Source organism: Pseudomonas sp. SF2 (genome assembly GCF_036858055.1).
In the GTDB taxonomy this organism is placed as follows: Bacteria; Pseudomonadota; Gammaproteobacteria; order Pseudomonadales; family Pseudomonadaceae; genus Aquipseudomonas.
Map to the genome: position 1 here is coordinate 1 of NZ_JAMBDI010000039.1, position 45,326 is coordinate 45,326.

General features: G+C 64.1%; 42 protein-coding genes and 1 pseudogene. 20 read left to right on the plus strand and 23 right to left on the minus strand.

Features of this window, described 5'->3' with window-relative positions; all coding sequences use genetic code 11:
* Positions 1-175: 175 nt before the first annotated feature.
* The gene (locus tag M2S36_RS20280; protein WP_333957743.1) at positions 176-1,267 is read right to left on the minus strand and encodes an MBL fold metallo-hydrolase; all 1,092 of its coding nucleotides are present in this window, start codon (positions 1,265-1,267) and stop codon (positions 176-178) included.
* 130 nt (positions 1,268-1,397) lie between these two features.
* Here M2S36_RS20280 and M2S36_RS20285 point away from each other — a divergent pair.
* Together M2S36_RS20285 and M2S36_RS20290 are read left to right on the plus strand one after the other, a co-directional pair.
* Positions 1,398-2,472, plus strand: a pseudogene (locus tag M2S36_RS20285) (diguanylate cyclase).
* Positions 2,473-2,523: 51 nt separating this feature from the next.
* Positions 2,524-5,109: a bifunctional diguanylate cyclase/phosphodiesterase gene (locus tag M2S36_RS20290; protein WP_333957744.1), complete on the plus strand. Its 2,586-nt coding sequence runs from the start codon at positions 2,524-2,526 to the stop codon at positions 5,107-5,109.
* A 122-nt stretch (positions 5,110-5,231) separates the two neighbouring features.
* Here the strand turns inward: M2S36_RS20290 and M2S36_RS20295 are convergent, their stop codons facing one another.
* Positions 5,232-5,561: a DUF2025 family protein gene (locus tag M2S36_RS20295; protein WP_015271519.1), complete on the minus strand. Its 330-nt coding sequence runs from the start codon at positions 5,559-5,561 to the stop codon at positions 5,232-5,234.
* 122 nt (positions 5,562-5,683) lie between these two features.
* A complete protein-coding gene (locus tag M2S36_RS20300) occupies positions 5,684-6,592 on the minus strand; it encodes a LysR family transcriptional regulator (protein ID WP_207832860.1) in 909 nt (302 codons plus the stop codon).
* Positions 6,593-6,703: 111 nt separating this feature from the next.
* Here M2S36_RS20300 and M2S36_RS20305 point away from each other — a divergent pair, with 111 nt between their 5' ends.
* Entirely contained in the window at positions 6,704-7,462 is a 759-nt protein-coding gene (locus M2S36_RS20305; RefSeq protein WP_241105937.1) for an SDR family NAD(P)-dependent oxidoreductase, read from the plus strand.
* A gap of 81 nt (positions 7,463-7,543) precedes the next feature.
* On the opposite strand, the gene M2S36_RS20310 is transcribed toward M2S36_RS20305, so the two are convergent.
* The 7 genes from M2S36_RS20310 to M2S36_RS20340 form a co-directional block, all read right to left on the minus strand.
* The gene (locus M2S36_RS20310; protein ID WP_333957745.1) at positions 7,544-8,401 is read right to left on the minus strand and encodes an HlyD family secretion protein; all 858 of its coding nucleotides are present in this window, start codon (positions 8,399-8,401) and stop codon (positions 7,544-7,546) included.
* A 12-nt stretch (positions 8,402-8,413) separates the two neighbouring features.
* Positions 8,414-8,620 carry a DUF1656 domain-containing protein gene (locus tag M2S36_RS20315; protein WP_207832866.1) on the minus strand — a complete coding sequence of 69 codons (207 nt, stop codon included), beginning with the start codon at positions 8,618-8,620 and terminating at the stop codon, positions 8,414-8,416.
* Positions 8,607-10,595 (minus strand): FUSC family protein, encoded by a 1,989-nt coding sequence (locus tag M2S36_RS20320; protein ID WP_207832868.1) that lies wholly within the window; start codon positions 10,593-10,595, stop codon positions 8,607-8,609. Before M2S36_RS20320 ends, M2S36_RS20315 begins: the two co-directional genes overlap by 14 nt.
* A gap of 267 nt (positions 10,596-10,862) precedes the next feature.
* On the minus strand, positions 10,863-10,979 hold the full coding sequence (ccoM, locus tag M2S36_RS20325; RefSeq protein ID WP_003254862.1) for a cytochrome c oxidase subunit CcoM: 117 nt from the start codon (positions 10,977-10,979) through the stop codon (positions 10,863-10,865).
* A gap of 135 nt (positions 10,980-11,114) precedes the next feature.
* Entirely contained in the window at positions 11,115-11,276 is a 162-nt protein-coding gene (locus M2S36_RS20330; protein WP_075046112.1) for a hypothetical protein, read from the minus strand.
* Positions 11,277-11,343: 67 nt separating this feature from the next.
* Entirely contained in the window at positions 11,344-11,673 is a 330-nt protein-coding gene (locus tag M2S36_RS20335; protein WP_207832870.1) for an aspartate-semialdehyde dehydrogenase, read from the minus strand.
* A gap of 63 nt (positions 11,674-11,736) precedes the next feature.
* A complete protein-coding gene (locus tag M2S36_RS20340) occupies positions 11,737-12,432 on the minus strand; it encodes a M949_RS01915 family surface polysaccharide biosynthesis protein (protein ID WP_207832872.1) in 696 nt (231 codons plus the stop codon).
* A gap of 163 nt (positions 12,433-12,595) precedes the next feature.
* On the opposite strand from M2S36_RS20340, the gene rapA reads away from it, so the two are divergent.
* Complete coding sequence (rapA, locus tag M2S36_RS20345; RefSeq protein WP_233687001.1) at positions 12,596-15,442, plus strand: RNA polymerase-associated protein RapA; 2,847 nt, start codon at positions 12,596-12,598, stop codon at positions 15,440-15,442.
* 311 nt (positions 15,443-15,753) lie between these two features.
* Positions 15,754-18,018 carry a putative bifunctional diguanylate cyclase/phosphodiesterase gene (locus M2S36_RS20350; protein ID WP_233694772.1) on the plus strand — a complete coding sequence of 755 codons (2,265 nt, stop codon included), beginning with the start codon at positions 15,754-15,756 and terminating at the stop codon, positions 18,016-18,018.
* Here the strand turns inward: M2S36_RS20350 and M2S36_RS20355 are convergent.
* Both M2S36_RS20355 and M2S36_RS20360 read right to left on the minus strand, forming a co-directional pair.
* Complete coding sequence (locus tag M2S36_RS20355; protein ID WP_207832876.1) at positions 17,918-18,805, minus strand: NAD(P)-dependent oxidoreductase; 888 nt, start codon at positions 18,803-18,805, stop codon at positions 17,918-17,920. The two genes, M2S36_RS20350 and M2S36_RS20355, sit on opposite strands and share 101 nt — an antisense overlap.
* A gap of 204 nt (positions 18,806-19,009) precedes the next feature.
* On the minus strand, positions 19,010-19,321 hold the full coding sequence (locus tag M2S36_RS20360; protein ID WP_233687002.1) for a DUF2288 domain-containing protein: 312 nt from the start codon (positions 19,319-19,321) through the stop codon (positions 19,010-19,012).
* Positions 19,322-19,679: 358 nt separating this feature from the next.
* Between M2S36_RS20360 and M2S36_RS20365 the strand changes: the two genes are divergently transcribed.
* From M2S36_RS20365 to nhaA, 8 genes are all read left to right on the plus strand, one after another.
* Positions 19,680-20,795 (plus strand): branched-chain amino acid ABC transporter substrate-binding protein, encoded by a 1,116-nt coding sequence (locus tag M2S36_RS20365; RefSeq protein ID WP_075046119.1) that lies wholly within the window; start codon positions 19,680-19,682, stop codon positions 20,793-20,795.
* 184 nt (positions 20,796-20,979) lie between these two features.
* Positions 20,980-21,903: a high-affinity branched-chain amino acid ABC transporter permease LivH gene (gene livH, locus M2S36_RS20370; RefSeq protein WP_207832879.1), complete on the plus strand. Its 924-nt coding sequence runs from the start codon at positions 20,980-20,982 to the stop codon at positions 21,901-21,903.
* Positions 21,900-23,156, plus strand: coding sequence for a high-affinity branched-chain amino acid ABC transporter permease LivM (locus tag M2S36_RS20375; protein ID WP_063913105.1), 1,257 nt, complete (start codon positions 21,900-21,902; stop codon positions 23,154-23,156). Before livH ends, M2S36_RS20375 begins: the two co-directional genes overlap by 4 nt.
* Positions 23,153-23,920, plus strand: a complete 768-nt coding sequence (gene livG / locus M2S36_RS20380; protein ID WP_063913106.1) for a high-affinity branched-chain amino acid ABC transporter ATP-binding protein LivG — start codon at positions 23,153-23,155, stop codon at positions 23,918-23,920. Before M2S36_RS20375 ends, livG begins: the two co-directional genes overlap by 4 nt.
* Positions 23,921-24,622: an ABC transporter ATP-binding protein gene (locus tag M2S36_RS20385; RefSeq protein WP_013973921.1), complete on the plus strand. Its 702-nt coding sequence runs from the start codon at positions 23,921-23,923 to the stop codon at positions 24,620-24,622. It abuts the gene before it with no gap.
* A gap of 240 nt (positions 24,623-24,862) precedes the next feature.
* Positions 24,863-25,537 carry a COG3650 family protein gene (locus tag M2S36_RS20390; protein WP_233694768.1) on the plus strand — a complete coding sequence of 225 codons (675 nt, stop codon included), beginning with the start codon at positions 24,863-24,865 and terminating at the stop codon, positions 25,535-25,537.
* 103 nt (positions 25,538-25,640) lie between these two features.
* Positions 25,641-27,248 carry an NAD(P)/FAD-dependent oxidoreductase gene (locus M2S36_RS20395; RefSeq protein WP_015271531.1) on the plus strand — a complete coding sequence of 536 codons (1,608 nt, stop codon included), beginning with the start codon at positions 25,641-25,643 and terminating at the stop codon, positions 27,246-27,248.
* A gap of 304 nt (positions 27,249-27,552) precedes the next feature.
* On the plus strand, positions 27,553-28,728 hold the full coding sequence (gene nhaA / locus M2S36_RS20400; RefSeq protein WP_233694767.1) for a Na+/H+ antiporter NhaA: 1,176 nt from the start codon (positions 27,553-27,555) through the stop codon (positions 28,726-28,728).
* A gap of 69 nt (positions 28,729-28,797) precedes the next feature.
* Here the strand turns inward: nhaA and M2S36_RS20405 are convergent, their stop codons facing one another.
* Complete coding sequence (locus M2S36_RS20405; protein ID WP_207832885.1) at positions 28,798-29,262, minus strand: glycine zipper 2TM domain-containing protein; 465 nt, start codon at positions 29,260-29,262, stop codon at positions 28,798-28,800.
* A 147-nt stretch (positions 29,263-29,409) separates the two neighbouring features.
* Between M2S36_RS20405 and M2S36_RS20410 the strand changes: the two genes are divergently transcribed.
* A complete protein-coding gene (locus M2S36_RS20410; protein WP_233687006.1) occupies positions 29,410-29,643 on the plus strand; it encodes a hypothetical protein in 234 nt (77 codons plus the stop codon).
* Between the two features lie 127 nt (positions 29,644-29,770).
* Here M2S36_RS20410 and pdxH read toward each other — a convergent pair whose 3' ends face one another.
* The 5 genes from pdxH to dinG all read right to left on the minus strand — a co-directional run bounded on the left by pdxH (position 29,771) and on the right by dinG (position 37,336).
* Positions 29,771-30,418 carry a pyridoxamine 5'-phosphate oxidase gene (gene pdxH, locus M2S36_RS20415; RefSeq protein WP_063913111.1) on the minus strand — a complete coding sequence of 216 codons (648 nt, stop codon included), beginning with the start codon at positions 30,416-30,418 and terminating at the stop codon, positions 29,771-29,773.
* 18 nt (positions 30,419-30,436) lie between these two features.
* The gene (locus M2S36_RS20420) at positions 30,437-31,414 is read right to left on the minus strand and encodes an OmpA family protein (RefSeq protein WP_207832889.1); all 978 of its coding nucleotides are present in this window, start codon (positions 31,412-31,414) and stop codon (positions 30,437-30,439) included.
* 99 nt (positions 31,415-31,513) lie between these two features.
* Complete coding sequence (locus M2S36_RS20425; RefSeq protein WP_333957751.1) at positions 31,514-32,659, minus strand: serine hydrolase domain-containing protein; 1,146 nt, start codon at positions 32,657-32,659, stop codon at positions 31,514-31,516.
* Between the two features lie 218 nt (positions 32,660-32,877).
* Complete coding sequence (locus tag M2S36_RS20430) at positions 32,878-35,112, minus strand: beta-galactosidase (RefSeq protein ID WP_333957752.1); 2,235 nt, start codon at positions 35,110-35,112, stop codon at positions 32,878-32,880.
* Between the two features lie 79 nt (positions 35,113-35,191).
* Positions 35,192-37,336, minus strand: a complete 2,145-nt coding sequence (gene dinG, locus M2S36_RS20435; RefSeq protein WP_207832895.1) for an ATP-dependent DNA helicase DinG — start codon at positions 37,334-37,336, stop codon at positions 35,192-35,194.
* Positions 37,337-37,434: 98 nt separating this feature from the next.
* Here dinG and M2S36_RS20440 point away from each other — a divergent pair, with 98 nt between their 5' ends.
* Positions 37,435-37,899, plus strand: a complete 465-nt coding sequence (locus M2S36_RS20440) for a CopD family protein (RefSeq protein ID WP_207832898.1) — start codon at positions 37,435-37,437, stop codon at positions 37,897-37,899.
* Between the two features lie 84 nt (positions 37,900-37,983).
* On the opposite strand, the gene M2S36_RS20445 is transcribed toward M2S36_RS20440, so the two are convergent.
* The 4 genes from M2S36_RS20445 to M2S36_RS20460 form a co-directional block, all read right to left on the minus strand.
* Positions 37,984-38,742, minus strand: coding sequence for a collagen-like protein (locus M2S36_RS20445; RefSeq protein ID WP_207832900.1), 759 nt, complete (start codon positions 38,740-38,742; stop codon positions 37,984-37,986).
* Entirely contained in the window at positions 38,735-39,010 is a 276-nt protein-coding gene (locus M2S36_RS20450) for a DUF1145 domain-containing protein (protein WP_051100302.1), read from the minus strand. The genes M2S36_RS20445 and M2S36_RS20450 overlap by 8 nt, the downstream gene beginning before the upstream one ends.
* 98 nt (positions 39,011-39,108) lie before the next feature.
* Positions 39,109-39,828 carry an OmpA family protein gene (locus M2S36_RS20455; protein WP_207832902.1) on the minus strand — a complete coding sequence of 240 codons (720 nt, stop codon included), beginning with the start codon at positions 39,826-39,828 and terminating at the stop codon, positions 39,109-39,111.
* Between the two features lie 89 nt (positions 39,829-39,917).
* Positions 39,918-40,610 (minus strand): OmpA family protein, encoded by a 693-nt coding sequence (locus tag M2S36_RS20460; RefSeq protein WP_063913119.1) that lies wholly within the window; start codon positions 40,608-40,610, stop codon positions 39,918-39,920.
* 159 nt (positions 40,611-40,769) lie between these two features.
* Between M2S36_RS20460 and M2S36_RS20465 the strand changes: the two genes are divergently transcribed.
* Genes M2S36_RS20465 through M2S36_RS20480 form a run of 4 tightly spaced genes read left to right on the plus strand, consistent with a single transcriptional unit; the run spans position 40,770 to position 42,436 of the window.
* Positions 40,770-41,264: a DUF6231 family protein gene (locus M2S36_RS20465; RefSeq protein WP_207832904.1), complete on the plus strand. Its 495-nt coding sequence runs from the start codon at positions 40,770-40,772 to the stop codon at positions 41,262-41,264.
* A gap of 2 nt (positions 41,265-41,266) precedes the next feature.
* Positions 41,267-41,743, plus strand: coding sequence for a YchJ family protein (locus M2S36_RS20470; RefSeq protein ID WP_063913121.1), 477 nt, complete (start codon positions 41,267-41,269; stop codon positions 41,741-41,743).
* A gap of 2 nt (positions 41,744-41,745) precedes the next feature.
* Positions 41,746-42,231 carry an LEA type 2 family protein gene (locus M2S36_RS20475; RefSeq protein ID WP_207832906.1) on the plus strand — a complete coding sequence of 162 codons (486 nt, stop codon included), beginning with the start codon at positions 41,746-41,748 and terminating at the stop codon, positions 42,229-42,231.
* Between the two features lie 7 nt (positions 42,232-42,238).
* Positions 42,239-42,436 (plus strand): SEC-C metal-binding domain-containing protein, encoded by a 198-nt coding sequence (locus M2S36_RS20480; RefSeq protein WP_003258907.1) that lies wholly within the window; start codon positions 42,239-42,241, stop codon positions 42,434-42,436.
* Between the two features lie 62 nt (positions 42,437-42,498).
* Here M2S36_RS20480 and M2S36_RS20485 read toward each other — a convergent pair whose 3' ends face one another.
* On the minus strand, positions 42,499-43,695 hold the full coding sequence (locus M2S36_RS20485) for an MFS transporter (protein WP_241105943.1): 1,197 nt from the start codon (positions 43,693-43,695) through the stop codon (positions 42,499-42,501).
* 155 nt (positions 43,696-43,850) lie between these two features.
* Here M2S36_RS20485 and M2S36_RS20490 point away from each other — a divergent pair, with 155 nt between their 5' ends.
* Positions 43,851-45,191 (plus strand): aminotransferase-like domain-containing protein, encoded by a 1,341-nt coding sequence (locus tag M2S36_RS20490; RefSeq protein ID WP_233687014.1) that lies wholly within the window; start codon positions 43,851-43,853, stop codon positions 45,189-45,191.
* Positions 45,192-45,326 lie beyond the last annotated feature (135 nt).

Consider the following 45,326-nt stretch of genomic DNA (forward strand, 5'->3'; position numbering starts at 1 on the left):
CACGTTGCAACAAATGTGGGAGCGGGCTTGTCCCGCGAAGCGCCGCGCGGGCGGCGCTCGATTTCATAGGCGCAGAAAGCGTCAAGGCGAACACTCGCGAAGCACCGCGCAGGCGGCGCTCGATCTCACAGGCACCAGAAGAACAAAGGCAGGCACCTTTCACAACCGCTGACCCTCAGCGCGTCGCTACCACGCGCTCATTCGCCTGCCCCCGCTGACGCACGGGCCGCGGCTGCCACCAGTTCTGCCCGGCGTGCGGAGAGACAAGGCTGACCCGTTCCCCCATCTGCGGCGTGCTCAAGCGCACCTGCGCCTGATTGGCCAGTGCCAGGATGCGTTCGAACGGCTCCTGCCAGCCATGGATGGACAAGTCGAAGGTACCGTTGTGAATCGGCAACAGCCAGCGCCCGCGCAAATCCAGATGGGCCTGCAGGCTCTGCTCCGGTTGCATGTGCACATCGGGCCAGGCGACGTTGTAGGCTCCGGTCTCGATCAGGGTCAGGTCGAATGGCCCGAAGCGCTCGCCAATCTGCTTGAACCCATCGAAGTAGCCGGTATCACCACTGAAGAATACCCGCACATCCTCGTCGACGATCACCCATGACGCCCACAAGGTCCGGTTGCTGTCCAGCAGCCCGCGCCCGGAAAAGTGCTGCGCCGGGGTGGCAACGAAGCGTACGCCCTCGACCTCGCTTTCCTGCCACCAGTCCAGCTGCCGCACCTTCGCCGATGCTACGCCCCAGGCCATCAGCCGGTTGCCTACGCCCAACGGCGCCAGGAACACGCCCGTGCGTGGTGCCAGTTGGCGAATGGCCTGTTCGTCCAGATGGTCGAAGTGATCGTGGGACAATACCACCGCAGCCAACGGCGGCAACTGGTCCAGCGCCAGAGGCGGCGCATGGAAACGCAGCGGACCGGCCCACTGCACCGGCGAGGCGCGCTCGGCGAACACCGGGTCGGTAATGAAGAAACGCCCGCGCAACTTGAGCAATACCGTGGAGTGCCCCAGGCGCCACAGGCTACGATCAGGTGCGTCGAGCACCTGTTGGCGGGTCATGGGCTGGAGGCTCACCGGTGTGGCCGGCCGGGTTTCCGGCGGCTTGCGCAGGAACAGGTACTTGAGCCCGATGCGCAGCTTCTTCAATACGCCATCCTGTGGCAACAACGCCTGGTTGTGAAAACGTCCTTCCCGCTGGGGCGCCGGCTCGCCTGCGGGGTTGGCCAAAGGGACCATCAGCAACACTCCGAGCAACAGGAAAGCCTTCATGTTACCCCACAGTGATCGGATCAACCGTGAATTGGCTTGTAAGGTCATTTGTCGTCGATGAAACACTGTTCAACAATATTCATGCGAGTTATGCGATAAACGGCGCTCCGGCAGAAGAACGATGACCAAGATGGATAAACGCAGCGGCAAAGGCCTTTCATTCGTCAAACGCATCTACCTGCCGCGTGTCATCGGCCTGGGGATCGGCCTGTTCAGCGTCATGGCCGCCATGGCCCCGCTGTCACCGCCTACCTGGGCGTGGCTGCTGGTGCTGTTCAACGGCCTGCTGTGGCCGCATGTGGCCTACCTGTGGGCCTCTCGTTCGGCCGCACCCTACCATGCAGAACAGCGCAACCTGGTGCTCGACTCACTGATGGGTGGGTTCTGGACCGCCGCCATGCACTTCAACCCATTGCCCAGCGTGACCGTGCTGTCGATGATGACCATGAACAACGTTGCCGCCGGCGGCAAACGCATGGTCTTTCGCGGGGTGCTGGCCCAGCTGGCCGGCATGCTCGTCGCCATCCTGCTGCTCGGCCCCGGCCTGCAACTGAACGCCACACCTCTGCAGGTCTATGCCTGCCTGCCGATGCTGACGCTCTACCCGCTGGCGCTGGGCTGGGTCTGCTACCAGCTGGCGATCAAGCTCGCCGACCACAAGCGCCGCCTGAGCGCCCTGAGCCTCACCGACAGCCTGACCGGCTTGCTCAACCATGGCGCCTGGAAAGACCTGCTGCTGCTGAAGTTCCAGGCCTGCCAGCAGCAACAAGGGCACGCGGTGATTGCCCTGATCGACATCGACCACTTCAAGACCATCAACGACACCTTCGGCCACGTGGTCGGCGACTGCGTGTTGCGCCAGCTCAGCGCCGAGCTACGGCGCAACCTGCGCGAAGGCGACCAGGCCGGGCGCTACGGCGGTGACGAATTTTGCGTGATCCTGCCGGACACCAGCGAGGCCCAGGCCTGCCAGGCCATGGAGCGCCTGCGCGAGCGGGTCGCCAGCTACCGCAACCCGCAGTTGCCACACCTGCGCATCAGCCTGAGCATCGGCCTGTCGGCATTCGAGGCCGACCTGGCGTCACCCGAGCACTGGCTCGAACAGGCGGACAAGGCGCTATACACCGCCAAGCATGCTGGCCGCGACCAGGTCAATTTTTGCCCACAGCGACGCCGCGGCGCTCAGGCTGGCCTATCCTGATTGAACCTCCTTCCTGACTACCTGGCGGGAGGCTGCCTGAAGGAGCCGCTCGCGCATGGCCAGGACCGCCAACCCTCCACCCGCTAGCCCTACACCGCGTTTCCAGGTGCGTCGCCTCATTGCCGGCTTCAGCGCAGTTTTCGGCCTGGTCTGTCTGGTCATCCTCGGCGCCCTGTTCAATATCGCGGGCACTCTTGACCACCAGGAGCGCCAGCGCAGTGCCTTGCAGGCGACCAAGGCGCTGGAACAAAGGCTGCTCGCCTCGCGCCAGTTCCTGTCCAGCTACGCCGTTTGGGATGCGGCCTTCGAGCACCTGGCAAGCCAGGCCGACTGGAAATGGGCCTACGAAGAAAAGAACGTGGGCGAGTCGCTGTACAGCGCCAGCGGCTATGAAGGGGTGTTCGTAGTGGAGGACTCGCGCACCACCTATGCCTTGTTCAAAGGCCGGCCTACCCAGGCAGCGGCCAATACCTATATCAATGCGGCGCTTCAGCCAATCATCGACCAGGCCCGGGCGGCGGCCGTCCCACGTGAACAGATTACCCGTTTCGTCCTGTTCAACGGTTGGCCGGCCGTGCTCAGTGCCGCGGCGGTGCGCCCTGACCGGGATGTCACCGATAGCGAGGTGAGCCAGGCGCCGGTGATGCTGTTCGTCGACCAGCTCACCGAGGAAAAGCTGGCACAGCTGAGCAGCGCTGCCGGCCTGACCGGCATGCACGTGGAAAACAATGATGTGGGTGAGCACGACCACTTGCGCATCGACCTCGGCGATACCGGCTACCACCTGTCCTGGAGCAGCCCGCTGCCTGGGCACCAGTTGTTGCGGGCAGTGTTGCCGCCACTGGCTGGTGCCTTGCTGATACTCGGCCTGATCATGCTGTACCTGTTCCGTCATGCCTTGCGCAGTTCGCGGGCGATCGACCTCACGCTCGCCCATCTGCAGCAGAGCAACCAGGCCCTGGAGGCCAGCGAGCAGCGTTTTCGCGCAGTGGCCGAGTCGGCCTCCGACTGGATCTGGGAAACCGACCGGCACCAACGCCTGACCTACCTGTCGCAACGCTTTGTCAACGTCACCGGCTACCCGGTGGACGACTGGCTCGGTCAACCGCTCAATCAGTTACTGGCCTGCGATACCACGCCGCTCTCGCCGTGGCTGGATGCCCTGGCCGCGGCCGACCCGCAACAACTGGCCAACCTGCGCTGCACTTACCGCGACCAAAATGGCCAGAACCGCTACTGCCGGATTTCGGCCCGCGCCATCTGGTACGACGGCAAGCCCGTCGGTTATCGCGGCACCGCCAGCGACATCACCGACGAGGTCGACGCCCATGCCCGCATCCAGCACCTTTCGCTGCACGACCCGCTGACCGGGCTGGCCAACCGCAACAAACTCGCCCGGCATCTCGAGCAGGCACTATTGCGCGGCAGCGATTCGCCGCCACTGACCTTGCTGCTGCTGGACCTGGACAACTTCAAGCCGATCAACGACTCCCTCGGCCATGCCGCCGGTGACGCCGTGCTGCAGGAGGTAGCAACGCGCCTGCGCGACAGTACCCGCGATGGCGACATGGTCGCGCGCCTGGGCGGCGACGAGTTCCTCCTGGTGCTCAGCGGCATGGACAACCGCAGTGAGATCGACCGCTTCTGTGCGCGCCTGATCAGCCTGCTGCAGCAACCGATCGTCTTCGATAGCCAGCCCCTGCACGTTGGCGCCAGCATCGGGGTCGCCCAGACCCGCACCCAGGGCTTCGATGCCGGCGAGCTGATCCGCTGCGCCGACATCGCCCTGTACCAGGCCAAGGCCGACGGCAAGAACACCTGGCGCTATTTCGCTGCCGAAATGAACCAGCAGATCCAGTACCGCCGCCAGCTGGAGAACGACATGCGGCGGGCCCTGCGCAACCAGGAGTTCGAGCTGTATTACCAGCCGCGCTACCGCCTCAGCGACCTGCGCATCGTCGCGGTCGAGGCCTTGCTGCGCTGGCAGCATCCGCAGGAGGGGTTGCTTGGGCCGGACACCTTCATCCCGTTGGCCGAGCAGAGCGACATCATTGTCGCACTGGGCCGCTGGGTGTTGCGTGAAGCCTGCCGCACCGCCCACGACTGGCCTGCCGACATGCTGGTTTCGGTGAACCTGTCACCTGCGCAATTCCTGCGCAGCGATGTAGTGGCTGATGTACGCGAGATCCTGCTGGAAACCGCCTTCCCAGCCCAGCGTCTGGAGCTGGAAATTACCGAAAACGTGATGCTCAACGATATTGAAGGTGCGCTGGGTACCATGCTGTCGCTCAAGGAGCTGGGCGTACGCCTGAACATGGACGACTTCGGCACCGGCTACTCGTCGCTGGGCTACCTGCGCACCTACCCGTTCGACAGCATCAAGATCGACAAACGCTTCATCGGCGGACTGAACAACACCGGTGGCAGCGACCGCGCCGTGGTCCAGGCCATCATCAACCTGGGCGAAGCAATGGGGCTTACGGTGACGGCCGAAGGGGTGGAGAGCGAGCAGCAGCTCAGGGCGCTGGCGAAGGACCGTTGCCACGAAGTGCAGGGCTATTACATGAGCCGACCGCTGGACAGTGCCGGGCTGGAGGCGTTGTTGCAGCAGGCAGCCCAGCGCTCGGCACCCTACCCGTAGCGTAGTTTGAAGGCTTGCGCAGGCCCTGTGGGAGCGGGCGCGTCGAGGCGTCGAACCGCCGCNNGCCGGTGCCATCCACCGAGTTGCATTCTTCGCGGGCACGCCCGCTCCCACAGGGATTTTCAGCACAGCTGCCGCAAGCTGCGCTCAGCCACGATTTCCGGCAGGTCGCGCCGGCGCAGGTAGGTGCGTAGCGGTTCACCGATGTTCAAACGGTCATCCACATGCTGCTCCAGCAACAGCGCCAGCCGTTCACGGCACAGGGCCATGCGCTGCCCTTGCTCGGGCCGCCAGACAAACTCGCTGCAGGGCGTAATGCTGGCGTCGGCCACGTCCATGCCGAACGAATCTTCGGAAAAACGCACGATATGCACACCGCGCTTGCCATGAAAACCGACAAAGCCCTTGAGCTGGTCGGCAGCGTTGCAGATGTCCTGGGAAGTGATGGCCATGACGTAACCTCGCAATGAAATCGGAAGATACGCACGCCAGGCGGGGGTGGTTGCCTCTACCGGGCAACTCGTGACTGGCAGCCTAACGCAAGCCGTCGCACAGGTGCCACGCTTTTCATCGATCAGCGGCCACCGTCAACCTGCGAATGCAGCACCTCGCCCAGCCACTGCATGAAGGCCTGCACCCGGCGTGGCACGTGCCGTTGCCGGGCATACAGCAGTGACACGGGCATGGCCGGGGCCTGCCAGCCTTCCAGTACCGAAACCAGCTCGCCGCGCTGCAGGTGCTCGGCCACGCCCACCGCCGGCACCTGGATCAGCCCCAGCCCGGCCAGGCAGGCCGCCGAGTAGGCCTCGGCATTGTTGACCGTGACCACACCGGCCATGGCCTGGAAGCGCAGTTCACCGCCCTGCAGGTATTCGAAACCGGCACTGCGCCCCCCCAGGGTGCGCACGTAATGCACCAGGTGGTGCTCGGCCAGGTCCTGCAGCGTGCGCGGCACGCCATGGCGGGCCAGGTAGCCAGGGCTGGCACAGTTGCGCATGCTCAGTTGCCCGACCGGGCGCGCCACCACGTCCAGGTCATGCAGGGCACCAATGCGCATCACACAATCGAAGCCTTCACGCAGCAGGTCGACCTGGCGGTCGGTGCAACTGAGCTCCACCTCCAGGCGCGGGAAGCGCTGCAGAAACTGCGGCAGCGCCGGGATGATGACCCGGCGGGCCATCATGGTCGGCAAGTCGACCCGCAGGCGCCCGGCCAGCTCGGCATCGTCGGCGCAGAACAGGCTCTCGATCTCGTCCATGCCCGACAGCAGGTCCTTGCTGCGCTCGTACAGCAAGGCGCCATCCTGGGTTGCCTGCACCCGGCGGGTGGTGCGGTTGAACAGCTGTGTACCCAGCAAACGCTCCAGCGCCCTGACCTGCTCCGACACGGTCGAACGGGGCAGCCCCAGGCTCTCGGCAGCCAGGGTGAAACTGCTGACCTCGCTCACCCGCACAAAGGTGCGCAACAACTCCAGCTTGTTCACTTGAACCTCGTCTATCCGGTTTTACCGAACAGTATTTCCATATTTTCTGGATTTATCAGCACAACACCGACCAATAACCTGTGCTCATCAGCCCACCATGAGGTTTTCACCATGACCCGCAAGATTGCCCTGATCACTGGCGCCAGCCGCGGCCTGGGCCGCAACACTGCCGAACACCTGGCCGCACGCGGCATCGATGTCATCGGCACTTACCACAGCAAGGCCGAGGAAGCCCAGGCCGTGGCCGCGCGGCTGGAGCAGGCGGGGGTCAAGGCCGCCATGCTGCAACTGGACGTCAGCGACAGCACCAGCTTTGCCGGCTTCGCCGAACGCCTGGGGGCAACCTTGCAGCAACACTTCGGTCGCGAGCGTTTCGACTTTCTGGTGAACAATGCCGGGATCGGCTTGAACGTGCCATACACCGAAACCAGCGAAGCGCAGTTCGACCAGTTGCTGAACATCCAGCTGAAAGGACCGTTCTTCCTCACCCAGCGCCTGCTGCCGCTGCTGGTCGACAATGGCCGCATCGTCAACATTTCCACTGGCCTGGCGCGCTTTGCGCTGCCGGGGTATGCCGCCTATGCCGCGATGAAGGGGGCGATGGAGGTGCTGACCCGCTACCAGGCCAAGGAACTGGGGGCGCGTGGTATTCGCGTGAACATTCTGGCGCCGGGGGCGATCGAGACGGACTTTGGCGGCGGTGTGGTGCGGGACAACCGCCAGGTGAATGAATACATTGCCGGCAACACGGCGCTGGGGCGCGTGGGCTTGCCGGATGATATCGGGGCAGCGATTGCGCTGTTGCTGGAAGATGGCAATGGCTGGATCAACGGGCAACGGCTGGAGGTTTCGGGCGGGATGTTCCTCTGAAATCGAGAATCTGGGGCCGCTTTGCGGCCCATCGCATGAGCCTGGCTTGCCGGCGATCGGGCCACGGAGTGGCCCCCTGCCTCATTGCTCAAGCACCTGCACACTGGCGGTCATCCCCGCACTCAGGGTCACTCCCTCCGGCACCTGGTCCAGGCGAATCCTCACCGGTATGCGCTGCGCCAGACGCACCCAGTTGAAGGTTGGCTCAACCTCCGGCAGCAACTGGCTGTCCGGGTTGCTGTTGCGGTCGGTGATACCGCGGCTGATGCTCTCAACATGCCCTTGCATCGGCTCGCCCGCGCCCATCAGCCAGACTTTCACCGCATCCCCCACGCGAATGCGCGGCAGCTTGGTTTCCTCGAAATAGGCCTGGATATAGAAGGTTGAATCGTCCACCAAGGCCATCACCGACTCCCCGGTGTTCACATAGTTGCCCTCGGCCAGGCGCAGGTTGGTGATATGCCCGCTGCGCGGTGCCCGCACTTCACTGCGCGCCAGGTTGATCCTGGCAACCTGCAACTGCGCCTGGGCCTCGTGCAGCTCACCGCGGGCTATGGCCGCATTGATCTGTGCATTTTCCCGCAATTCGGCACTGATCGCCTCCGGCCCCAGGGCGGTACGCCGGGCCGCTTCACGCTCGCGCAGGTGCAGTTGCTGGGTGCGGGTCTCGGTCACGGCGCTGGCCTGTTCGAAGGCCGCCTGGAAGCGCTCGCGATCGATGCTCATCAGCAGGTCGCCGGCCTTGACCTGCTGGTTGTCACGGGCCTTCAGCTCGCGCACCCAGCCAGACACATCGGGGGCGATCACCACCACATCGGCGCGCACACGGGCATCGCGGGTCCAGGGGGTGAGCATGTAGTACTGCCACAGCTGATAGCCGGCGAACACGGCAAGGGCCACCACACACAAGGTGACCAGGGTACGTACGGCCGCACGCATCGAAACACTCCTTTATAAGGTTCCCAACAGTCGCACCACCAGGAACAACACACAAACGAACAGCGCCGCGTCGAACAGCGCCTCATGCCAGATCCAGCGCCCCAACGGCGTGGCCTGCACCAGCAGACGCAGCAACCCGGTGAGCACCAGCGCCAGCAACACATAAACCAGAAAGGGACTGAACAGCACGCCGCCCACTTCCCACTCACGCAACCCCATGGGCTTCCTCCTGCCAGCGGCACCACTTGCCCCAGCTTTTCTGCAATTGCAGCACCGCCCCTTCGGCCAACCGCAGCGGATCGCTTGAGGGTAGCCGGCGCAAGGCGCCAATGAACTGTTCGCTGGCAGCATCCAGGCGCTGACCACGCCCGGGCGCCGGCCCCTTGGCCAGCACTGCCTCTACCTGCTGCAGGTACTCGCGCTCGGCCCGCCCCAACGGGGCCTGGGCAACCGCCAGGCACATGCGCAGGTGCACCAGTTCATCGCCGATATCCAGGCCGTGCAGGCCATCGTCCCAGCGCTGGCGCTCGCTCTCGGGTAGCTCGCCGGCATGCCGCGCCAGTTGCATCAGGCGGTCGGCCATGCGCCCGCCAAACCAGCTGTCGGCCCCGCGCAGGTCGCGCCGGGTCAGGCGCACCAGGTCGCTCTGGGTCGCCGCGCGCAGGCGCCGGCCCAGCCAGGCCGGGTGGCGAAACACCAACAAACGGAAGGCCATCACCGCCGCCGACACTCCCACCAGCATGGCCAAGGCACTGTTGAGCATGCTGGCCACGCCGAACTGCATGGCGTTGAGCGGCGACACCAGCACGATGAAGTGCAGGCAATAGGAGGTGGCCGTGGCCCCGGTCCGTGGGTGAGCCATGCCCAGTGCCCCAAAAAACAGCGGCACGCCCATGCCCAGGCAGAGCATGGCAAAGCTGCTCCATTGCGGCAGCAGTATCTGCCCGACCAGAAACGCCGCGGGTATCGCCAGGCAGATCCCGCGCAAAAAGCTCAGGCCGATCTGCGCACCGTTCTCGCGGCTGGCGAACAGGCTGCAGACCACGCAGGTCAGCACCAGGCCCCCCGGTGCCGAAGGCCAGGCGGTGGCCAGCCAGAAGCCGCTCATTACCAGAAAGGCCAGCGCACTGCGTGAGCCGAACAGCAAGGCCAGCGACCAGTCGCGGTGCGCGGCCAGGCCCTGGGACACATCCTTGGGCGCCCTGCCCGCTTCCACATCCTCCAGCGCCTGGCTGGCGGCCATGGCGTAATCCAGCAGCAGTGCCATGCGCGCCAGGCAGAAGTGCTCCGCCGGGCTGATCTGTTCATCGTGGGCGGCATCCCAGATGCGCTGGCGCAACAGCAACAGGCTGGGCTGGTCGGGCTTGCCCAGCAGGGCCCGCACCTCCTCCAGCCAGGGCGCCAGGCGTTCGGCTTCGCGCTCATCAAGTTGCCGCCATTGCCGGCGCACCGAGCGGGAGATGCGCAGCAGCACCATCAGTTTCTGGCTCAGGCCACGAATGGCGCGGGCACGCTGGCGCCCGCGGGTGCCTTCGAACCAGGCGTGTTCGCGCTGGCTGTCGATGGCAACGATACGCCCCAGGCTCTCCAGCAAGCCTTTGCGCGCCTCGTCTTCGCCGCCCAACATGGCACTGGCGGCCTGCAGGCCGTTCTGCCAGGCCTGGCGGGCCTGCCCACCCAGTTGCTGCTCTACCCGCATGGGCCAGAGCAAGGCACTGCTGGCGGTGGCACAGAAGATACCCAGGCAGATCTCGGTACAGCGCGCCACAGCCTGGTCGAACACCTGCAAAGGGTGGTTGATAGCCGGCAGGGCGATGATCGCCGCGGTGTAGCCAGCCAGCACGAAGGCATAGGCCCAGGCGCTGCGCAGCTGGGTGGAGGCGGCGGTACACAGGGCCAGCCACAGGGCCAAGGTAAGCAGGAACAGCCATGGGGTCTGGGCGAACAGGCCGATGAACAGCACCGACGCAAACGTACCGACCAGGGTGCCGGCCAGCCGCGCCAAGCCCTTCTGCACCACCATGCCCGACAGTGGCTGGGCGACGATGAAAGCGGTCATCAGTGCCCAGGACGGTTGCTCCAGGCCCCAGCGCATCGCCAGCCACAGCGCCAGGCCACCACCGAGCAGGGTCTTGATGGCGAACTTGAGGGCGAGGCTGCTGGGGGCGAACAGGGCCTGGAGGGTGATGGGCACGAGGCGGACCTTGCGGGGATGTTCTTGTAGAAAAGATAGACAATGATGGGAAGGATAAAGCAGAGACGATTAATTAGCTAGCTAATCATCTTTATGATCGACAGGTCCTCCTGTGCGGACCTCTTCGCGGGCCCCCCCTGCTCCCGCAAGCGATCGCGCGAAATCCGAACCCTGTGGGGTCGCTACAGGCAACACAAGAATTTCAGGCAAAAAAAATGGGCGACCGAAGTCGCCCTAAATGCCTTGCGTGCTCGTGTACCCGGAAGGTCAGCGCGGCTTGCGCTTGTTCGAGTCCTTCCAGATGAAAATGCCCAGACCGGCAAAGAAGGCGACCATCAACCCGACCGTTACCACTCCGGCGATAACCACGTTGTCGAAGAACATGCTGGCCTCCCCATTCGTTTGCCGTTGTCCGATGGGTGCAAGTTAACCAATGTGGGGGCGGGAAAAATTGATCGGTGTCAATGGTGCCCGGGGCCGGGCACGCGAGGCGGGTGCAGGGTTGACCTGCGTCAAATTTCAGCGCTTCTTCGGCTTGCCCTTGGGCTTCTTTTTCTTGGCGGTGTTCAACGGCAGGGCCTGCTCGAACGCATTACGCATTTCGTTCAGGCGCTTTTCCTTGAGGTCATGGACGCGCTTGGCGCGTTCAGCATCGAAATCGATGAGGTTGTCTTGGCTCATGGGTGGGCTCGACGATCAACTGAGACTTGCATGATGAAGCCAGGCGCAGGCGCTGACCAGCCCCGCGTCAGACTTCGATGTCTACCAGCAGCCCCTGGCGGACATGCTCGCCCATCAACGGTGCCACCGGCACGGTGTTGTCGGCGTTGACCTCGTCACCCGGCATCGCCGTGTAGCGTTCGTCGTCGCCCTTCTGCCGGCGTTGCTGCTGGCGGCGCTGCTCATCGCGCAGCAGCAACGTCTGCTCCTGCGGGTCACGCTGGTGCTTGAGGTCGATGGCACTTTCACCGGATGCAGGCTGCGTCGGCACCACCGGCTTGATGTCGGGGGTCGGTTTGACCGGGTCCTGTTGCGAAGTCACCGGGGCGGCACTGAGCGGAATGATCGGCGGCAGCATGGACGTTCTCCTATGCCCCCTGTATCGGCAGGCGCGGGTTTACCTTGATGGTACGCACGACACTTATTCGGCTTCTTCGTCAGGGTCGTCGTCGCTTGGCGGGCTGGCTTCGCTCCAGGGCCGCTTGTACACCTGCTGCCAGACCGCGTCCATGTGCTCGCGCAGCACCTGCGGCGCGCCTTTGAGCGAGGCACTGTCCTCGCGCTCACCACCGATCGGCTCTTCACCTGCCGGGGTAATCAGCGACTGGCCGGTGATGCTGTAGCTGGCCTGCCCTTCGCGCATCTCGATGACGATGTCGTGCGGGTCGATACCGCCGCCGCAGAAGGCGTGGCTGGCAACCGTCACCTCGGCGACGCCATCCTTGTTCAGGTCGCCGACATCGCTGACGTCGTTATAGAAGTCCACATCCAGGTCCAGGCCCGGGCAGGTGGTTTCCTGCTCGATCTGCCAGCGCGCCTTGAACGCGTCGCTTTCGGCGGTGCGCCCGTACAGCGTGGCCTTGAGTACCACCTTGTCCACTTCCTGCTCGCTTTCCGGGTCGCTGGCCTGGCCATCGCTGCGGCTCAATACCAGCAAGCCTTCACCATCGCGGTCACGAAAGTGCACGCTCTTGATCGGCGTCTGCACGCCCAGTACCTCAAGCTGCTCCATCGGGATGGCGGGCAAGGTCTCGAAGTTTTTCTGCTCGCAGGCGGCCAGCAGCAACAGGCTGCCCACGGCCATCGAAGTGCTGATCCAGCGGTGCTTGGCAGACATGTTGATCCGGGGCCCTCGTCGGCAGCACGGTGGGGGGCGATGAAGCGGCTAGACTGTTGCACTAGCTTTCGCACTTCGGCACCTTTCGATGCGCTCGGCACTTTGGTCTGACCGGCCGATCCGTTAACATAATCGGCTTTTTCATCGCGGGAGTTCAGGCAGTATGGCGCAGCAGTATCAACCGGGGCAACGCTGGATCAGCGACAGCGAAGCCGAGCTCGGCCTGGGTACCATCCTGGCGCAGGATGGCCGCCTGTTGACCGTGCTCTACCCGGCCACTGGCGACACCCGCCAGTATTCCCTGCGCAATGCGCCGCTGACCCGCGTGCGCTTCTCGCCAGGTGACCAGATCACCCACTTCGAAGGCTGGAAGCTGACCGTGCGCGAGGTCGAGGACATCGACGGGCTGATGGTCTACCACGGCCTGGACGGGCAAAACCAGCCGCGCACCCTGCCAGAAACCCAGCTGTCGAACTTCATCCAGTTCCGCCTGGCCAGCGACCGCCTGTTCGCCGGGCAGATCGACCCGCTGTCGTGGTTCAGCCTGCGCTACAACACCCTGCAGCACAACAGCAAGCAGATGCAGTCGGCGCTGTGGGGCCTGGGCGGCTGCCGTGCCCAACCCATCGCCCACCAACTGCACATCGCCCGCGAAGTCGCCGACCGCAGCGCGCCGCGCGTTTTGCTGGCCGACGAAGTGGGCCTGGGTAAAACCATCGAGGCCGGCCTGGTGATCCACCGCCAACTGCTGTCTGGCCGCGCCAGCCGCGTACTGATCCTGGTGCCGGAAAACCTCCAGCACCAGTGGCTGGTGGAAATGCGCCGCCGCTTCAACCTGCAGGTGGCCCTGTTCGACGCCGAACGCTTCATCGAAAGCGACGCCAGCAACCCGTTCGAGGATGCCCAGCTGGCGTTGGTGGCCCTGGAGTGGCTGGTCGACGACGAAAAGGCCCAGGACGCGCTGTTCGCCGCCGGCTGGGACCTGATGGTGGTGGACGAAGCCCACCACCTGGTCTGGCACGAAGACCAGGTCAGCGCCGAATACGGCCTGGTCGAACAGCTGGCCCAGGTGATCCCGGGCGTGCTGCTGCTCACGGCCACCCCCGAACAGCTCGGCCAGGACAGCCACTTCGCCCGCCTGCGCCTGCTCGACCCCAACCGTTTCCACGACCTTGCCGCCTTCCGCGCCGAAAGCGAACACTATCGCCCGGTGGCCGAAGCCGTACAGGAACTGCTCGACGAAGGCCGCCTGTCGCCCAAGGCCCACGCCACCATCCAGGGCTTCCTGGGTGCCGAAGGCGAAGCCCTGCTGGCCGCGGTCAACGACGGCGATACCCAGGCCAGCGCGCGCCTGATCCGTGAACTGCTCGACCGCCACGGCACCGGCCGCGTGCTGTTCCGTAACACCCGCGCGGCGATCCAGGGCTTCCCTGAGCGCCAGCTGCACCCTTACCCACTGGCCATGCCCGAGCAGTACCGCGACCTGCCAGCAGGCGAACATGCCGAGTTGTACCCGGAAGTTGCCTTCCAGGCCCAGGGCGAGGTGGCCGAGGACGAGCGCTGGTGGCGTTTCGACCCGCGCGTCGACTGGCTGATCGACACCCTGAAGATGCTCAAGCGCACCAAGGTGCTGGTGATCTGCGCCCATGCCGAAACCGCGATGGACCTGGAAGATGCCCTGCGCGTGCGCTCCGGCATCCCGGCCTCGGTATTCCATGAAGGCATGAGCATCCTTGAGCGCGACCGCGCCGCCGCCTACTTCGCCGACGAAGAGTTCGGTGCGCAGGTGCTGATCTGTTCCGAGATCGGCAGCGAAGGCCGCAACTTCCAGTTTGCCCACCATCTGGTGATGTTCGACCTGCCGGCGCACCCGGACCTGCTCGAACAGCGCATCGGCCGCCTCGACCGTATCGGCCAGAAGCACACCATCCAGCTGCATATCCCGTACCTGCAGGACAGCCCGCAAGAACGCCTGTTCCAGTGGTACCACGAAGGCCTCAACGCCTTCCTCAATACCTGCCCTACCGGCAACGCCCTGCAGCACCAGTTCGGCCCGCGCCTGCTGCCGCTGCTCGAAGGTGGCGAAAGCAAGGCCTGGGAAGCCCTGGTGGCCGACGCCCGCAGCGAGCGCGAACGCCTGGAAGCCGAACTGCATACTGGCCGTGACCGCCTGCTGGAGCTCAACTCCGGCGGTGCCGGCGAAGGCCAGGCGTTGGTCGAGGACATTCTCGAACAGGACGACCAGTTCGCCCTGCCGATCTACATGGAAACCCTGTTCGACGCCTTCGGCATCGACAGCGAAGACCATTCCGAGAACGCCCTGATCCTCAAACCAAGCGAGAAGATGCTCGACGCCAGCTTCCCGCTGGGCGACGACGAAGGCGTGACCATCACCTACGACCGTGGCCAGGCGCTGTCGCGCGAGGACATGCAGTTCCTCACCTGGGAACACCCGATGGTGCAAGGCGGCATGGACCTGGTGCTGTCCGGCTCGATGGGCAACACCGCCGTGGCGCTGATCAAGAACAAGGCGCTCAAACCCGGCACCGTGCTGCTTGAACTGCTGTTCGTCAGCGAGGTGGTGGCACCGCGTAGCCTGCAGCTGGGCCGTTACCTGCCACCGGCGGCACTGCGCTGCCTGCTCGATGCCAACGGCAACGACCTGGCGTCCCGCGTGGCCTTCGAAACCCTCAACGACCAGCTGGAAAGCGTGCCGCGCGCCAGCGCCAACAAGTTCGTCCAGGCCCAGCGTGACGTGCTGGCCCAGCGCATTGGCAGTGGCGAGGCCAAGGTCATGCCGGCCCACGTCGAGCGCGTGGCCGAAGCCCAGCGCCGCCTGACAGCGGAAGCCGACGAAGAACTGGCCCGTCTGGTCGCGCTGCAAGCGGTCAACCCGAGCGTGCGCGACAGCGAGATCGAAGCGTTGCGCAAGCAGCGCGAAGAGGGCCTGGCGATGCTGGACAAGGCCGCACTGCGCCTGGAAGCCATTCGCGTGCTGGTGGCTGGCTAATACAGTTCAGAAACCGCCGCCTTTGTGGAAGCGGCCTTGTGTCGCGAAAGGGCCGCAACGCGGCCCCAGAATTGAAGCGCAATAGTTGAAATTGCCGGGGCTGCTTTGCAGCCCNNCAAGGCCGCTCCCACAGGGGGCCAATTTTCAGAACCCACGTACATATTCCAGGCTGCGATCAGGTTCATAACCAAATCGTAGAAATCAATGTGCTATTAGTCAGGAAGGCTTAAACACCTCTTCCTATACTGCCTCTGGACAGTCTGCACAGGGTTGTAGCGCAGACGAGTGAAAACTCGATCATGAGGCATTCCATGGAATGGCTGGGGCTGCAACTGTTCGCCGACCTGCCGGCAACCGGGCGCATCGTCATCGATTGCCGACATGACCCGTTCCTGGTTCTGCTCGCCTACTTCGTCGCCTGTGCGGCCTGCTTCGCCACACTGGACATGGCCGAGCGCCAATCCCACAGCGAAGACCCCACCGCCCACCGACAATGGAACATGCTCGGTGCCTGCTGCCTGGCCGGTGGTATCTGGGCCATGCACTTCATCAGCATGCTGGCCTTCCAGGCACCAGTGGAAGTGCACTACGACGCGTCCCTGACCATCCTTTCGCTGCTCATCGCCCTGGCCGTCGCCTGGCTGGCCATGCACAGCCTCGACCGCAGGCATATGCGCGCACACCATTACCTGCCAAGTGCAGTGCTGATCGGCCTGGGGATCATTCTGATGCACTACGTCGGCATGGCCGCCCTGGAAACCGGCGCCCGCCAGTACTACCAGACCGGCCTGCTGCTGGCCTCTGCCGCCATTGCCATGCTCACCAGCCTGGCGGCGCTTTGCCTGGCCCGCTACTTCCGTCATGGCAGCGGTACCCTTCACCAGGCCATGAAATACGGCGCCAGCCTGCTGATGGCCGGCGGCATCGTCGCCACCCACTTCACCGCGATGTCCGCCATGACCCTGGTCATCCCGGCCGACACCGCCCTGCGCCTGCCCTCTGGCGACAACAGCCTGCAACTGGGGCTGGGCATCGGCTTCATCACCCTGCTGATCAGTGGTGCCAGCATCAGTAGCGCGCTGGCCGACAAGAAGCTGCAAAGCAAGGAGCACGACCTGCGCCGGGTCAGCGTGCTGCTCAGCCAGCTGGACCAGGCCCGCGCGTCGCTGCAGCAGGCCGCGCACTACGATGCCCTGACCAACCTGGTCAACCGCCGCGGTTTCAACCAGGTGTTCGCCGAACGCCTGGCCGAACACCAGGCCACAGAGAGCCGCCTGGCGGTAATGTTTCTCGACATCGACCATTTCAAACGCATCAACGACAGCCTCGGCCACGACGCCGGTGACGAACTGCTCAAAGTGATCGCCAGCCACATCAAGGCCGCCACCCGCAACCACGACCTGGTCGCGCGCTTTGGTGGCGACGAGTTCTGCGTGGTCACCAGCCTCAACAGCCGCGACGAAGCCCGCCACCTGGCCCAGCGCATCATGCAAAGGATGAAAGAGCCCATCGACCTGGGTGGCCGACGCATGGTCATGACCACCAGCATCGGCATCAGCGTCTTCCCCGACGACGGCACCACCGCCGAAGAGCTGCTAAAGCATGCCGACCTCGCCCTGTACCAGTCCAAGGGCGGCGGACGCAACAGCCTGAACTTCTTCAACGACAGCCTGAAGACCCGGGCCTCGATTGCCTTGCAACTGGAAGAAGAACTGCGCCTGGCCCTGCTCGAGGAGCATGGGCTGTGTGTGCACTACCAGCCAATCTTCGACCTGCGCAGCAGGCAAGTGGCCAAACTGGAAGCCCTGGTGCGCTGGCAACACCCGCAACACGGCCTGCTCGGGCCCGAGCGTTTTGTCGCGATCGCCGAAGCCAATGGCCTGATCATCGACCTCGACCTGTGGGTGCTGCGCCACGCCTGCGCCGACCTGGCCTACCTGCAGCGGCACGGCTATGGCAGCCTCAAGGTCACGGTCAATTGTTCGGCCGTCACCCTCAGCCACGACGAACTGCCCAATGAAGTGGAGAAGGCACTGTTCCACGCCGGGCTCGCGCCCTGGCAGCTCGAACTGGAAGTGACCGAGAACGCCCTGATGGGTGACATCCAGCGCACGGTCAACCTGCTCAAGCGCGTGCGCGCTCTGGGCGTGGCACTGTCAATCGATGACTTCGGCACCGGCTACTCGTCACTGGCCTACCTCAAGCGCCTGCCGCTCGACGTGCTGAAGATCGACCGCAGCTTCCTGCAGGATGTACCGGCTAGCCAGAAGGACCGCGAGATCGTCCAGGCGATCATCGTCATGGCGCATACCCTGCATTTACAGGTGATCAGCGAGGGCGTGGAGACTACCAAACAGCTGGCGTTCCTCGAAGCTCACGGCTGCGACTACCTGCAAGGCTACCTGCTGGGCCGCCCGGAGCCGCTGGCCGAACTGCGGCCGCTGCTGGAGCGGCTGCAGCACCAGAGCGGTGTGTTCAACCCTTGCTGCGGTACAGTTCAACCAGGGTCGCCGGATCTTTTTGCAGGTACCCCTGGCTTGCGTGCAGGCGCATCAATTGCGCAGCGAGGCCACTGAGCGGCGTCGCCGAGCCTTGCTCGCGGGACAACTTGACCGCGCCATCGAGATCCTTGAGCAGCGTGCGCACGTGCCACTTGATCGGTTCGAAGCGGCTCTCGGCCATTTGCGGCGCGAGGATCTGCAACGGCCTGGAGTCGGCAAAGCCGCCAGCCAGCGCTTCGGCGATCAGCGTCGCATCGACACCGGACTGTTCAGCCAAGGCCACCACTTCGGCGATCACCAAGGCATTGCAGGCCACGATCATCTGGTTGCAGGCCTTGGTCACCTGGCCCGCGCCTACCGCCCCCATGTGCGTCACACGCTGGCCAAGTACCTGCAGCACCGGGCGGGCGCGCTGCAGGTCGGCCGCCTCGCCACCGACCATGATCGCCAGGGTGCCGGCTTCGGCCCCGGGTGTGCCACCGGACACTGGCGCATCCAGCCAGGCCATGCCGCACAGTGCCGCCAGCTCGGCAGCCATTTCACGGGTGGCGGTGGGTTCGAGACTGGAAAAATCGATCAGCAACTGGCCGCTGCGGCCGCCCTGGGCAATGCCTTGCTCGCCGAACACCACCTCGCGCACCACGGCCGTGTCGGCCAGGCACAGCAGCAGCATGTCGCTGTCGCGGCACAGTTCGGCAGGGCTGCTGGCCAGTCGCGCGCCGGCGGCGACCAGCGCAGCGCACTTGTCCGGGCTGCGGTTCCACACGGTCAGCGGGTAGCCCGCTGCCAGCAGGCGCCGGCACATGGGCAGGCCCATCAGGCCGATGCCGGCAAATCCAAGCGAAGGTAGTGCAGTGCTCATCGATTACTCCTGACTGGTTCGAACATTTTCCAGGCAGACCACAAGGCCGCTCCCACAGGGTTTCGCGTCGCCTGGAAGACGGTGGGGCATTACGCATCCCGTAAACTGTTACCGCCACGCCGAATTGTTACTTCCCTCTACCCACCTTGAGCGCCATCAAGCACCAAAATGGGCCTGTTGCGCATTTTCGCGCACCAAAAACGATCATGCCTCTGCGGTGCGCTTCACCTGGATCACGATAAACGGCGAAACCACCACCGCCCAGATCTCTGGATCGCGGCTTTGCAGATCCAGGGCCTGCTCGGCAGTCACCGGCCCAACGGTGCCATCACTACGCCACTTGGCGAAGATCTCGCTGCGATTCTCGGCCATCGCCTCAGCAACGGCGATCAGGTCGAGGGTTGGGTCGACCCAAATCAGGTCACCCTTGGCCCAGAAACGCTCCAGCGCTTTCCACTCGATGATTGCCGTCTCGCCAAGCAATTTGGCATAGAGGGTGCTTGTTTGATCACTCATGGGTGGTATCCACAAAAATCGGCCAATGAAAAGGCCGGCATTTTTGCAGAAAAACCCGGATTCAAATATGTAATTTGGTCGAATCATCCCGAAGTTGCGGGATGGAGTCGCAGATGCAGGCAGTTTGATGGCGCCTTTCTGTACTTTTGTGTCGACCAAGCGACAACCCAGGAAGCAGGCACTTTTCGACCGCTTTTCAAGCGCTCGAACAGCGCTCTACACTGCACCGGTACAGTTCCGGGACATGTTCCGGGGGACGGTGGGCTTGCGCGTTGGCATGGCCACGCCGCAAATCCCGCCCGGTCTGTAGCCCTGGCCGCCAGGACTATAAGAATTACAACAGAATGAGTGGAGCACTATGATCAAGATTTCCAAGCTGTTCGCCGCAATGGTTCTGGCCGGGGTAGCCAGCCATTCGTTTGCCGCCGATACCATCAAGATCGGGATCGCGGGCCCCAAGACCGGCCCTGTGACCCAATACGGCGACATGCAGTTCATCGGCGCCAAGCAAGCCATCAAGGATATCAACGCCGCGGGCGGCGTAGATGGCAAGATGCTCGAAGCCAAGGAATACGACGACGCCTGCGACCCTAAACAGGCCGTAGCAGTCGCCAACAAAGTGGTCAACGACGGCGTCAAGTTCGTCATCGGCCACCTGTGCTCCAGCTCCACCCAGCCTGCGTCCGACATCTACGAAGACGAAGGCGTGATCATGATCACCCCGGCTGCCACCTCCCCGGAAATCACCGCCCGTGGCTACAAGCTGATCTTCCGTACCATCGGCCTGGACAGCGCCCAGGGCCCGGCCGCCGGCAACTACATCGCCGACCACGTCAAGCCGAAGGTGGTCGCCGTCCTGCACGACAAGCAGCAGTACGGTGAAGGCATCGCCACCGCGGTCAAGCAGACCCTGGAAGGCAAAGGCACCAAGGTTGCCGTGTTCGAAGGCCTGAACGCCGGTGACAAGGACTTCTCCTCGATCATCCAGAAGCTCAAGCAGAACAACGTCGACTTCGTCTACTACGGCGGCTACCACCCAGAACTGGGTCTGATCCTGCGCCAGGCTCAGGAAAAAGGCCTGAAAGCCAAGTTCATGGGCCCGGAAGGCGTGGGCAACGACTCCATCTCGCAGATCGCCCAGAACGCCTCCGAAGGCCTGCTGGTAACCCTGCCAAAGTCGTTCGACGCCGACCCTGCGAACAAGAAGATCGTCGACGCCATCAAGGCTGACGGCAAGGACCCAAGCGGCCCGTTCGTGTTCCCGGCCTACTCGGCTGTCGAGCTGATCGCCCAGGGCATCAAGGCAGCCAAGTCCGAAGACGCCGAGAAGGTGGCCGAGGCCATCCACGCCGGCACCTTCAAGACTCCGACGGGCGAACTGTCCTACGACGCCAAAGGCGACCTGAAAGACTTCAAGTTCGTGGTCTACGAATGGCACTTCGGCAAGCCGAAGACCGAAGTCTCCCCTCAGTAACTGCGTGACTAATAGCTGACCTAGGAGCCCACTGTGCGAGCAGTGGGCTTTGTTTTACGAGGTTCATGGGCCTGATCCCCGCGATCCGGGGGCCGGCTCACCTGAAAATCTTAAAACCGTCACCCGCGGTTTCCTGGCCTACCCCCGCCAGCGAAATGCAAATCAGGTTTTTAGGAGCGCTGTAATGCCTGAGATCTACCATTTCTTCCAACAACTGGTTAATGGATTGACCATCGGCAGTACCTATGCCTTGATCGCCATCGGCTACACGATGGTGTACGGCATCATTGGCATGATCAACTTCGCCCACGGCGAGGTGTACATGATCGGTTCCTACGTGGCCTTCATCGCCCTGGCGGGCCTGGCCATGATGGGCATCCATTCGCTGCCGATCCTGATGACAGTCGCCTTCGTCGCGACGATCTTCGTCACCAGTGCCTATGGCTACAGCATCGAACGGGTTGCCTACCGCCCCCTGCGCAACAGCAACCGCCTGATCCCGCTGATTTCCGCCATCGGCATGTCGATCTTCCTGCAGAACACCGTCTTGCTGTCGCAAGACTCCAAGGACAAGTCCATCCCCAACCTGATCCCCGGCAGCTTCTCGTTCGGGCCGGGCGGTGCTGAAGAAGTACTGATCAGCTACATGCAGATCCTGGTGTTCGTGGTCACCCTGATAGCCATGACCTGCCTCACCCTGTTCATCTCCCGTTCCCGCCTGGGCCGCGCCTGCCGCGCCTGCGCCGAGGACATCAAGATGGCCAACCTGCTGGGCATCAACACCAACAACATCATCGCCCTCACCTTCGTCATCGGTGCCGCTTTGGCGGCAGTGGCGGCCGTGCTGCTGAGCATGCAGTACGGGGTGATCAACCCCAACGCCGGTTTCCTGGTGGGCCTGAAGGCCTTCACCGCGGCGGTGCTGGGTGGCATCGGCAGCATCCCGGGCGCCATGCTCGGCGGGCTGGTGCTCGGCGTGGCCGAAGCGTTCGGTGCCGACATCTTCGGCGACCAGTACAAGGACGTAGTGGCATTCGGCTTGTTGGTTCTTGTCCTGCTATTCCGGCCGACCGGCATCCTGGGCCGCCCGGAGGTTGAAAAAGTATGAACAGAAATCTCAAACAGGCGTTCTTCAGCGCCTTGCTGGTATGGGCCGTGGCCTTCCCGGTACTGGGCCTGAAACTGAGCATCGACGGCATCAGCCTGTCCGTGCACAGCCAGGGTTCGTTCAACCTCAGCATCATTGCCCTGTGCTCGGTGCTGATGTTCCTGCGCGTGCTGTTCGACAAGCAGTGGAGTTCGGTAATGGGCCGCCGTTCGGATCGCAAGCTGATCCCGCCGGCCGTCAGCAACTACCTGACCCTGCCGAAGACCCAACGCTACGTGATCATGGGCCTGATCGTCGCGGCACTGGTGTGGCCGTTCTTCGGCTCGCGCGGTGCGGTCGACATTGCCACGCTGATCCTGATCTACGTGTTGCTGGGCCTGGGCCTGAACATCGTGGTCGGCCTGGCGGGCCTGCTCGACCTGGGTTACGTCGGCTTCTATGCCGTCGGCGCCTACAGCTATGCCATGCTCTCGCACTACCTGGGCTGGAGCTTCTGGGTTTGCCTGCCGATCGCCGGCCTGATGGCCGCTACCTTCGGCTTCCTGCTCGGCTTCCCGGTGTTGCGCCTGCGCGGTGACTACCTGGCGATCGTGACCCTTGGCTTCGGCGAGATCATCCGCCTGTTCCTGCGCAACCTCACCGACTGGACCGGCGGCCCCAACGGCATCAGCAACATCCCCAAGCCGGAGTTCTTCGGCCTGACCTTCGAACGCCGTGCCGCCGAGGGCATGCAGACCTTCCATGAGTTCTTCGGGCTGGAATACAACTCGATCAACAAGGTCATCTTCCTCTACCTGGTGGCCCTGCTGCTGGCCCTGCTGGCGCTGTTCGTGATCAACCGCCTGCTGCGCATGCCGATTGGTCGCGCCTGGGAAGCCCTGCGCGAAGACGAAATCGCCTGCCGCGCCCTGGGCCTGAACCCGACCGTGATCAAGCTGTCGGCATTCACCCTGGGCGCCTGCTTCGCCGGTTTCGCCGGCAGCTTCTTCGCTGCGCGCCAGGGGCTGGTGACGCCGGAGTCGTTCACCTTCATCGAGTCGGCGATCATCCTCGCCATCGTCGTGCTCGGCGGCATGGGCTCACAACTGGGCGTGATCCTCGCGGCCATCGTGATGATCCTGCTGCCCGAGCTGATGCGTGAGTTCAGCGAATACCGGATGCTGATGTTCGGTGCGCTGATGGTGTTGATGATGATCTGGCGTCCGCAAGGCCTGCTGCCTATGCAACGTCCACACATGGAGCTGCGTCGATGAGCCGCGAAATTTTGCAAGTCAGCGGCCTGAGCATGCGCTTCGGCGGCTTGTTGGCGGTCAACGGCGTGGGCCTGACCGTCAAGGAAAAACAGGTGGTGGCATTGATCGGCCCGAACGGTGCCGGCAAGACCACCGTGTTCAACTGCCTGACCGGCTTCTACAAGCCCAGCGGCGGCACCATCCTGCTCGATGGCCAGCCGATCCAGGGCCTGGCCGGGCACCAGATCGCCCGCAAGGGCGTGGTGCGGACCTTCCAGAACGTGCGCCTGTTCAAGGAAATGACCGCACTGGAAAACCTGCTGATCGCCCAGCACCGCCACCTGAATACCAACTTCTTCGCCGGCCTGTTCAAGACCCCGAACTTCCGCCGCAGCGAGAAGGAGGCCATGGAACGCGCGCAGTACTGGCTGGAGAAGGTCCACCTGACCGAGTTCGCCAACCGTACCGCCGGCACCCTCGCCTACGGCCAGCAGCGCCGCCTGGAAATCGCCCGCTGCATGATGACCCAGCCGCGCATCATCATGCTCGACGAACCGGCAGCGGGCCTGAACCCGAAGGAGACCGAAGACCTCAAGGCGCTGATTGCCTACCTGCGTGAGTCGCACAACGTCACCGTGCTGCTGATCGAGCACGACATGAAGCTGGTGATGAGCATTTCCGACCATATCGTGGTGATCAACCAGGGTACCCCCCTGGCCCACGGTACGCCGGAAGAGATCCGCGACAACCCTGACGTGATCAAAGCCTACCTGGGGGAAGCGTAAATGCTGAAGTTCGAGAACGTTTCCACCTTCTACGGCAAGATCCAGGCGCTGCACAGCGTCAATGTGGAGATCAACCAGGGCGAGATCGTTACCCTGATCGGCGCCAACGGTGCCGGCAAGTCGACCTTGCTGATGACCCTGTGCGGCTCGCCGCAGGCGCACAGCGGCAGCATCAAGTACCTGGGTGAAGAACTGGTCGGCCAGCCGTCTTCGCACATCATGCGCAAGAGCATCGCGGTGGTGCCGGAAGGGCGCCGTGTGTTCTCCCGCCTGACCGTCGAGGAAAACCTGGCGATGGGTGGCTTCTTTACCGACAAGGGCGATTACCAGGAGCAGCTGGACAAGGTACTGCAACTGTTCCCGCGCCTGAAGGAGCGTTATATCCAGCGTGGCGGCACCATGTCCGGTGGCGAGCAGCAGATGCTCGCGATTGGCCGGGCGTTGATGAGCAAGCCCAAACTGCTGCTGCTCGACGAGCCCTCGCTGGGTCTGGCGCCGATCATCATCCAGCAGATCTTCGACATCATCGAACAGCTGCGTCGTGATGGCGTGACGGTGTTCCTGGTGGAGCAGAACGCCAACCAGGCGCTGAAGATCGCAGACCGGGCCTATGTGCTGGAGAACGGCCGGGTGGTGATGCAGGGTACCGGTGAGGCACTGCTGACTGACCCGAAGGTACGCGACGCGTACCTGGGGGGTTGATCGGGAAAAGGGCCTTCGGGCCCTTTTTTCTGCCTGCCGGATTTTGTATCGCCTGTATCGGCCTCTTCGCGGGCTTGCCCGCTCCCACAGGTATCGCACAGTATTCGAAGCCTGTGCCGAACTTGTGGGAGCGGGCAAGCCCGCGAAGAGGCCGGCACAGGTTTACCAAAGGCTTGTGATCCCCGCCGAGCCTGAGTAACGTGGCCAGCTCTTTGGCAAAGATCCCCCGGAGCCCGCCTCATGCGCCTCACCCCCACCCTGCTGCTCACCGCCCTGCTGCCCCTGTTCGCCGGCTGCCAGCTCATGGCTGACGCCCCCAGCGACCCGAACATCGGCACCACGCGCATGCAGGGCGAGCTGCGTGCTGCCGGTGGCCAGCTGCTGTTCAAGCCGTGCAGTGAAAACCGCACTTTCGTGATCAACGACGTCGCCGCTACCGGCATCCTGCAGGAAGCCGCCAACCTCGCCAAGGACGCCAACGACAAGCTGTTCGCCGACGTCCGTGGCCGCCTCACCGGCAGCAAGCAGGCCAACAACGACGGCCAGCTGGAAGTTCGTCGCCTGTACCGCCTGGAACCTTCCACCCGCGCTTGCGAAGACCCCAACTTCAAGCAGCTGACCCTGCGTGCCAACGGCCACGAGCCAGACTGGGACATCAAGGCCAGCGGCAAAGGCATGGTGCTCAACCGCGTCGGCCAGGAACCCCTGCCCCTGCCCTTCCTGGAAGAACAAGTGCCCGGCGGCGGCCTGACCCTGACCAGCGAAGCCAACGGCCAGCACGTGGAGCTGTGGGTTGCGCCACAACGCTGCGTAGACACCGCCACCGGTGCCATCCACCACCTGCGCGCCGAACTGCGCATCGACGGCAAGACCCTGCAGGGCTGCGGTTACTACGGCGGTGCGCGCGACAACTGATCGCCGGGCGCTTTTATCCTGCCAGTCGAGGCGGCTAACAGCTTATACTTGGCGGTTTGTGTAAAGCCGCCGGCCGCCCATGGCCGGGATACTGGACCCTGCCATGCTACGAATCACCGAACTGAAGCTGCCCCTGGACCATCCCGACGAAGCCCTGCGTGAAGCCATCGTCCAGCGCCTGGGCATCCGCGACGAGCAACTGCTCAGCTTCAACCTGTTCAAGCGCAGCTACGATGCGCGCAAGAAGAACAGCGAACTGCTGTTCATCTACACCATCGACCTGGAAGCCAGCAACGAAGCCGAGCTGCTCAGCAAGTTCGCCGACGATCGCAACATCGGCCCGGCACCAGACGTAACCTACAAGTTCGTCGGCAAGGCCCCGGCCGATCTGCAGGAGCGCCCGATCGTGGTCGGCTTCGGCCCGTGCGGCATCTTCGCCGGCCTGTTGCTGGCACAGATGGGCTTCAAGCCGATCATTCTCGAGCGCGGCAAGGAAGTACGCCAGCGTACCAAGGACACCTGGGGCCTGTGGCGCAAGAGTGTGCTCAACCCCGAGTCCAACGTGCAGTTCGGCGAAGGCGGCGCCGGCACCTTCTCCGACGGCAAGCTGTACAGCCAGATCAAGGACCCGCAGCACCACGGCCGCAAAGTGCTGGAAGAATTCGTCAAGGCCGGTGCGCCGGACGAGATCCTGTACATCAACAAGCCGCACATCGGTACCTTCCGCCTCACCGGCATGGTCGAGCAGATGCGTCAGGACATGATCGCCCTCGGTGCCGAAGTGCGCTTCCAGCAGAAGGTCACCGACCTGCTGATCGAGGATGGCCAGCTGACCGGCGTGGTGCTGGAGAGCGGCGAACAGCTGCACTCGCGCCATGTGGTTCTGGCCCTGGGCCACAGTGCCCGCGACACCTTCCGCATGCTGCACGCCAAGGGCGTGTACATGGAAGCCAAGCCGTTCTCGGTGGGCTTCCGTATCGAGCACCCGCAAACACTGATCGACAAGGCGCGCCTGGGCAAGTACGCCGGCCACCCGAAACTCGGTGCCGCCGACTACAAGCTGGTGTACCACGCCAAGAACGGCCGTTCGGTGTACAGCTTCTGCATGTGCCCGGGCGGCACCGTGGTCGCCGCCACCAGCGAGCCGGGCCGGGTGGTTACCAATGGCATGAGCCAGTACTCGCGTAACGAGCGCAACGCCAACTCCGGCATCGTCGTAGGTATCGACCCCGAGCGCGATTACCCGGGCGGCCCGCTGGCCGGCATCGAGCTGCAGGAACGCCTGGAAGCCCACGCCTATGTGATGGGCGGCAGCAACTACCAGGCCCCGGCGCAGCTGGTGGGTGACTTCGTCGCCGGCCGGCCGTCGACTGCGCTGGGCAGTGTCGAGCCGTCCTACAAACCGGGCGTGACCCTGGGCGACCTGGCGCCGAGCCTGCCGGACTTCGCCATCGAGGCCATTCGCGAAGCGCTGCCGGCGTTCGACCGGCAGATCAAAGGCTACAACCTGCATGATGCGGTGTTGACCGGGATCGAGACCCGTACGTCGTCGCCGCTGCGCATTACCCGCGGCGAGGACTTCCAGAGCCTGAACCTGAAGGGTCTGTTCCCGGCGGGTGAAGGGGCCGGGTATGCGGGCGGGATCCTGTCCGCCGGTGTCGATGGGATTCGCATTGCCGAGGCGGTGGCGCGGGATATGCTCGGCCTGTAATTTTGCATCGACCCTTTCGCGGGCACGCCCGCTCCCACAGGTACAGCACAGCCTTTGAAAACCGTGCAGTACCTGTGGGAGCGGGCGTGCCCGCGAAAGGGCCCTGACAGGCATCAGAAAAATCCACAACCAACGTCAGACTTCCCCTCCTCCATCCTTCCCCAACTACATCTAGGCTTGCCTCAGCCCAGCCGGCAACAACATATAACAAAAACGAATATAGTTTTTGTTTTAAAGCATATCGTCACAGGCTAGGGTGTAAGCCCGCTCCAATCGTAAACTGCTCATGGAGAGCCTATAGCCCGTGCGTAGCCTGTTAACCCGTTTCATCCAGCTCGAAGCCGCCAGCGGCCTGCTACTGATTGCTGCGGCCATCCTGGCCCTGGTCATCAACAATTCACCGCTGTCGTACCTGTACAGCGGCCTGCTCGACGTTCCCGTCGCCGTCCAGGTCGGCGCACTGCACATCGCCAAACCGTTGCTGCTGTGGATCAACGACGGCCTGATGGCCCTGTTCTTCCTGCTCATCGGCCTGGAGGTCAAGCGCGAAGTGGTCGACGGCCACCTGTCCAAGCCCTCCCAGGTAATCCTGCCTGCCACCGCCGCAGTGGGCGGCATGGTGATACCGGCACTGATCTACTGGTTCATCAACCGTGACAACCCCGCGGCCGTGGCCGGCTGGGCGATCCCGACCGCCACTGACATCGCCTTCGCCCTCGGTGTGCTGGCCCTGCTGGGCAAGCGCGTGCCGGTGTCACTGAAACTGTTCCTGATGACCCTGGCGATCATCGACGACCTGGGTGCGATCATCGTCATTGCCCTGTTCTACTCGGGTACCCTGTCGAGCGTGTCACTGCTGCTGGCCGCCACCTGCCTGGTCGTGCTGGTGGCCATGAACCGGCTTGGCGTGGTCAAGCTTGGGCCGTACATGGTCGTTGGCCTGATCCTGTGGGTCTGCGTGCTCAAGAGCGGCGTGCATGCCACCCTCGCTGGCGTTGCCCTGGCGCTGTGCATCCCGCTGCGCACACGCCATGCCGAGCGCTCGCCGTCGCTCGCCCTGGAACACGCCCTGCATCCGTGGGTCGCCTACGCCATCCTGCCGCTGTTCGCTTTCGCCAATGCCGGTGTATCGCTCGCAGGCATGACCGTAGAAAGCTTCACCCACCCGGTGCCGCTGGGCATCGCCGTCGGGCTGCTGCTGGGCAAGACCGTGGGTGTCTTCGGCCTGACCTGGATCGCGGTCAAACTGCGCCTGGCCGCACTGCCTGTCGGTGCCAGTTGGGGGCAATTGCTGGGTGTGGCGATACTCTGCGGTATCGGCTTCACCATGAGCCTGTTCGTTGGCTCACTCGCCTTTGTGCCGGGCAGCAGTGATTTCGCCGGGATGGACCGCATGGGTATTCTCACCGGTTCGTTCTTCGCCGCCGTGATCGGCTATGCGGTAACCGCCATGGCCAGCCGCAAGCCCAGCAACGACTGACTTGGCCACAGCATGAAAAAACCCCGACTGGCGAGCGCCATGTCGGGGTTTTGTTTTATTGCGCTACGGTCAGTGCGAGACGCGGCTGGTACCGTCGACGGTCATGATGCGCACGCGGTCGCCAACGCGGAAGATCTCGTTCTGCTGCACAGCCTGCACATAGGCACGCATGCTGCCATCGTCCTCACGCACGGTGATTTCGACACCCTGGGTGCGAGTCAGGCCTTCTTCGGCGGCAGAACCCGCCAGGCCACCAGCAACGGCACCGATCACGGCGGCGACGATGCTGCCACGACCACCGCCCACGGCGCTGCCGGCCACGCCACCGACGATGGCGCCAGCACCACCGCCGATCGGGGTCTTGGTACCTTCGATCTTGACCGGGCGCAGGGATTCGATGGTGCCCATACGCACGGTTTGCACGCGGCGGGCCTCATCACGGGAGTAGCTGTCACCGGTCAGGCTCGAGGCACAGCCACCCAGCAACAGCGACAGGGTGGTAAAGGTTGCCACCAGCAAAGCGGATTTACGCATGGGTAAGGTCTCCATAAGTCAGGTGCTCATTAGACGCTGCACGTTGACGGCTGTCACGGTACAAACGCAATAAAATTGTTTTCATTCAGCCGAGGTACAGCCTGCGTGGCTGTGTCGAGGCCTTTTCAAGTGAGACCAAGGATAGCCATGGATTACTTCATCGTCGTGGTCACCACCGTTGCGGGGCTGTATTTCCACTGGTGGCTGTATGTGCGCATGCGCCGCTGGATGGACCGTGACCTGGCGTTGTCGCTGGCCGGGTCGGACCCTGGAAAACGCGCGTATATGCTGCAAAGGCTGGAGCAGGCGCGGATGGAGAAGGTGGGGCGCAAGCAGTTGGCGGGGTGGTTGGAGCGGGAGGCTGCGGGGTATCCGGGGTAGCCTTGGTAATTGCTGGGGCCGCTTTGCGGCCCTTTCGCGACACAAGGCCGCTCCCACAGATTGGGTCTGCGCTGTACCCGTGGGAGCTGCCTTGCGTCGCGATGGGCTGCGCAGCAGCCCCGGAACCTCAGGGCGCCAGCCTCTCCCGCAGCCATTGCCCGTCCACCAGCCGGTAGTTCAGCCGGTCGTGCAGGCGGCTAGCCCGCCCCTGCCAGAACTCGATGCGTTCAGGCAGCAAACGATACCCCCCCCAATGCTCCGGGCAATGCGGCTGGGTGTCGGAGAAACGCGCCTCGGTGGCCTTGACCAGCGCCTCCAGCTCCTCGCGGCCGGCAATCACCTGGCTCTGCGGTGAAGCCCAGGCCCCCAGGCGGCTGCCCAGCGGGCGTACCTGGTAGTAGGCGTCCGACTCCTGGGCCGTGACCTTTTCCACCCGCCCTTCGATACGTACCTGGCGCTCCAGCGCTGGCCAGAAGAACGTCATGGCGGCGAAGGGGTTAACCAGCAGTTGCTGGCCCTTGGCACTGTCGTAGTTGGTGAAGAAGGTGAAACCACGCTCATCGAGCCCCTTAAGCAGCAAGATGCGGCAGTGAGGGCGGCCTTCACCATCGACAGTGGCCAGGGTCATGGCGTTGGCTTCCACCGGTACCTGCTCGGTTTTCACCGCATCGGCGAACCACTGGTGAAACAGGGCGAACGGCTCCCCCGGGGCCTGGGCTTCAGCCAGGCCATCACGGGTGTAGTCGCGGCGCATATCGGCCAGGGATTGGGTCATTGCTGCGTTCCTTGACGATCAGTTGGTCTTCGCAGGGCTGTTGGCAGCTACTTTCTTGTCAGCGGTAGCTTTCTTGGCGACGGGCTTGGCCGGCGCGGCTTTTTTCTTGGCCGTGGTCTTGGCTGGCGACTTGGCCTTGGCTTTGGTTACAGGCTTCTTCGCCGCAGCCTTGGCGGCAGGCTTGCTGTCGGCAGCCTTGGCCGCAGGCGCTTTTACATCCTGTACCGCCACCATCGGGGCCCGCGCCGGGGCGGCTTGCTGGTACTTGGCCAACAGGGCGACCATGGTGTTCTGCGGGGTCAGCAGCATTTCCACGCGGCGGTTCAGGGCACGGCCTTCGGCGCTGTCGTTGGCGGCGCGCGGCATTTCCGAGCCCATGCCCTTGAGGGTCAGGCGGTCACGCTGCAGGCCGCTGAGGCGGAAGATGGCCGACACCGAAGCGGCACGTTCCAGGCTGAGCTTCTGGTTGGCGGCAGCGACACCGCTGTTGTCGGCATGGCCAAGCACCAACACGGCGGTCTTGGCATCGCCTTCGACGGTCTTGGCCACACGGGTAATCGGGCCCAGGGTCATCGGCAGCAGCATGTTCGGACGGTCAGGGTTGTACGAGCCGTCCACCGGAATGGTTACGGCCAGCACATTGTCGCGGCGCTCGAGCTCCAGCTTGCTGCCCTTGATCGCCTCACGCAGCTTGGGCTCGTACTCGTCCAGCCAGGCCTGGGTGGCCTTCTGGTCGATCTTCGGTACCACCGGCCCCTTGGCCTGCTTCTCGTCAGCGCCGAACGGCCACCACCAACGGCTGGCATTCTCGGACTTGGCGTCGGCCTTGGCCACGTTTTCAGTGACGGCTTGCTTCACTTCCTGCTCGGCAACCTTGTCCGAACCGAAGGGCCACCAGCTCGAGGCGCTGTCCTTCGAGCCGTCCTGGGGGTGACTGGCACAGCCGGTAACGGCGGTCAGGCACAGGGCGAGTGCTAAGGTTTTGTGTGAAGACATCAGCGATACACCATGAAATAGAAAGAAATTTTGTCTACGCCCTTCAGGCGTTGGCATTGAGGATAGTCAAAGGGGTGGGGCAATACCCGCATTACCCGATCAAAGGCAACTGGCAAGGACACGTACCAGGTTCTGGGCTCGCGGGTCCATGAGCACATAAGGGCCAAGGGTATTGACCACGAAACCGAAGGCCACGTCGTACTCCGGGTCGGCGAAACCGACCGAACCACCGGCACCGGGGTGGCCAAAGGCGCGGGCACCGAGGCCGAAGGTGGCATTGGCCACGTCGGGCTGGTCGAGCATGCAGCCCAGGCCAAAACGGGTCTGGGTGAGCAAGGTACGGTCCTGGCCGAGGCTGTGCTCACGGGTCAGTTCGTCGAGCAGTTCGGATTCGAGCAGGCTGCCGTCCAGCAACCCGGCATAGAAGCCCGCCAGGCTGCGCGCATTGCCATGGCCATTGGCCGCTGGCTGCTGCATGCGCCGCCATTCCGGCTTGTTGGTGCTGGTCAGGATCGCCGGCGGATTGGTGAAGGCCCGGGTCGACAGGGCCTCGGGTTCGCGCATGGTCACCTGCAGCAGGCGCTGCGCCGCAGCATCCCCGGCGTTGCCCTTGCCACGGGAGATATGCGCCACGCGATGGAACTCGTCGTCCGCCAGGCCGACATGAAAATCCAGCCCCAACGGCCTCGCGGTACGGGCGACGATCGAGTCGCCGGGGCCACGGCCATCGGCACGGCGGATCAGCTCGCCGATCAGCCAGCCGTAGGTGATGGCGGCATAGCCGTGCTCGGTGCCGGGTGTCCACCAGGGCGTTTCGGCAGCCAGCGCATCGACCATGGCCTGCCAGTCATACAGCGCTTCGGCCGGCAGCAGCTCACGGATGGCCGGCAAGCCGGCACGGTGGCTGAGCAACTGGCGCAGGGTGATCGCCTGTTTACCGGCCTGGGCGAACTCGGGCCAGTAGTTGGCTACCGGGGCATCGAGGGCCAGCTTGCCTTCGCCGACCAGTTGCAGGGCGGTGACGGCGGTGAAGGTCTTGGTGCAGGAGAACAGGTTGGCGATGGTGTCGCTGTGCCAGGCCTGCTGGCCATCCTTGTCGGCACTGCCGGCCCACAGGTCGACCACGGTTTCGCCACCGACCTGGATGCACAGCGCGGCGCCACGCTCCTGGGGATCATCGAACAGCGCGGCAAAGGCTTCGCGCACTGCTTCGAACTTCAGCTCATAGTGACCCTGGATCTGCACCCGCTGTTCTCCGTACGACCAATTCCGAAAATGGTGTGCATTGTTTCAGTAGTTTGGCGTTTTGCAAACTGGCTTGGGCTGGGTGGTTACGATGAACGGTAGCCAAGCTGGACTTAATGTGGGAGCGGGCGTGCCCGCGAACACCGGCATGGCCGGTGCCATCCACCCGGTCGCCTGATTCGCGGGCACGCCCGCTCCCACATCCATTTGCACACTAGTCAGGGAATCGGTTTTTCCAACTGAGTACGTAGCTGGCTCATTGCCTGCAAGTTGCTCTTGCGCACGGCATCGACAAACCCCGGGTAAGGCATATCGGTGATCGCCACCAACCCCAGGTGGCCGTTCTCGCCATCGAGCAGGCGCCCGCTGGCCGGCTGGTCGAGGTACTGGAACCAGTGCGCGCCAACGATCATCGGCTGCGCCAGGGCCGCCTTGAGGAAGTTGCCGTAGGCCGGGCCGCGGTCTTCTTCACGCGCCAATTCCAGCGGCCCCGGCCAGAACGGCCCGCGATCGCGCGAGCCGAACTGGAACTCGGACACCAACACCGGCTTGTCCAGCTCGGCCAGGCTGGCGAAGTCGTAGCCATCCTGCGGCTTGAGGGTATAGAAGTTGAAGCTGAGCACATCGCAGAACTCGGCACAGGCCTTGACCGCCTCAGGCGTGCTGACGGCATAGCGCCCCCCCAGCAACAGGTGATTGGGCGCATGCCACTTCAACGAGTCGGCAATGGTCCTGAAGTAGGTTTCTGCAAACACCTGCTGGAAGTGCTGGTAGTCACGCTCGATTTCCGGGTGCTCCGGGTCGGGCAACGGTGCCTCGAAGCCCGGGTCCTCCATGAGCTCCCAGGCGGTCAGCTCGATGCCCCAGGCCTTGGACAGCCCTTCCTGGTTGCGGTACTTGTCGCGCAACTGCTTGAGGAAGGCGCGCTTGGCCGGCACGTCGGTGGTCAGGCGCAAGGTTCCATAGGCCAGGCCGTAACGCGCCTTGGGGTCGCTACCGGGGGCGGCCCAGGCCAGTTCGTTGTCGGCGAAATAACCGATCAGCCAGGGGTCGTCACGGTGATCGCGGGCGGCAATGGCCACGGCGCGCTCGGTGGCCATGGCAAAACGCGGGTCGAACGGGTCGGGCATGCTGCCCCACCAGTCCATACCGGTGCTGATGCTGGCGTAATCCCCCACGATCGACAGCGGCAAGGTGTACGGCATGCGCTTGGCCTGGCCCAGGGCCGGCTCGCTCCAGTTGCCGATCGTGTTGAAACCCCAGGCCTGCAGGCGGTCGAGTGCATGCGCCTGCCAGCGGGCGGCATCCAGCGCCAACGGCGGGCAGTTGGCCGGCTGCCCCTCTGCCGCGGGCGGGCAGGGTTTGCCATAGGTGCGCTGCAGGTTGGCGGCATAGAAATCGAACCAGCGCCCCTGTTTGAAGTTGCGCCCTTGCGACGAAGCGTTGCCGTCGTCGTTGTTGCCCTCGCCATAGAATGCGGCCAGTGCATCGCCCTCGCCCGGCAACGCCTTGAACATCCCCTCACGCCCGGCAACGTAGGTTCGCCCGCCATCCGAAGCCACGGCATTCACCCCCAGGGAATAGAACGGGTGCCCCTCGGGTGTTACCAGGTACCAGCGGCCGTCACGTTTTTCCGTGCGGAAGAAGCCTTTGGCCTCGAACGCTGGTCCCGCCAGCAGGCCACCGTACGCGTCCAGTTGCTGCTTGCCACGCTCTGCCAGCCAGCCTTTGAGCTGTTGCTGCTCGCGCACATCGGCCGCCTTGAGCTGCTCGTCATTGGCAACCTTCTCTGGCCAATGGCCGCGGGTGGACTGGCCATAGGCATCGATCAGCTCGTGGTAGGCCGCCTTGTAGGCCTGGTCGTCATCCTGGATGCCCACCCGTTCGATCAGCAGGTTCTGCGCCACCTTGGGGTTGGGGATGCTCAGGCTGACCGAGGCCACCTGCTTGAGGTCGACCGCGCCGGTGCTGCTGGTCAGCAGCAGGCGCTGGCCGCCATGGCTCCAGGGCATGGGCGGGCCGGCGCGCATGCCCTGGCTCAGCGGCGAGCTGGCCGTCAGCGGTACCATCACGGTTTGTGCAGGACCGGCAGGCAGGTCGATGCGGCTGGTCAACGTGCGGCCATCACTGCCCTGCACCATGACATCCACGGTCAGCGCCCAATCCATCGCGCTTTGCAGGCGCAAGGTCAGGAATTGCCCGCTGGACCAGTCCCACACACCGCTTTGCGGGCTCAGGCGCAGGGTCGGCCGCTGGGCCGGGTTGAACACCACGCGCCGCAACACCTCGCCTTCGGCCGTCTGCTCCGCGTTGTACTGCGGCATGCCGGCATCCTCGGTCGCCACATTGACCACCGAGGCCGGGCGCACGAAGCTGAACAGCGTCTGCTGCCCAGCCAGCAAGGGCGAGCTGAACAACAGGGCGAAAACGGCGGGCAGGGTGCGGCGGACCATAAGGCTGGGGCTCTCCTTCAGGGCCCTCATGGCCCAAGACTGAGTAATGGACAACGCGCCGGAGCAAGTGCTCCGGCGGTCAGGAAATTTCCCGCCGGAACGGCGGCAGCGCATTGAGAATAGCCTTGCCGTAGCGCTGGGTGACCAGGCGCCGGTCAAGCAAGGTGATGACACCGCGATCCTGTTCGGTTCGCAGCAGGCGGCCGCAGGCCTGGATCAACCGCAGCGAAGCGTCAGGCACGGCAATTTCCATGAACGGGTTGCCGCCACGGGCCTCGATCCACTCCGCCAGCGCCGCTTCGACCGGGTCGTCGGGCACGGCAAAGGGAATCTTGGCGATCACCACGTGTTCGCAGTAGGCGCCCGGCAGGTCGACACCCTCGGCAAAGCTGGCCAGGCCGAACAGTACGCTGTGCTGGCCATCGTCGACCCGCGCCTTGTGCTTGTTCAGGGTTTCCTGCTTGGACAGGTTGCCCTGGATCAGCACCAGCTTGCGCCAGTCACGGTCCAGGCCATCGAACACGTCCTGCATCTGCTTGCGCGAGGAGAACAGCACCAGCGCGCCGCGGGCGTCCTCGACGATGTTCGGCAGCTCGCGGATGATCGCCGCGGTATGCGCCGCCGCATCGCGCGGGTCGGCCTTGAGGTCGGGGACCCGTAGCAGGCCGGCATCGCCATGCACGAACGGGCTGGGCACCACGCAGGTGACCGCGTCACGCGGTAACCCCGAGCGCATGCGGAAGCGGTCGAACTTGCCCAGCGCGGTCAGCGTCGCCGACGTCACCAGCGCGCCATGGGCCACGCTCCACAGGCTGCGGCGAAGCATTTCGGCGGCCAGGATGGGGCTGGCGTTGACTTCGATGTCGAACAGCGCACCGCTCTCGGCCAGGGTCAGCCAGCGGGCCATGGGCGGGCTGTCTTCCGGGTCTTCGGCGGTAAAGGCCGTCCACAGCTCCCAGTTGCCCTGGGCGCGGGTGACCAGGCTACCGAACAGCGGGTACCACTCCTCGGCCTGGTGGCTGGCGATGCCGATGCTGACCTCGCCGTCCATGCCTTCCTTGAGCAGGTCGGCCAGGCGGGTGAACAGGTCGTTGAGGCGGGCAAAGCCCTTTTTCAGCTCGATGCCCACTTCGCGGATCTGCTCCGGCACCACGCCGCCTTCGAAGCGGTAGCGGGGGCGCTCACGGCCTTCGTTGTCCTCGCTGGGGCGGAAGTCGGCAACCTGCTCGCACAGGGTGAACATGAACTGCTGCTGCGTGCGCACTTCCCGCGCAAGCTCTGGCACCTGCTCGATGTACTTGCCCAGGTCACCGGGCAGCGGGTGCTGGGCCAGCAGCTTGGTAAGATTCTTGGCGGTCTGCTCCAGCCAGTCGGCAGTGGAGCGCAGGCGCGAATAGTGGGCGAAATGGCCGATGGCCTTGTCTGGCAGGTGGTGGCCTTCGTCGAACACGTACATGGTGTCGCGCGGGTCGGGCAATACCGCACCGCCGCCCAGGGCCAGGTCGGCCAGCACCATGTCGTGGTTGGTGACGATCACGTCGACCTTGCCCATGCCTTCGCGGGCCTTGTAGAACACGCACTGCTGGAAGTTCGGGCAATGACGGCCGGTGCACTGGCTGTGGTCGGTGGTCAGGCGCGCCCAGTCCTGGTCTTCCAGGGCTTCGGGCCAGCTGTCGCGGTCACCGTCCCAGCGGTTGCCGGCAAGCTTCTCGATCATGCTGTTGAACAGCTTCTGGCTGCGCTCGTCGACTTCGATGCGGAAGCCTTCTTCCTCGAACAGCTGGGCGGTGGCCGACTGGGCGTGGCCCTCCTGCAGCAGGATGTCGAGCTTGGACAGGCACAGGTAACGGCCACGGCCCTTGGCCAGGGCGAAGCTGAAGTTCAGCCCGCTGCTGCGCATCAGGTCGGGCAGGTCCTTGAAGACGATCTGCTCCTGCAGCGCCACGGTGGCGGTGGCGATCACCAGGCGCTTGCCGGCAGCCTTGGCGGCCGGAATGGCAGCCAGGCTGTAGGCTACCGTCTTGCCGGTACCGGTGCCTGCCTCCACTGCCACCACGGCAGGCTCGCCAGCACGGCGGCCTTCTTCGTCACAGGCGATGTCGCCGAGCACCTTGGCCACTTCGGCGATCATCAGACGCTGGCCATAGCGTGGCTTGAGGCTCTTGGCTTCGAGAAAACGCGTATAGGCGCCCTGGATGGTGGCTTTGAGTTCGTTGCTGATCATGGTCTGCAGGCGCCCGGAGGGCTGGATATATTTTCAGTGTTTCGCATGGGGCGGCTATCATACCCCGCTATTGCCCTTTATGCCGCATGGAGATCCGGATGCTTGCCTTTGCCCTGCCCTACACACTGCATGTCCTTGCCGCCCTGGTGTGGGTCGGCGGCATGTTCTTCGCCTGGCTGGTGCTGCGCCCGGCAACGGTTGCAGCCCTTGAAGGGCCTGCCCGGCTGCGCTTGTGGGTGGAAGTTTTCCGACGCTTCTTCGGCTGGGTCTGGCTGGCCGTGGCGATTTTGGCGATAAGTGGTATCGGCATGTTGCACATGCGCTTCAGCGGCTTCGAGACTGCACCGAAGTATGTGCAGGTGATGATCGGTGGGGGCATCGCCATGTTTGCCCTGTTCATGCGCATCCAGGCATTGCTGTTGCCGGAACTGAAGGCGGCGGTGCAGGCCGAGGACTGGCCGGCGGGTGCGGCAGTGCTGGGGCGGATTCGGCGGATGGTCGGGATCAACCTGCTGCTGGGCCTGGCCGTGGTCGCAGTGGCCAGTTCGCGCCTGATGATCTGATGCTGCCTGCACCGGCCCTATCGCCGGCAAGCCAGCTCCCACAGGTACTGCCCATGGCTTGCCGGCGATAGGGCCGTACAGGTTTCACAGGCGCTGCAGGATCAGTTCGCCCGCTGCCCCCGCCAACCCGGGCTGGCCCGGCTGCCCCGGGCGGCCATTGGCACCGGCGTCGGTGCGGTACACCAGGCAGCCCTTGCTCGCCCCGCCTTTACCGGCCTTGCCAGCAGCCCCGGCCTTGCCCGGTGCACCACCGTCCAGGCGCACCACGATGCGCTCCTGCGGGAAGCCCTGCGGCACGCTCAGGCGGATGCGCCCACCCGGCGCGCCATCGTGCCCGTTGCCGCCGTCATCGCCATTGGCACCGCGGCTGGCCTGGCCCCAGGTGCAGCCACCGGCCTGGCCGTTGGCGCCATCGAGCCCCACGTAACCCGGCGCACCGGCACCGCCACGGGCATCGATCGCCAGCCGCTCGGCATCCACTTCAGCCAGTTTCAGGTCCAGGCTGCGACCCGACCGGGCTCCCCGCTGGTAGGTGCCCGCCGCCCCCGGCGCACTGAATTCGCTGCCCTCACCCAGCCGCGCGCTGCGCGCCTCGATCAGCAACGGGCTATCGGACGGTGCAATGGCGATACGCGCATCGCGCCCCAGTTCCAGCTGGTCGACCTTCAGTTCCGCGAGCGAGGCAGGCAGCAGCAGGGTTGCGGCGTCAGCGACACGCAGGTGCGCAAGGTGCACGCTGGCCGACTTGTCGGGCAGGCGCAGCATGGAGTTGGCAGCGACCACCAGGCTTTCGGCCTGGGCCAGGGGAGCGGCCAACATGGCCAGCAACATCAAATTACGCATTTCGCGGCGCCTCCTGCGCACGGGGAATGGACATGACATGGAAGATACCCGTCAACAGGATCTGCAGACGATCGAACCAGCGGTGGCTGCGCCCGCGCAAGCTGCCATTGAAGAACAGCACTTCGAGCAGGTGCAGGCCCAGCAAGGCGATGCCCGCGGCGTTGATCAGCAGGTTGAAGGGCAAAGGTTGTGGCATCAACTGATTGAACAACACCACACCCCAGAAAGCGACTGTCAGGACCTTGCCCAGGCCCAGGATGAACTTCATACCCCGCCCCCATGGATTGTTGTTATGTCCAGACGGCCCGTTCGAGCGGGCCGTGCGACCAACATTAACTGCAATGCCAAGGCAGGCGCCAGCACCGCTCAGTTGAGGTGCAGCTCCACCCGTCGGTTGCGGGCGCGGCCCTCCTCGCTTTCGTTGTCGGTAAGCGGTTCACTCTCGCCGCGCCCCTGACTGGTGACCTTGCCCGGCGCCAGCCCCTGGCCGATCAAGTACTCGGCCACGCTGCCGGCGCGGCGCTCGGAAAGCGCCTGGTTATAGCTGTCGGAGCCTACGTTGTCGGTATGCCCGATCACGCTGACCTTGGTCACCGTCGGTGAATCGAGTTTCGCCACCAGGCCCTGCAGGCGCTGTTGGGCCGCCGGGGTCAGCTCGGCGGAGTCGAAGGCGAACATCACTGCGCCGTTGTCATCCAGGATGATCACCTCTGGCGAGGGTTCAGGTTCAGTGGCAGGCGGCGATGCGGGGTACACTTTCAACGGGCAACCCATGTGGTCGACCGTAGTGTTGGCAGGGGTATCGGGGCAACGATCGCGGCGGTCGAAAATGCCGTCGCCATCTTCGTCACCATCCTGGGCGTAACAGATCAGGCCCCCGGCAATGGCACCAAGGGCACCGCCGCCGGCCGCCCAGCTTGAACTTTCGATGGCCCCCAGGCCACCACCGACCAGGCCGCCGAGCAGGCTGCAGATGGGCCAGGTCCTTTGGTTGAGGGGCGCGCTGCCATCGCTGTGGGTGGCGCAGCCCGTGAGCAGGCTGGCAGCCACCAACAGCGGCAGCGCCGCCTTCGACGTCACACTCATGCTGAATGCTCCTGTGTCATTGGCCACTAACGGCTGACCGCCGTCAAGGCACGCCCGTGCCACTGCTCAAGGCACGGGCGCACGCCGTTCTACCGCTGGATCTTGATCTCGGTACGGCGGTTCATGGCACGCCCGTCGGCCGTGGCGTTGTCGGCCACCGGCTGGGTTTCACCGGCACCGACCACCGACACGAAGCTGCTGCGCGGCACACCGCTCTCGACCAGGTAATCGGTCACCGAGTGGGCACGGCGCTCGGACAGTTTCTGGTTGTAGCTGTCGGAGCCGACGCTGTCGGTATGGCCGCTGACGCTCAGGCGGGCAGACGGCGCTTCCTGCTTCAGGCGCGTGGCAATGGTGTTCAGGCGCTCCTTGTCGCTGGCGGTCAGGCGCGCAGAGTCAAACTCGAAGTGCACATCGCGGATGACGATGACTTCTTCCTTCTGCACCACCACTTCCTCCACCACCGCAGCCGGCTGCGGCGGGCAACCGTTGGCATCCACCTGCACACCACGCGGGGTGCCAGGGCACTTGTCACGGCTGTCCGGCACGCCGTCGCCATCCTCGTCGCCATCGCCATGGGCCCAGCAATAGCCCGCCGCCAGGCCACCGCCCAGCAACGCGCCCCAGCCAGCCCAGCTGGAACTCTCGATGGCGCCCAGGGCAGCGCCGCCTACACCCCCGACGGCAGCACATTTCGGCCAGTCGGTCTTTTGCAAACCTGCACAACCAGTCAACACACTGGTGAGCAGGACCAGGGGTATCGCTGTGCGTACTATGCTCATTTCATTGCTTCTCCTAGGGGGAATCGGCATAAGGCCGATCTCTGGGAGTAAAGACCGAGCATTTGATCCCTGCCACCAATAAGCCACGACACGGTCACATGCCTCTTTGCCCGCACGCTGCGGCCCGCTAGTCTTGGACGACTTCAACGAGGATTGCCAATGACCGACGGTTTTTCCCAGCGCACCCCGCAGCAGGCCCTGGCGGCCCTGCTGGAGCGCTTCACCCCGCAACGCCTGCTGCTGGTAGGCACGCGCTTCCCGGCGCTGGACGCTTTCGCCCAGGCGCACCCACAGGTAACCATCGCCACTGCCGCCCCAGGCCCGCTACCGGCCGAACTGGCAGCCCAGCGCTTTGACCTGGCGGTACTGGTGGACTGCCTGGAGCACCTGCCCAAACGCACCGGCCTGGAACTGCTCGGTGGCATTCGCAACCTCAATGCCAGCCGGGTCGCGGTGCTGACCGACCTGGCCGCCTGTGGCTGGCAAGACACCGATTTCTTTGCCCTGGCCCTGTCGGCCAGCGAGAAATTCCGCCGTGACCAGCAGGTATTGAGCCTGTTCACCTATGATCTACATGACTACAAACAGGTACCGGACTGGCTCAACGCCAAGTTCTGGGCCAACCCTGAAAACTTCGGCAAGTACTGGTGGTGATGATGAGTGTCTCGGTCTGCCCTTGTGGCAGTGGCAACCTGCTCGAAGCCTGCTGCGGGCATTACCATGCCGGCACCCCGGCACCGGATGCCCAGGCCCTGATGCGCTCGCGCTACAGTGCCTACGTGCTGGGCCTGGTCGACTACCTGGTGGCCACCACCCTGCCGGCCCAGCAAGCCGGCCTGGACCGCGCCGCCATGGCCGCCTGGAGTGCCCAGAGCACCTGGCTGGGCCTGGAGGTGGAAAGCGCAGAAGTGCTGGGCGGCCAGCCGGAGCACGGTTTCGTCACCTTTACCGCTCGCTGGCACGACCAGGAGGGCGACCATCAGCACCGCGAGCGCTCGGCATTCGTCCAGCATGCCGGGCGCTGGTACTTCATCGACCCCACGGTCGGGCTCAAGGCCGGGCGCAACGACCCCTGCCCCTGCGCCAGCGGCCAGAAGTTCAAGAAATGCTGCGCCAGTTACGTGGGTAGCTGAACATGATCGCCCGCCCCCGCCCGCTGCTGTTCGCCGCCCTGATGGCATGGCTGGCACTGCTGGCGGGCTGCGCCAGCTGGGGCGGTGATGACTGGCGCGAGCCCGAGGTGCACCTGGTCAAGGTGGAGACAGTCAAGGCCAGGTTGCTGGAGCAGGAGTTCGTGCTGCACCTGCGGGTCGACAACCCCAATGACAGCCGCCTGTTCATCCGCAACCTGTCGTATGCCATACGCCTCAACGACCTGTTGCTGGTGCAGGATGAAACCAGCCTGTGGCGCAGTGTCGGCGGGCATGCCCGGCGCACCTTCAAGATCACCGCGCGGACCAACCTGTGGCAGCACCTGAAACCGCTGGCCAAGCTGCTGAAAAGCGAGCAACCGTTGCATTACAACCTGCAGGGCGAGCTGGCGACCGGGTTGCTCATCCATCGGGACCTGCACTTGTCGCGCAGTGGTGAGATAATCCCCGGCGATTACAACCCGGAGTAACCCTGCAATGTCCCAACAACCCCACGTTCATGGCCCTGACTGCAACCACGATCATGATCACCACCACGATCATGGCCATGTACACGGCCCGCACTGCAACCACGGCCACCAGGAGCCGGTACGCAACGCCCTGAAAGACGTTGGCCGTAACGACCCTTGCCCGTGCGGTAGCCAGAAAAAGTTCAAGAAGTGCCACGGCGCCTGACCTGAACAGCACTTGCGCGTCCCTGCTGCGGGCCGCGCTGTGGGTAGTCGGGGCCTTCCTGCCTAGCTGGCCCTTGCAGGCCCGGCTACCTTGCGCTGCAGCACCCCGGCGGTGGCCATGAGCAGCACGATGCACAGGGCCATGCAAATGGCATTGGTGCCGTCCCAGCCGACCGAGCCCAGCAACAGCGACGGGCTGAATGCGCCAATGGTCGCGAACACCGCAATGGCCAGATCGTTTTTCCCCTGCATCTGCATCGCAGCCGGGCTGTTTTGCAGCGTTTGCGCCAACAGCGCCCCCCCACCCACGTAGGTCAGGTTCCAGCCCAGGCCGAGGGCTATCAGCGCCAAGGTCATCATCGCGTAGCTGTGCGACCACAGGTTCATGGCCGTGCAACCGATCAACAGGCCCAGGCCTAGACAGATGGTGGCCCTGATCCCGAGCTTGTGGATGATGGCGCCAGTGAAGAACGACGGGGCGAACATGGCAATCACATGCCATTGAATCGCCAGGCGAACGTCGGAAAAGTCCTCATGCATGTGTTTCATGTGCATCGACGCCTGGATCATCAGCAAATTCATGATTCCGTAGCCCAGCGCGGCCACTGCCATGGCCAAGGCGACCACCGGGCTCAGCGGCTCAGCGGCTGTACCAGCCGGTTTCGCTGCACGGTCGGTATCGGCGATACCGCTGTCGTCGGGCAGGCAAACCGCAATGAGTAAGGACATCACCGCCAGGCCGACAAAGGCGGCGTAACACAGCGAAAACAACGGATACCCGCCAAGGTCGCGCAGCCATTCGGTGAGCGCCGGCCCGACCACGGCAGCGATCACCCCACCTGCCACGACCAGCGAAAGCGCTCTTGGCTTCAGGTTCTGGGCCAGATTGTCGGTGGCCGCGAAGCGGTTGAAGTTGGCAAACGCAATGTAGATGCCCAATGCCGAATGACTGACCACCAGCGTCGGGAAGTGCTGGTACAGCACGGCCAGATAGCCGGTGATGCCGGACACCGCCAAAGGTATCGAGCCCAGCATGAACGCCCGCTTGCGGCCGATACGGCTCATCAGCCCGGAGACCGGGTAGGTAGCCAGCATCATGCAGAGAAACTGAAAACCGTAAGGCACCGTGGACCACGTGGCGGCAGGCGCCAGTGCCGCCCCGACAATGGCCGCCATGGTCACGGACATGACCGCAGTCGTCAGATTGATCGATTGCGCGGTGAAAAACAGATAAGTGCGCCGCGGTAGTGTGCTCGACATAGCGTGTGCTCACGGTAGGTGGACGGGGTGATTTCGACATCGCGAAAAGTGCCGACAGCTGCATGGTCGCATCTGCCGCGCTCTGAAATGCGAACAGTCGACGCGCTTTCCGGTTAACTGTTAGGCTATTTTTTCTAACAGTTGCAGGACCCGACATGCGCCCGCATAGCCTTCATGACCAGTTGAAACAGCGCCTTGAAGCCGGCGAATGGCTGCCTGGGCAGCGCATGCCGTCCATCCGCAAGCTGAAGGCGGCGGTCAACTGCAGTTACCACGATGTCGTCTCCAGCTATGCCCGGCTGGTCAGCGAAGGTGTGTTGACCGCCATTCCTGGCCGCGGCTACTTCGTCGCCAGCCATACACGGCAAACCGGCACGGTGGATGCGCCCACAGGCATGGCCGGCGACCCATTGTTCAGGCTGCTGCAGGGGGGCCAGCACTACACCAAACTGGGCAGCGGCTGGCTGCCACCCGCCTGGCGTGACACCGAGCTGCTGGCCAAGGCGATTCGGCGCACGGCGCGGCTGGAGCAGAGTTCGCTGGCGGAATATGGCGACATCCAGGGCTACCTGCCCATGCGCAAACAGCTGTGCGTGCACTTGAAACGCCTGACCCGTGTCGATGCCCAGCCAGGCCAGTTGCTGACCACTCTGGGCGCCACGCAAGCGCTGGACCTGGTGGCGCGGTTGCTGATCAAGCCAGGCGATCACGTGTTCGTCGACGAGCCCGGCAATGGCAACCTGATCAAGCTGATCCAGTTGGCCGGTGGCCACGTGGTCGGGGTGCGGCGAACCCAGGACGGACCGAACGTGGAAGACATGAAAGAGCACCTGGCCAGGCACAAGGTCAAGGCGTTCTTCTGCAACAGCACCTTCCACAACCCGACCGGCGGCAATATCAGCCCGCACAATGCCTTCAGCATCTTGCGTCTGGCGGTGGAACACGACTTCTTCGTGGTCGAGGATGATGTCTACGGCGACTTCAGCCCGGGCGTGCGCCAGACCTTTGCCGAACTGGACAACCTTGAGCGGGTCATCTACATCGGCAGCTTCTCCAAATGCCTGTCCGCTTCATTGCGCGTGGGCTACATCGCCTGCTCGACCGACCTGATAGAGCCGCTGACACGCCTGAAACTGCTGACCTGCGTGGCGGTGCCGGCGTTTTGCGAACGCTTCGTCAACACCATCCTGTCCGACGGCACCTATGCCCGGCACATGCAAGACCTGCAGCAGCGCCTGATCCGCCAGCAGGCCCAGACCCAACGGTTGTTAAGGGAACGTGGCTGGCAGTTCGACATAACGCCGCAAGGCGGCATGTTCCTGTGGGTCCACCACCCCGAACTGGCCGACCTGCAGCCCTTCATGCATCGCCTGGAACAGCACAAGGTGCTATTGATGCCAGGCTCGGCCTTTGCCGTCAGCCGTGACTATCAACGCCATGCGCGCATCAACTGCACGCACTTTTCCGACGCCGTGGCCGAGCATTTCAAGGTTTGAGTGCCTGTCTTGAGTTTTGAGAGGGTGCGTAAATCGAGCGCCGCCCGCGCGGCGCATCGCGAGCGAAGCTCGCTCCTACATCTGTTTCGGGCCAGTATCGCCTGTGCCAGCGCACGCGACCGCCTTGTTTGTACG

Bases quoted from the DNA above. Each gene is read 5' to 3' on its own strand.
- M2S36_RS20280 (WP_333957743.1), bottom strand. From the start codon at position 1,267: ATGAAGGCTTTCCTGTTGCTCGGAGTGTTGCTGATGGTCCCTTTGGCC.
- M2S36_RS20290 (WP_333957744.1), top strand. From the start codon at position 2,524: ATGGCCAGGACCGCCAACCCTCCACCCGCTAGCCCTACACCGCGTTTC.
- M2S36_RS20295 (WP_015271519.1), bottom strand. From the start codon at position 5,561: ATGGCCATCACTTCCCAGGACATCTGCAACGCTGCCGACCAGCTCAAG.
- M2S36_RS20305 (WP_241105937.1), top strand. From the start codon at position 6,704: ATGACCCGCAAGATTGCCCTGATCACTGGCGCCAGCCGCGGCCTGGGC.
- M2S36_RS20310 (WP_333957745.1), bottom strand. From the start codon at position 8,401: ATGCGTGCGGCCGTACGTACCCTGGTCACCTTGTGTGTGGTGGCCCTT.
- M2S36_RS20315 (WP_207832866.1), bottom strand. From the start codon at position 8,620: ATGGGGTTGCGTGAGTGGGAAGTGGGCGGCGTGCTGTTCAGTCCCTTT.
- ccoM (WP_003254862.1), bottom strand. From the start codon at position 10,979: ATGTTCTTCGACAACGTGGTTATCGCCGGAGTGGTAACGGTCGGGTTG.
- M2S36_RS20330 (WP_075046112.1), bottom strand. From the start codon at position 11,276: ATGAGCCAAGACAACCTCATCGATTTCGATGCTGAACGCGCCAAGCGC.
- M2S36_RS20335 (WP_207832870.1), bottom strand. From the start codon at position 11,673: ATGCTGCCGCCGATCATTCCGCTCAGTGCCGCCCCGGTGACTTCGCAA.
- M2S36_RS20340 (WP_207832872.1), bottom strand. From the start codon at position 12,432: ATGTCTGCCAAGCACCGCTGGATCAGCACTTCGATGGCCGTGGGCAGC.
- rapA (WP_233687001.1), top strand. From the start codon at position 12,596: ATGGCGCAGCAGTATCAACCGGGGCAACGCTGGATCAGCGACAGCGAA.
- M2S36_RS20350 (WP_233694772.1), top strand. From the start codon at position 15,754: ATGGAATGGCTGGGGCTGCAACTGTTCGCCGACCTGCCGGCAACCGGG.
- M2S36_RS20355 (WP_207832876.1), bottom strand. From the start codon at position 18,805: ATGAGCACTGCACTACCTTCGCTTGGATTTGCCGGCATCGGCCTGATG.
- M2S36_RS20360 (WP_233687002.1), bottom strand. From the start codon at position 19,321: ATGAGTGATCAAACAAGCACCCTCTATGCCAAATTGCTTGGCGAGACG.
- M2S36_RS20365 (WP_075046119.1), top strand. From the start codon at position 19,680: ATGATCAAGATTTCCAAGCTGTTCGCCGCAATGGTTCTGGCCGGGGTA.
- livH (WP_207832879.1), top strand. From the start codon at position 20,980: ATGCCTGAGATCTACCATTTCTTCCAACAACTGGTTAATGGATTGACC.
- M2S36_RS20375 (WP_063913105.1), top strand. From the start codon at position 21,900: ATGAACAGAAATCTCAAACAGGCGTTCTTCAGCGCCTTGCTGGTATGG.
- livG (WP_063913106.1), top strand. From the start codon at position 23,153: ATGAGCCGCGAAATTTTGCAAGTCAGCGGCCTGAGCATGCGCTTCGGC.
- M2S36_RS20385 (WP_013973921.1), top strand. From the start codon at position 23,921: ATGCTGAAGTTCGAGAACGTTTCCACCTTCTACGGCAAGATCCAGGCG.
- M2S36_RS20390 (WP_233694768.1), top strand. From the start codon at position 24,863: ATGCGCCTCACCCCCACCCTGCTGCTCACCGCCCTGCTGCCCCTGTTC.
- M2S36_RS20395 (WP_015271531.1), top strand. From the start codon at position 25,641: ATGCTACGAATCACCGAACTGAAGCTGCCCCTGGACCATCCCGACGAA.
- M2S36_RS20405 (WP_207832885.1), bottom strand. From the start codon at position 29,262: ATGCGTAAATCCGCTTTGCTGGTGGCAACCTTTACCACCCTGTCGCTG.
- M2S36_RS20410 (WP_233687006.1), top strand. From the start codon at position 29,410: ATGGATTACTTCATCGTCGTGGTCACCACCGTTGCGGGGCTGTATTTC.
- pdxH (WP_063913111.1), bottom strand. From the start codon at position 30,418: ATGACCCAATCCCTGGCCGATATGCGCCGCGACTACACCCGTGATGGC.
- M2S36_RS20420 (WP_207832889.1), bottom strand. From the start codon at position 31,414: ATGTCTTCACACAAAACCTTAGCACTCGCCCTGTGCCTGACCGCCGTT.
- M2S36_RS20430 (WP_333957752.1), bottom strand. From the start codon at position 35,112: ATGGTCCGCCGCACCCTGCCCGCCGTTTTCGCCCTGTTGTTCAGCTCG.
- dinG (WP_207832895.1), bottom strand. From the start codon at position 37,336: ATGATCAGCAACGAACTCAAAGCCACCATCCAGGGCGCCTATACGCGT.
- M2S36_RS20440 (WP_207832898.1), top strand. From the start codon at position 37,435: ATGCTTGCCTTTGCCCTGCCCTACACACTGCATGTCCTTGCCGCCCTG.
- M2S36_RS20445 (WP_207832900.1), bottom strand. From the start codon at position 38,742: ATGCGTAATTTGATGTTGCTGGCCATGTTGGCCGCTCCCCTGGCCCAG.
- M2S36_RS20450 (WP_051100302.1), bottom strand. From the start codon at position 39,010: ATGAAGTTCATCCTGGGCCTGGGCAAGGTCCTGACAGTCGCTTTCTGG.
- M2S36_RS20455 (WP_207832902.1), bottom strand. From the start codon at position 39,828: ATGAGTGTGACGTCGAAGGCGGCGCTGCCGCTGTTGGTGGCTGCCAGC.
- M2S36_RS20460 (WP_063913119.1), bottom strand. From the start codon at position 40,610: ATGAGCATAGTACGCACAGCGATACCCCTGGTCCTGCTCACCAGTGTG.
- M2S36_RS20465 (WP_207832904.1), top strand. From the start codon at position 40,770: ATGACCGACGGTTTTTCCCAGCGCACCCCGCAGCAGGCCCTGGCGGCC.
- M2S36_RS20470 (WP_063913121.1), top strand. From the start codon at position 41,267: ATGAGTGTCTCGGTCTGCCCTTGTGGCAGTGGCAACCTGCTCGAAGCC.
- M2S36_RS20475 (WP_207832906.1), top strand. From the start codon at position 41,746: ATGATCGCCCGCCCCCGCCCGCTGCTGTTCGCCGCCCTGATGGCATGG.
- M2S36_RS20480 (WP_003258907.1), top strand. From the start codon at position 42,239: ATGTCCCAACAACCCCACGTTCATGGCCCTGACTGCAACCACGATCAT.
- M2S36_RS20485 (WP_241105943.1), bottom strand. From the start codon at position 43,695: ATGTCGAGCACACTACCGCGGCGCACTTATCTGTTTTTCACCGCGCAA.
- M2S36_RS20490 (WP_233687014.1), top strand. From the start codon at position 43,851: ATGCGCCCGCATAGCCTTCATGACCAGTTGAAACAGCGCCTTGAAGCC.